General features: G+C 71.7%; 55 protein-coding genes, 2 tRNA genes, 1 pseudogene and 1 riboswitch (1 of these 59 only partly in view). Of the genes and pseudogenes, 32 read left to right on the top strand and 26 right to left on the bottom strand.

The window, feature by feature from the left end; genetic code table 11:
- Positions 1-685, bottom strand: partial view of a hypothetical protein gene (locus ABZU53_RS01855; RefSeq protein WP_354854919.1) — the start only. The gene continues 785 nt to the left of window position 1, outside the view; 685 of the gene's 1,470 nt are visible here — the first part of the coding sequence; the start codon lies at positions 683-685; its stop codon lies beyond the left edge, outside the window.
- Positions 686-807: 122 nt separating this feature from the next.
- Here ABZU53_RS01855 and ABZU53_RS01850 point away from each other — a divergent pair, with 122 nt between their 5' ends.
- Both ABZU53_RS01850 and ABZU53_RS01845 read left to right on the top strand, forming a co-directional pair.
- Positions 808-1,509, top strand: a complete 702-nt coding sequence (locus tag ABZU53_RS01850; RefSeq protein WP_355063284.1) for a PASTA domain-containing protein — start codon at positions 808-810, stop codon at positions 1,507-1,509.
- 165 nt (positions 1,510-1,674) lie between these two features.
- Entirely contained in the window at positions 1,675-2,547 is an 873-nt protein-coding gene (locus tag ABZU53_RS01845) for a PASTA domain-containing protein (protein ID WP_355063282.1), read from the top strand.
- A gap of 7 nt (positions 2,548-2,554) precedes the next feature.
- Here ABZU53_RS01845 and ABZU53_RS01840 read toward each other — a convergent pair whose 3' ends face one another.
- On the bottom strand, positions 2,555-2,995 hold the full coding sequence (locus ABZU53_RS01840; protein ID WP_355063280.1) for a hypothetical protein: 441 nt from the start codon (positions 2,993-2,995) through the stop codon (positions 2,555-2,557).
- 96 nt (positions 2,996-3,091) lie between these two features.
- Positions 3,092-3,376 carry a hypothetical protein gene (locus ABZU53_RS01835; protein ID WP_354854927.1) on the bottom strand — a complete coding sequence of 95 codons (285 nt, stop codon included), beginning with the start codon at positions 3,374-3,376 and terminating at the stop codon, positions 3,092-3,094.
- A 625-nt stretch (positions 3,377-4,001) separates the two neighbouring features.
- Between ABZU53_RS01835 and ABZU53_RS01830 the strand changes: the two genes are divergently transcribed.
- From ABZU53_RS01830 to ABZU53_RS01820, 3 genes are all read left to right on the top strand, one after another.
- On the top strand, positions 4,002-4,877 hold the full coding sequence (locus tag ABZU53_RS01830) for a helix-turn-helix transcriptional regulator (RefSeq protein ID WP_354854929.1): 876 nt from the start codon (positions 4,002-4,004) through the stop codon (positions 4,875-4,877).
- Positions 4,847-5,068 carry a DUF397 domain-containing protein gene (locus tag ABZU53_RS01825; RefSeq protein WP_007454112.1) on the top strand — a complete coding sequence of 74 codons (222 nt, stop codon included), beginning with the start codon at positions 4,847-4,849 and terminating at the stop codon, positions 5,066-5,068. The genes ABZU53_RS01830 and ABZU53_RS01825 overlap by 31 nt, the downstream gene beginning before the upstream one ends.
- A gap of 213 nt (positions 5,069-5,281) precedes the next feature.
- On the top strand, positions 5,282-5,683 hold the full coding sequence (locus ABZU53_RS01820; RefSeq protein WP_354854931.1) for a hypothetical protein: 402 nt from the start codon (positions 5,282-5,284) through the stop codon (positions 5,681-5,683).
- On the opposite strand, the gene ABZU53_RS01815 is transcribed toward ABZU53_RS01820, so the two are convergent.
- Complete coding sequence (locus ABZU53_RS01815; RefSeq protein WP_354854933.1) at positions 5,651-6,250, bottom strand: hypothetical protein; 600 nt, start codon at positions 6,248-6,250, stop codon at positions 5,651-5,653. The genes ABZU53_RS01820 and ABZU53_RS01815 overlap by 33 nt on opposite strands.
- Positions 6,251-6,468: 218 nt before the next feature.
- On the opposite strand from ABZU53_RS01815, the gene ABZU53_RS01810 reads away from it, so the two are divergent.
- Positions 6,469-8,028 (top strand): S8 family serine peptidase, encoded by a 1,560-nt coding sequence (locus ABZU53_RS01810; protein ID WP_355063278.1) that lies wholly within the window; start codon positions 6,469-6,471, stop codon positions 8,026-8,028.
- Positions 8,029-8,097: 69 nt separating this feature from the next.
- Here the strand turns inward: ABZU53_RS01810 and ABZU53_RS01805 are convergent, their stop codons facing one another.
- From ABZU53_RS01805 to ABZU53_RS01795, 3 genes are all read right to left on the bottom strand, one after another.
- Positions 8,098-8,904, bottom strand: coding sequence for a WecB/TagA/CpsF family glycosyltransferase (locus ABZU53_RS01805; RefSeq protein ID WP_354854937.1), 807 nt, complete (start codon positions 8,902-8,904; stop codon positions 8,098-8,100).
- Entirely contained in the window at positions 8,901-10,016 is a 1,116-nt protein-coding gene (locus tag ABZU53_RS01800) for an NAD-dependent epimerase/dehydratase family protein (RefSeq protein WP_354854938.1), read from the bottom strand. Before ABZU53_RS01800 ends, ABZU53_RS01805 begins: the two co-directional genes overlap by 4 nt.
- Positions 10,017-10,081: 65 nt before the next feature.
- Positions 10,082-10,167: transfer RNA gene (locus ABZU53_RS01795), tRNA-Leu, on the bottom strand.
- A gap of 207 nt (positions 10,168-10,374) precedes the next feature.
- Between ABZU53_RS01795 and ABZU53_RS01790 the strand changes: the two genes are divergently transcribed.
- From ABZU53_RS01790 to ABZU53_RS01755, 8 genes are all read left to right on the top strand, one after another.
- The gene (locus tag ABZU53_RS01790) at positions 10,375-11,163 is read left to right on the top strand and encodes a DUF3662 and FHA domain-containing protein (RefSeq protein ID WP_007454122.1); all 789 of its coding nucleotides are present in this window, start codon (positions 10,375-10,377) and stop codon (positions 11,161-11,163) included.
- 6 nt (positions 11,164-11,169) lie between these two features.
- Positions 11,170-11,655 carry an FHA domain-containing protein gene (locus tag ABZU53_RS01785; protein WP_007454124.1) on the top strand — a complete coding sequence of 162 codons (486 nt, stop codon included), beginning with the start codon at positions 11,170-11,172 and terminating at the stop codon, positions 11,653-11,655.
- On the top strand, positions 11,652-13,118 hold the full coding sequence (locus ABZU53_RS01780; RefSeq protein WP_355063276.1) for a protein phosphatase 2C domain-containing protein: 1,467 nt from the start codon (positions 11,652-11,654) through the stop codon (positions 13,116-13,118). The genes ABZU53_RS01785 and ABZU53_RS01780 overlap by 4 nt, the downstream gene beginning before the upstream one ends.
- A 30-nt stretch (positions 13,119-13,148) precedes the next feature.
- Positions 13,149-14,639, top strand: a complete 1,491-nt coding sequence (locus ABZU53_RS01775) for an FtsW/RodA/SpoVE family cell cycle protein (protein ID WP_354854943.1) — start codon at positions 13,149-13,151, stop codon at positions 14,637-14,639.
- The gene (locus ABZU53_RS01770; RefSeq protein ID WP_355063275.1) at positions 14,636-16,141 is read left to right on the top strand and encodes a penicillin-binding transpeptidase domain-containing protein; all 1,506 of its coding nucleotides are present in this window, start codon (positions 14,636-14,638) and stop codon (positions 16,139-16,141) included. The genes ABZU53_RS01775 and ABZU53_RS01770 overlap by 4 nt, the downstream gene beginning before the upstream one ends.
- 1 nt (position 16,142) lies before the next feature.
- Positions 16,143-17,558, top strand: a complete 1,416-nt coding sequence (locus ABZU53_RS01765; RefSeq protein ID WP_355063274.1) for a protein kinase — start codon at positions 16,143-16,145, stop codon at positions 17,556-17,558.
- Positions 17,555-19,378 carry a Stk1 family PASTA domain-containing Ser/Thr kinase gene (gene pknB / locus ABZU53_RS01760; protein WP_355063272.1) on the top strand — a complete coding sequence of 608 codons (1,824 nt, stop codon included), beginning with the start codon at positions 17,555-17,557 and terminating at the stop codon, positions 19,376-19,378. The genes ABZU53_RS01765 and pknB overlap by 4 nt, the downstream gene beginning before the upstream one ends.
- Positions 19,379-19,479: 101 nt before the next feature.
- The gene (locus tag ABZU53_RS01755; RefSeq protein WP_355063270.1) at positions 19,480-20,100 is read left to right on the top strand and encodes an ElyC/SanA/YdcF family protein; all 621 of its coding nucleotides are present in this window, start codon (positions 19,480-19,482) and stop codon (positions 20,098-20,100) included.
- A 15-nt stretch (positions 20,101-20,115) separates the two neighbouring features.
- On the opposite strand, the gene ABZU53_RS01750 is transcribed toward ABZU53_RS01755, so the two are convergent.
- The 4 genes from ABZU53_RS01750 to ABZU53_RS01735 are packed head-to-tail and all read right to left on the bottom strand — an operon-like array spanning position 20,116 to position 23,429.
- Positions 20,116-20,766 (bottom strand): aminodeoxychorismate/anthranilate synthase component II, encoded by a 651-nt coding sequence (locus tag ABZU53_RS01750; protein ID WP_355063268.1) that lies wholly within the window; start codon positions 20,764-20,766, stop codon positions 20,116-20,118.
- A 2-nt stretch (positions 20,767-20,768) separates the two neighbouring features.
- Positions 20,769-21,053 carry a hypothetical protein gene (locus ABZU53_RS01745; protein WP_354854954.1) on the bottom strand — a complete coding sequence of 95 codons (285 nt, stop codon included), beginning with the start codon at positions 21,051-21,053 and terminating at the stop codon, positions 20,769-20,771.
- 4 nt (positions 21,054-21,057) lie between these two features.
- Positions 21,058-22,629: a class E sortase gene (locus ABZU53_RS01740; protein WP_354854956.1), complete on the bottom strand. Its 1,572-nt coding sequence runs from the start codon at positions 22,627-22,629 to the stop codon at positions 21,058-21,060.
- Complete coding sequence (locus ABZU53_RS01735) at positions 22,626-23,429, bottom strand: DUF881 domain-containing protein (protein ID WP_354854958.1); 804 nt, start codon at positions 23,427-23,429, stop codon at positions 22,626-22,628. Before ABZU53_RS01735 ends, ABZU53_RS01740 begins: the two co-directional genes overlap by 4 nt.
- A gap of 222 nt (positions 23,430-23,651) precedes the next feature.
- On the opposite strand from ABZU53_RS01735, the gene ABZU53_RS01730 reads away from it, so the two are divergent.
- The 5 genes from ABZU53_RS01730 (at position 23,652) to ABZU53_RS01710 (ending at position 30,056) form a co-directional block, all read left to right on the top strand.
- Complete coding sequence (locus tag ABZU53_RS01730) at positions 23,652-23,915, top strand: cell division protein CrgA (RefSeq protein WP_007454145.1); 264 nt, start codon at positions 23,652-23,654, stop codon at positions 23,913-23,915.
- 309 nt (positions 23,916-24,224) lie between these two features.
- Entirely contained in the window at positions 24,225-26,423 is a 2,199-nt protein-coding gene (locus ABZU53_RS01725; protein WP_355063266.1) for a (Fe-S)-binding protein, read from the top strand.
- A gap of 144 nt (positions 26,424-26,567) precedes the next feature.
- Positions 26,568-27,881 (top strand): hemolysin family protein, encoded by a 1,314-nt coding sequence (locus ABZU53_RS01720; protein ID WP_355063521.1) that lies wholly within the window; start codon positions 26,568-26,570, stop codon positions 27,879-27,881.
- The gene (locus ABZU53_RS01715; RefSeq protein ID WP_355063264.1) at positions 27,874-28,875 is read left to right on the top strand and encodes a hemolysin family protein; all 1,002 of its coding nucleotides are present in this window, start codon (positions 27,874-27,876) and stop codon (positions 28,873-28,875) included. Before ABZU53_RS01720 ends, ABZU53_RS01715 begins: the two co-directional genes overlap by 8 nt.
- 167 nt (positions 28,876-29,042) lie before the next feature.
- On the top strand, positions 29,043-30,056 hold the full coding sequence (locus tag ABZU53_RS01710; protein WP_354854964.1) for an NlpC/P60 family protein: 1,014 nt from the start codon (positions 29,043-29,045) through the stop codon (positions 30,054-30,056).
- 62 nt (positions 30,057-30,118) lie between these two features.
- Here the strand turns inward: ABZU53_RS01710 and ABZU53_RS01705 are convergent, their stop codons facing one another.
- Positions 30,119-32,095: an N-acetylmuramoyl-L-alanine amidase gene (locus tag ABZU53_RS01705; RefSeq protein WP_355063262.1), complete on the bottom strand. Its 1,977-nt coding sequence runs from the start codon at positions 32,093-32,095 to the stop codon at positions 30,119-30,121.
- A gap of 234 nt (positions 32,096-32,329) precedes the next feature.
- Positions 32,330-32,466, top strand: a riboswitch (cyclic di-AMP (ydaO/yuaA leader).
- Positions 32,467-32,479: 13 nt separating this feature from the next.
- Here ABZU53_RS01705 and ABZU53_RS01700 point away from each other — a divergent pair.
- A complete protein-coding gene (locus tag ABZU53_RS01700; protein ID WP_354854967.1) occupies positions 32,480-33,520 on the top strand; it encodes an NlpC/P60 family protein in 1,041 nt (346 codons plus the stop codon).
- Positions 33,521-33,583: 63 nt separating this feature from the next.
- Here ABZU53_RS01700 and dcd read toward each other — a convergent pair whose 3' ends face one another.
- The gene (gene dcd, locus ABZU53_RS01695; protein WP_266247661.1) at positions 33,584-34,162 is read right to left on the bottom strand and encodes a dCTP deaminase; all 579 of its coding nucleotides are present in this window, start codon (positions 34,160-34,162) and stop codon (positions 33,584-33,586) included.
- Positions 34,163-34,261: 99 nt separating this feature from the next.
- Here dcd and ABZU53_RS01690 point away from each other — a divergent pair, with 99 nt between their 5' ends.
- Entirely contained in the window at positions 34,262-34,819 is a 558-nt protein-coding gene (locus tag ABZU53_RS01690) for a pyridoxamine 5'-phosphate oxidase family protein (protein WP_355063260.1), read from the top strand.
- A gap of 78 nt (positions 34,820-34,897) precedes the next feature.
- Here the strand turns inward: ABZU53_RS01690 and ABZU53_RS01685 are convergent, their stop codons facing one another.
- A complete protein-coding gene (locus ABZU53_RS01685; RefSeq protein ID WP_354854971.1) occupies positions 34,898-35,881 on the bottom strand; it encodes a zinc metalloprotease in 984 nt (327 codons plus the stop codon).
- A 202-nt stretch (positions 35,882-36,083) separates the two neighbouring features.
- On the opposite strand from ABZU53_RS01685, the gene ABZU53_RS01680 reads away from it, so the two are divergent.
- A tRNA-Gly gene (locus ABZU53_RS01680) sits at positions 36,084-36,157 on the top strand.
- Between the two features lie 116 nt (positions 36,158-36,273).
- A complete protein-coding gene (locus ABZU53_RS01675) occupies positions 36,274-36,642 on the top strand; it encodes a VOC family protein (RefSeq protein WP_354854973.1) in 369 nt (122 codons plus the stop codon).
- Between the two features lie 173 nt (positions 36,643-36,815).
- Here the strand turns inward: ABZU53_RS01675 and ABZU53_RS01670 are convergent, their stop codons facing one another.
- The 4 genes from ABZU53_RS01670 to ABZU53_RS01655 all read right to left on the bottom strand — a co-directional run bounded on the left by ABZU53_RS01670 (position 36,816) and on the right by ABZU53_RS01655 (position 39,062).
- A complete protein-coding gene (locus ABZU53_RS01670; RefSeq protein ID WP_355063258.1) occupies positions 36,816-37,460 on the bottom strand; it encodes a dihydrofolate reductase family protein in 645 nt (214 codons plus the stop codon).
- A 33-nt stretch (positions 37,461-37,493) separates the two neighbouring features.
- On the bottom strand, positions 37,494-38,198 hold the full coding sequence (locus tag ABZU53_RS01665) for a dihydrofolate reductase family protein (RefSeq protein WP_355063256.1): 705 nt from the start codon (positions 38,196-38,198) through the stop codon (positions 37,494-37,496).
- 117 nt (positions 38,199-38,315) lie between these two features.
- Entirely contained in the window at positions 38,316-38,510 is a 195-nt protein-coding gene (locus ABZU53_RS01660) for a hypothetical protein (protein WP_355063254.1), read from the bottom strand.
- A gap of 57 nt (positions 38,511-38,567) precedes the next feature.
- Positions 38,568-39,062, bottom strand: coding sequence for a GNAT family N-acetyltransferase (locus tag ABZU53_RS01655; protein ID WP_355063252.1), 495 nt, complete (start codon positions 39,060-39,062; stop codon positions 38,568-38,570).
- A 48-nt stretch (positions 39,063-39,110) separates the two neighbouring features.
- On the opposite strand from ABZU53_RS01655, the gene ABZU53_RS01650 reads away from it, so the two are divergent.
- Positions 39,111-39,989, top strand: a complete 879-nt coding sequence (locus tag ABZU53_RS01650; RefSeq protein ID WP_355063250.1) for an LLM class flavin-dependent oxidoreductase — start codon at positions 39,111-39,113, stop codon at positions 39,987-39,989.
- A 7-nt stretch (positions 39,990-39,996) separates the two neighbouring features.
- Here ABZU53_RS01650 and ABZU53_RS01645 read toward each other — a convergent pair whose 3' ends face one another.
- The 3 genes from ABZU53_RS01645 to ABZU53_RS01635 are packed head-to-tail and all read right to left on the bottom strand — an operon-like array spanning position 39,997 to position 42,132.
- Positions 39,997-40,428, bottom strand: coding sequence for an ASCH domain-containing protein (locus ABZU53_RS01645; protein ID WP_354854983.1), 432 nt, complete (start codon positions 40,426-40,428; stop codon positions 39,997-39,999).
- A 57-nt stretch (positions 40,429-40,485) separates the two neighbouring features.
- Positions 40,486-41,547, bottom strand: coding sequence for a hypothetical protein (locus ABZU53_RS01640; protein WP_355063248.1), 1,062 nt, complete (start codon positions 41,545-41,547; stop codon positions 40,486-40,488).
- A gap of 33 nt (positions 41,548-41,580) precedes the next feature.
- Positions 41,581-42,132, bottom strand: a complete 552-nt coding sequence (locus ABZU53_RS01635) for a phosphoribosyltransferase family protein (RefSeq protein ID WP_355063246.1) — start codon at positions 42,130-42,132, stop codon at positions 41,581-41,583.
- Between the two features lie 187 nt (positions 42,133-42,319).
- Between ABZU53_RS01635 and ABZU53_RS01630 the strand changes: the two genes are divergently transcribed.
- The 4 genes from ABZU53_RS01630 (at position 42,320) to ABZU53_RS01615 (ending at position 46,645) form a co-directional block, all read left to right on the top strand.
- Positions 42,320-42,952: a septal ring lytic transglycosylase RlpA family protein gene (locus ABZU53_RS01630; protein WP_355063244.1), complete on the top strand. Its 633-nt coding sequence runs from the start codon at positions 42,320-42,322 to the stop codon at positions 42,950-42,952.
- Between the two features lie 101 nt (positions 42,953-43,053).
- Entirely contained in the window at positions 43,054-44,181 is a 1,128-nt protein-coding gene (locus ABZU53_RS01625) for a PP2C family protein-serine/threonine phosphatase (protein ID WP_354854989.1), read from the top strand.
- Between the two features lie 128 nt (positions 44,182-44,309).
- Positions 44,310-46,166 carry an acyl-CoA dehydrogenase gene (locus ABZU53_RS01620; protein WP_355063242.1) on the top strand — a complete coding sequence of 619 codons (1,857 nt, stop codon included), beginning with the start codon at positions 44,310-44,312 and terminating at the stop codon, positions 46,164-46,166.
- Between the two features lie 209 nt (positions 46,167-46,375).
- Positions 46,376-46,645 carry a DUF6458 family protein gene (locus ABZU53_RS01615; RefSeq protein ID WP_007454197.1) on the top strand — a complete coding sequence of 90 codons (270 nt, stop codon included), beginning with the start codon at positions 46,376-46,378 and terminating at the stop codon, positions 46,643-46,645.
- Between the two features lie 55 nt (positions 46,646-46,700).
- Here ABZU53_RS01615 and ABZU53_RS01610 read toward each other — a convergent pair whose 3' ends face one another.
- Positions 46,701-47,240, bottom strand: coding sequence for a histidine phosphatase family protein (locus tag ABZU53_RS01610; RefSeq protein WP_355063240.1), 540 nt, complete (start codon positions 47,238-47,240; stop codon positions 46,701-46,703).
- Between the two features lie 112 nt (positions 47,241-47,352).
- Here ABZU53_RS01610 and ABZU53_RS01605 point away from each other — a divergent pair, with 112 nt between their 5' ends.
- The gene (locus ABZU53_RS01605; protein ID WP_354854992.1) at positions 47,353-47,640 is read left to right on the top strand and encodes a DUF6458 family protein; all 288 of its coding nucleotides are present in this window, start codon (positions 47,353-47,355) and stop codon (positions 47,638-47,640) included.
- A 69-nt stretch (positions 47,641-47,709) separates the two neighbouring features.
- Here the strand turns inward: ABZU53_RS01605 and ABZU53_RS01600 are convergent, their stop codons facing one another.
- Positions 47,710-48,387, bottom strand: a complete 678-nt coding sequence (locus ABZU53_RS01600) for a hemolysin III family protein (RefSeq protein ID WP_355063239.1) — start codon at positions 48,385-48,387, stop codon at positions 47,710-47,712.
- 107 nt (positions 48,388-48,494) lie between these two features.
- Between ABZU53_RS01600 and ABZU53_RS01595 the strand changes: the two genes are divergently transcribed.
- Genes ABZU53_RS01595 through ABZU53_RS01585 form a run of 3 tightly spaced genes read left to right on the top strand, consistent with a single transcriptional unit; the run spans position 48,495 to position 50,816 of the window.
- Positions 48,495-49,220: an allophanate hydrolase subunit 1 gene (locus tag ABZU53_RS01595; RefSeq protein ID WP_355063237.1), complete on the top strand. Its 726-nt coding sequence runs from the start codon at positions 48,495-48,497 to the stop codon at positions 49,218-49,220.
- Positions 49,217-50,080 (top strand): biotin-dependent carboxyltransferase family protein, encoded by an 864-nt coding sequence (locus ABZU53_RS01590; RefSeq protein ID WP_355063235.1) that lies wholly within the window; start codon positions 49,217-49,219, stop codon positions 50,078-50,080. Before ABZU53_RS01595 ends, ABZU53_RS01590 begins: the two co-directional genes overlap by 4 nt.
- Positions 50,064-50,816, top strand: a complete 753-nt coding sequence (locus tag ABZU53_RS01585) for a 5-oxoprolinase subunit PxpA (RefSeq protein ID WP_354854996.1) — start codon at positions 50,064-50,066, stop codon at positions 50,814-50,816. The genes ABZU53_RS01590 and ABZU53_RS01585 overlap by 17 nt, the downstream gene beginning before the upstream one ends.
- Here ABZU53_RS01585 and ABZU53_RS01580 read toward each other — a convergent pair.
- The 3 genes and pseudogenes from ABZU53_RS01580 to ABZU53_RS01570 form a co-directional block, all read right to left on the bottom strand.
- On the bottom strand, positions 50,813-52,651 hold the full coding sequence (locus tag ABZU53_RS01580) for an NHL domain-containing thioredoxin family protein (RefSeq protein WP_355063233.1): 1,839 nt from the start codon (positions 52,649-52,651) through the stop codon (positions 50,813-50,815). The genes ABZU53_RS01585 and ABZU53_RS01580 overlap by 4 nt on opposite strands.
- Positions 52,652-53,422: 771 nt before the next feature.
- A complete protein-coding gene (locus ABZU53_RS01575; RefSeq protein WP_355063232.1) occupies positions 53,423-53,809 on the bottom strand; it encodes a hypothetical protein in 387 nt (128 codons plus the stop codon).
- Positions 53,810-53,901: 92 nt separating this feature from the next.
- Positions 53,902-54,825: pseudogene (locus tag ABZU53_RS01570) on the bottom strand (hypothetical protein); the annotation flags it as partial.

The raw sequence follows: 54,825 nt of genomic DNA, 5'->3' as shown, positions 1-54,825 counted from the left end.
AGACCACCGCGAGCAGCCAGAGCCAGGCGGCCGTCGCGGTGACGTTCAGCGCGGCGGTGCGGGAGCGCAGCGCCCAGAGCGCGACGAACACGCCGATCAGAATGCCCAGCACCGCGTGCAGGGCGGCGACCCGTTGCGGCGTGCCGCTGTCGGCACCCGCGGCGACCCGGGCCGGTACGGCGACCAGCAGCACGGTGACCAGTCCACCGAGCCCGGCGCCGAGCGCCAGCGACAGCCTGCGGAACAGGCCGCCGGGCTCGTCGGGCGGCGTGTCGGCCACCGGTGCCGCTCGATCGACCGCCGAGGGCGGCCGGGCCCGCGCCGCGTCGGCGCCCTCGACCCGGGCCGGCGTTCCCTCTTCGAGCGCCGCCGGCTGCGGCAGAGCCGTCTCGGTCGCCGGGGCGGGTGCCGTCGGCTCGGCGCCGGTGGCCGGCTGGTCAACCGCTGGGGGTACGGCACGCTGGTGCAGTCGCTGCGCGCAGACCGCGCCGAGCACTGTCGAGCTGGCGGCGAGCCAGCTGGCCCAGGCGAGGCCATCCGCCCAGGCCGTGTCGTTGGCCCCGGCGTCGGTGGGCGTCCAGGTGATGACGCCGAGCCCGTAGCCGAAGCCGAGCTGCGCGGCGCCCGCGCCGGCAGCGACCCCGATCGCCGTCACGATCGATACTCCCCAGCCCCGTCTGGCCATGCCGGGCAGCGTAACGTCCCGTCGTCGGTGCGGCGAGTCGTGGTGACCCGCCGGTATGGACCGTCGGCACAACGTGATGGGCGGCTAACGGTACGGTCGCCGGTGATGAGGCGGTGGGCGGTATGACGGACGCGAACACGGGTCGGCAGGATTCCGCCGGCGGCCAGGCCGGCGGCGGTGGAAGCCGGGCCAGCGTGCTGCTCGGTGGCGGGCTGGTCGCGGTGCTGCTGGCCGTGGTCGGTGCGACAGGTGGCTGGCTGCTGGCCGGCGACGATGGCGAATCTCCGGCGAACCCGCAGGCGGTGGCCACCACGGCCGGTACGCCGACCGGCCGGGCCACCTCGTCCCGGCCGACCACCGGCCGGACCACGCCGTCCGCCCCACGGACGACCGCCTCCACGACGAAGGGGACCGGGCTGACCGTGCCACCGGTGGTCGGCGCCGACTTCGTGCAGGCCCGCGAGATGCTGCGTAAGCAGCGGTTGGGCTGGCGTCTGGTCTTCGGCGGCGGCACCGGCCGCACGGTGGAGAGCGCCTCGCCGGCCGTGGGCACCGAGGTGGCCCGGGGCACCACTGTCCAGCTCCAGGTGGCCGGTCCGGCCCCCGCCGCCGAGGTGCCGGACGTGGTCGGCGACGACTGCGCCGAGGCCGCCGATGAGCTGGTCGAGGAGGGGCTCTACCCGCGTTACCGCAGTGGGCGCAGCGGGAAGGTCAGCCGGCAGGAGCCGGCCGAGGACGGCCCGGCCCGCTGGAACGACGAGGTGAGCATCTGGTGCGGGGCGGCGCCCCCGCCGAGCCAGCCGACCGTGAAGCCCACCCTCTGACCCGCACCGCTTGCGGCGTCGACGCACCCGGCCTGGCCCGTCGGACACCAGCTGACCCGACTGCGGCACGCGGCTCGCGGCACCGATACCGGCCGATGTCGACGTGGGCGGTTAGGTTGACGGTCGAGGGCCACGGCGCCCGCCCGGTTCGGGAAAGGACGTGCGATGAGCGACGACCGCCAGGAGCCGCCCGCCGGGGAGCCCGAGGACGACCGTACGCGCCCCCTGCCGCCCCCCGGCGGCAACCGGCCGCAGCCGCCGGACCGCACCGCGTCGCCGGACGAGACGATGCCGATCGACCGGGCTGTTTCGGTTGGTCGTGGTGGGTCGCCGGACGAGACGATGCCGATCGACCGGGCTGTTTCGGTTGGTCGTGGTGGGTCGCCGGACGAGACGATGCCGATCGACCGGGCCGCCGCGGAGCCGTCGGGTGACCGGACGGCGCGGATGCCGGTGGAGCGGTCGACGCCGCCGCCGTGGTCCGGGCGGGCCGAGGTGCGCGCGCCCCGACCGGCCGAACCGACTGCGGACTGGTACGTCGAGGAGCAGGGTGGCCGGCGTTGGTGGCTGCCGATCCTCTGGGGCGTACTCGCTCTGCTGCTCGCCGGGCTGCTCGGGGCGGCTCTGTGGGTGGTGCTCAACGCCCGGGACGACGACCCCGACAACCCGGCGACGCCGTCTGTCCCGCCGGCCAGTGCCAGCGCCCCGCCGAGCAGCAGCGCCCCGACCTCGGCGGCGCCCAGCAGCGCGACGCCGAGCAGCCCGGCGGCGACCACCGAGGAAGCGCGGCTACCGGTGCCACCGCTGGCCGGCCTGCCGCAGGCCACCGCCGAGAGGCTGCTGGACCGGCTCGGCCTGAGCTACCGAGTGGTGTACCGCCCGTCCGAGCTGCCGCCGGGGACGGTGGTCAGCACCGATCCGGAGGCCGGCGCGACGGTGCGGACCGACGAGGAGGTGCTGCTGGTGATCTCCCAGGCGCGGCCCTCGACCGCAACCAGCCCGACCAGCCCGAGCCCGACGGTGACGACCACGCCGTGACCGATGTTCACCACATCCGGCGGCGGGTGCCGACGAGGCCGAGGCCGGCGAGCGAGATGGTGAGGCCGAAGATCCCGGACCAGAACAGCGAGCGGCGGACGTCCGTGGCGGTGTGCCCCGCCGGTGCGGCGTCGCTGAGTTCCTGCGGTCCGTCGGACTGACCGCCGGCGCCGGCCCCGGCGGCCGGGCCGGCCGGGTCGGACGCTCCGACGCGTCCGTCGGGGGCATCGGCGCTGATCCAGCCGGGTTCGTCGGCGGGCGGGTCGGCGTCGACCACGGTGATCTCCGGAGCCGGCACCGGAACGGCCAGCCGGGTGGACGACAACGCCGGGTCGCGGACCAGGACCACGATGGTGGTCACGGCGCCGAGGAGAGCGAGCAGTCCGAGAGCGTAGGTGATACGGGAGCGGTGGTGCCGCCGCACGGCGGGCTGATTGACCATGACCATCCCAGGCTCAGGGTCCTGGACGTGCGGTGGAACATGCCGGGGTGGGCGTACCGATTCTATGGCGACGGCACGCCTACCCGCGGCGGTTCGCGCTGGTCAGCCGACTCTGACCGGCGTACGGGCGACCGGTCGTCGGGTCCGTACGGTGTGCGGGCGGGGCTCCGGCGCGGCCTGCACCTGTCGCAGCCCTTCCCGCTGTACGAAGATCGACCGTCGGTTGACGGCATCGCCGGCGGCGTTGAGCTCGTAGCCGTCGAGCCAGAGCCAACCGTCGTAGGTCGGCCAGTCGAGCACCCGGATCACCCGGAACATGATCGGCCTGAGGAACTGGACACTCGCCGCGCGAGTCACGTGCAGAACGTCACCGGAGCGGGGAAGCACATGGGCTCCTGGGGAGGGAGAGCCGGCGTCGTGCCGGCGGGTGACTGGTCTGGGATGTCTCGGCCCGGTGACGGGATCGCGCCTCGTGGACCGGTTGGTGCGTGATGGTGGTCGGGCCGTACCCGCTGGTGGCGTGCCGCCACCCGACCATCACCTGACTGCTTCCGGGAACCGCGCCCACCGCCGCAGTCAGCTGGCTTGCAGCGGTGGGGTCATCACCCCGGCGCAGGTCTGAGTGGCGCCGGCCGGGCCCGCGCCCCGCCCGGCCATCCGGGGTCGGTGGGGTCACCACACCCGGAGAGCAGACGGAGACGCTGAGTGATCCGTGCCATACGGACAGACTGCATCAGCGACGTGCTTCATGCAAGTTGCACGTCGACTTTTGCCGATACGTGAGTCCGCCACGCAAAGCGGCGCTTGAAGCCATCCGCGTACGGACGGCACACTGAGGGCCGGTTTCGCCCGTCGCGGCCGGCCGATGACCGGCACCACCCCTCGTCGCGAACGCTCGCCGGTCGACGGTCGCGCCCCCGGTGAGCGGCAGCCAGTGGCGCGTCGACCGGAGGTAGCCCGAGAGTGGGGTCGAGCAACCAGCGGCGAGGACTAGAGACTCCGAGGCCGCGCAATGAGTGAGCGGCGCAGCCCGACGATCCGACGGCGGCGGCTCGGCGCCGAGCTGCGCCGGCAGCGGGAGTCGGCCGGGATCACCATCGAGGTTGTCGCCGAGCAGTTGGAGTGCTCGGCGTCCAAGATCTCCCGGATCGAGACGGGGCACACCACGGCCACCCCGCGCGACGTGCGGGACATGCTGAGGATCTACGGCGTCGTGGGTGCCGAGAGCGACGAACTCGTCCAGATCGCCCGGGAGGCGCGGCAGAAGGGCTGGTGGCACCCGTACAGCACGGTGCTGGTCGGGGCGTACGTCGGGCTGGAGGCGGCGGCGAGTTCGATCCGGGCGTACGAACAGCAGGTCGTTCCGGGCCTGTTGGAGACCGAGGAGTACGCCGGGGCGATGATCCGAGCCGCCCGTCCGGACTTCACCGCCGATCAGGTACACCAGAGGGTGCGTGTCCGTCTGGGCCGTCAGTCGTTGTTGACCCAGGACGATCCGGTCGATCTGTGGGTGGTGCTCGATGAGGCGGTGGTAAGTCGGCCGGTGGGCGGGGACGAGGTGATGCGCGGCCAACTCAGGCGGTTGGTCGAGGTGGCCGAGTTGCCGAACGTGACGCTCCAGATCCTCCCCTTCGAGGTGGGTGCGCACGCCGGCATGGACGGGACCTTCACGATCCTCAGTTTTCCCGAGCCCGGTGATCCGGATGTCGTGTACGCGGAGAACGCCACGGGTGGGCTTTTCCTTGAGAAGAGCGACGAACTGCAGAAGTACAGCTTCATCTTCGATCACATCCGCGCTGCGGCCATTCGTCCAGAGGAGTCCATCGCACACATCGCAAAACTGGCAGAGGAGCCGAGATGGCGACCAAGGGGTTCCCCGTGGACCTGACGCAGGCGACGTGGTTCAAGAGCTCGAAGAGCGGGCCGAACTGCGACAACTGTGTGGAGGTGGCGTACGTGACCGGGGCGGTCGGAGTGCGGGACTCGAAGGACAAGGCCGGCCCGGCCCTGGTCTTCGCTCCCGGCGACTGGCACGCCTTTGTCGCCGGCACCAGGGATGGTGTGTTGGGCTCGGTCTGACCGAGTGAGCAGTCGAGGTCCCCGTCCGGTCCCGACCGGGCGGGGACCCTCCGTGTCCCGGAGCGCAGCCGACCCGCAGCGAACGGCCGGGCCCGGTGAGGTTCCGCCGGGATTCCCGTCGCCACAGCGGGTCCGCCTCGTTGAACCGGTCGGTACGGCGCTGGTCGACGACCCGCCGCACCGACCCGCACCCGAGCGAGGCAGGCGAGACGGATGACGACGATCGGTTCAGAGAACCTCACCAACGGTCCGGGCAAGCCGGAGCGGTTCGGTGGCAAGTACCGCGGGGCGCGTCGGGACACCGTACTGACCGAGGTGGTCTCGACCGACCAGGAGCTGGACGGGCGGGAGGCGACGGCCCAGGAGGTGGCCGACGCGCCGCTCTCGCTGCCGTCGCTGGACCCGAACCCGCTGGTCGAGCCGTCGTTCCCGCCGACCGGCTGGCCGATGGAGCCGGCCGGTTCGCTGGCCGACCACCCGCTGCTGCGCGGCCTGCTGCTGGAATTGCCGCCGAAGGGCAGCATCCCGCCGCCGGGCTGGCTGGACCGCTGGTTCGAGGCGACCCGGGCGATCCTCGAGCTGCTATACGTGCAGGGGTCCGGCCGCTCGCGCTGACCGGGGCGCGGCGGGCTGAGCCCGCTCGGTGAGCCGGCTGTGCCGCAGCGCGTGCCGGACGCCGATCGCGGCCACCGCGAGTGCGCCGACGGTGATCGCCGGCCCGGTGACCCCGGGCTCGGCGCCGAGGTCCGCGCCGGCCGCCGCGATCACCGCCGGCACCGTCGCCAGGGCGGTCACCTGCAACGGCAACCCGATGAGCGGGTGGGCCGCGGCGGCGCGCAGCCCGTGCGGGGCGGGTGTCCCGGGTGCGGTGTCGAACGCGCCGGCCCCGGCCCGCAGGCGGCGGATCCGTCGTACGGAGCAGACGGCCACCACGAGCGCCGGGCCGGTGGCGAGGGTGAGCCCGACGGCGGCCCGGTCGACCGGCGCGGTGCCGGCGCTGAGCAGCCCGCCGATGGACACGGCCGCGACCAGCGCCACGCCCGCCAGCGCGAGCGCCAGCAACCATCCGGTACGCCGACGCAGCGCACGCGCGTCGCGCAGCCGGGGCAGTCGGTCGGCCAGGACCCCGGCGGCCAGCCAGACGGCGGCGACCGGCAACACGATGGTCAGCTGACTCTCCATGTCGGAGACTCTTCCCCGTCCGGGAGCGCGGCGAATCCGGGCCGGACCCCCGTTGGCCCCGGAAGCCGGGCCCGTAGGGGACATCCCATCGACGTGATGGACGTTTCGACATGTTTATCTGCCCGGCCTCATCGATCTACTCTCGGCTCGATCGGCAAGTGTCGATCGATGTGGTACCGGTGGTCGCGTTTCGCCGCCGGTCGGAGGGAGGTAGGGAGATGGGTCTTCCACGCAGGTCCGTACTGGTCGGGGTGACCGCCGCGACCGTACTGGCCGTCGGCACCCCGGCCCTGGCCGCCGAGCCCGTCGGCGTCGTCCGGGAGGCCGGTGGAGCCACCGCCGTGCCGGACAGCTACATCGTCGTCCTCAAGGACACCGCCGTGACCTCCAGCCGGGTCGGTGACACCGCGCAGCGGCTGACCGGCCGGCACGGCGGAAGGGTCGCCCGCACCTACGGCACGGCGCTGCGTGGCTTCGAGGTCACCGTCAGCGCGGGCGCGGCGGCACGGATCGCCGCCGACCCGGCCGTCGCGTACGTCGAGCAGAACCACACGGTGTCGATCTCCGGAACGCAGGCCAACCCGCCCTCCTGGGGCCTGGACCGCATCGACCAGCGCAACCTGCCGCTGGACAGCTCCTACACCTACCCGAACACGGCGAGCAACGTGCACGCCTACATCATCGACACCGGCATCCGCTTCACCCACAACGACTTCGGCGGCCGGGCCACCTCCGGCTACGACGCCGTGGACGGCGGGTCGGCCGACGACTGCAACGGGCACGGCACGCACGTCGCCGGCACCGTCGGCGGATCCTCGTACGGGGTGGCCAAGGGCGTCCAACTGGTCGGCGTACGGGTGCTGAACTGCTCCGGCAGTGGCACCAACGCCGGTGTGATCGCCGGTGTCGACTGGGTCACCCAGAACGCGATCAAGCCGGCGGTGGCGAACATGAGCCTCGGCGGCGGCGCGAACAGCTCGCTGGACACCGCCGTCCGCAACTCGATCGCGTCCGGTGTCACGTACGGCCTCGCCGCCGGAAACGACAACGGCGCGAACGCCTGCAACACCTCGCCGGGGCGTACCGCGGAGGCGATCACGGTCGGCTCGACGACCAGCTCGGACGCCCGGTCGTCGTTCTCCAACATCGGCACCTGCCTGGACATCTTCGCGCCGGGATCGTCGATCACCTCGGCCTGGTACACGAGCAACACCGCGACCAACACGATCAGCGGCACCTCGATGGCCACACCCCACGTGGTCGGCGCGGCGGCGCTGGTAGCCAGCGCCAACCCGGGCTGGACCCCGGCGCAGGTACGCAACCAACTGGTGGCCAACGCGACCCCCAATGTGGTGACCAACGCCGGCTCGGGCTCCCCGAACCTGTTGCTCTACGTGGGTAGCGGCGGCACCACCCCGCCGCCGCCCACCGGCTGCACCGGCACCAACGGCACCGACGTGTCGATCCCGGACGCCGGCGCGGCGGTGACCAGCTCGATCACGATCGCCGGCTGTGGGCGCAACGCCTCGTCGGCCTCCACGGTGGCGGTGGACATCGTGCACACGTACCGCGGTGATCTGGTCATCGACCTGCTCGCCCCGGACGGCAGCGCGTACCGGCTGAAGAACAGCAGCACCTCGGACAGCGCCGACAACGTGAACACCACGTACACGGCCAACGTGTCCGGTGAGGCCGCCGACGGCACCTGGCGACTTCAGGTGCGCGACACCTACTCGGCCGACACCGGCTACATCAACAGCTGGACCCTGACCGTCTGACCTGTTCCCCAGGGACGAGGCCCCATCCGGACGATCCCGGTGGGGCCTCGTGTCGTACCCGATCGGGGGTCAGACCGCGAAGGTGGCCGGCCGCTCGGTGGCCGGGGCCGGCGGGCGGGCCTTCCACAGACCGGTCTTCTGACCGGCGAGCCGGGTCAGGTAGGCGGGGTTGAGGATCACGTAGCGGCGCCAGAGCCGTTTCGGCTCCAGACCGAGCCGCCAGAACCACTCCAGGCCGGCGCGCTGCATCCACGGCGGGGGCTGGCGCAGCAGCCCGGCGTGGTAGTCGAAGGCCGCGCCGACCGCCATCAGCGGCATGTCGAGCAGCGGGCGCATGGCGTACGTGAAGACCTCCTGGCGCGGGCAGCCGAGCCCGACCAGGACGAGCCGGGCGCCGCTGGACCGGATCCGGTCGGCGATCTCGGCGTCCTCGCCCGGCTGGACCGCGCGGAACTTCGACGGCTCCACACCGGCGATCTTCAGCGCGGGGAACATCCGCTCCAGCGCCGGGATCAGCTTGGCCAACGTCTCCTCGGTCGAGCCGTACAGGTAGACCGGCAGCCCCTCGTCGGCGAAGCGGGAGAGCACGTGCAGGGTCAGCGTCGGCCCGTAGACGCGGTCGGTGAGCCCGGCGTGGTGCAGCAGGTTGAGCGCCCAGCGCACCGGCTGTCCGTCCGGGGTGACCACGTCGAAGGAGTTGAGCCGGGCATTGTGCGCGGGATCCAGCACACCGGTCATCACGCCGTGCACGGCCAACGCGGTAAGCGCGAGTGGCCGCCGCTCGTGCGCCGCGGTCACCACGGCGTCGGTCGCCGTGGCGTAGTCGGTGGCGTCGACGAGGACGCCGAGCACGTTGCGCTTGGTCTTGGCCGTCATGACTGTGGCACCCACTTGTCCACGTTGGCCTCGTAGATCTCCCGCAGGATCATCGGCACGTCGTACGTGATCTTCCACTCCGGGTACTGCTCCTCGAACCGGGCCATGCTGCTCACGTACCACTGGTGGTCGCCGGTGCGGGCCTGCTCGACGTAGTTGATCTGCGCCTCTCGGCCGGTGATCTCCTGGGCGATCGCGAACGCCTCGATGTGCGAGGTGTTCGAGTGCCGGCCGCCGCCGAGGTTGTAGACCTCCGCGGAGCGGGGCGACCGGAAGAACGCCTCGAACGCGGTCAGCACGTCGTGGGAGTGGATCGCGTCGCGGACCATCTTGCCCTTGTAGCCGAACAGGTTGTACGTCCGGCCCTCCATCACGCAGCGCATCAGGTAGGCCAGGAACCCGTGCAGCTCGGCGGCCGAGTGGGCCGGGCCGGTCAGGGTGCCGCCCCGGAAGCAGGCGGTCTTCATGTCGAAGTAGCGGCCGTACTCCTGCACCATCACGTCCGCGGCGACCTTGGAGGCGCCGAAGACCGAGTGCAGCGAGTGGTCGATCGACATCTCCTCGGTGATGCCCTGGTACCAGCGGTGGTCCTCGGGCAGCTCGTACCGGGTCTCCAGCTCGATCAGCGGCAGGCTGTTGGGCCGGTCGCCGTAGACCTTGTTGGTCGAGCAGTGGATGAACGGCGCGTCGATCGCGTGGCGGCGGGTGTTCTCCAGGATGTTGAGCGTGCCGCCGGCGTTCACGTCGAAGTCCGTGTACGGCTCCTTGGCCGCCCAGTCGTGGCTCGGCTGCGCCGCGCTGTGGATCACCACGGCGATGTTCGAGCCGTACTTCTTGAACACCTGCTCCAGACCGTCGCGGTCCCGGATGTCCACCGCGAAGTGGGTGTAGGAGTTACCCAGGTCACGGCCGAGCCGTTCCAGGCTCCACGAGGTGGAGCCGTCCGCACCGAAGAAGTACCGACGCATGTCGTTGTCGATGCCGACGACGTCCAGACCGAGGCCGGCGAAGTGCCGGACCGCCTCGGAGCCGATCAGACCGCCCGACCCGGTCACCAACGCGACACTCACACGCCACTCCTGGTCCATCGGAGGCAGAAACCATCGGAGCATAGCGTGACGCCCGGCACGCCCCGATATGACGGAAGGGCCCCGCATTCCGCGGAGCCCTCGTCTTGTGGTGGGGATGGGGGGAGTTGAACCCCCACGCCCTTTCGGGCACACGGACCTGAACCGTGCGCGTCTGCCATTCCGCCACATCCCCGTGGCACGACCCGAGACACTGTAACCGCCCCGGACCCGCTGTCTCCAACAGGCCCCGGGAATACTACGCTGTCCCAGACGCTCGCCACGAGCGGTTACCGTTCGTGGCGGACGAAAGATTAGCACGGCAGTCCCGGTCCTTCCGAACGGGCCGGGAGCAGCCGGCCGAGCGGCGTGTGAGCTGCGCGCGCGCCGGCCGGATACCATCATGTCCTCGGGACCCGAGGAGGAGCCGGTGAGCGTGCTGCAACGCTTCGAGAAGCGTCTGGAAGGCCTGGTCGAGGGGGCCTTCGCCAAGGTCTTCAAAGGGGTGGTCCACCCCGTGGAGATCCTCAACGCCATGCAGCGGGAGGCCGAGGCGCACAAGGCGATCCTGGCCGGTGGGCGCACGTTGGTGCCCAACCGCTACGTGATCGATCTCTCGCCGTTCGACCACAGTCGTCTGGCGCCGTACGCCGCCGCGCTGGCCCAGGAGCTGGCCCAGTCGCAGGCGGAGTTCATCGGCGAGCAGGCCTGGACGGTCTACGGCGACGTGATCGTCGAGATCGAGCGGGGCGAGGGCCTGGACACGGGAATGTTCCGGGTCACCGCCGAGGTCTACACCGGCGGCGAGGTCGCCCCCGTGTCGGCCCCCGGCTACGACGCCGGCCCGCCCGCCTACCCCGCGTACGACCAGGGTGGCGGCTACGGCCCGCCGCCCGGGCACGGTGGCGGCCGCAACGTGCGGCTGGTCTCCGGTGACGGACGCACCTACCCGCTCCAGATGGGGTCGACGGTGATCGGTCGCGGCGACCAGGCGAACCTGCGCCTGCCCGACGTCGGCATCTCCCGGCGACACGCCCGGCTGGATTTCGATGGCGGCCAGGTTGTGCTGACCGATCTGGGCTCCACCAACGGCACCATGGTCAACGGGCAGCGGGTCTCCGCCGTCGCCCTCAACCCGGGTGACATGGTCCAGCTCGGCACCACGACGCTGACCTTCCGCGTGGACGGCTGAGCCGCCTTGCCGGCACTGGTCATCACCGTTGCCCGGTTCGGGTTCCTGATCCTGCTGTGGATCTTCGTGTTCACGGTGGTCGGCGTGATCCGTCGGGATCTCTTCGCGGGGGCACGGTCCGGTCGCCTGGTGGCGGCACCACGCGCGGTTGGCGCCTCGACGGGGCAGGCGGCCAAACCGGCGAAGGTGAAGCGGGGCAGGGCGGCCCACCAGTTGGTGGTCACCGCAGGTCAGCTGGCCGGCACCCGCATCACCCTCGGTGAAGCGCAGATCACCATCGGTCGGGCCGAGGACTCCACCCTGGTCATCACCGACGACTACGCCTCCGCGCGGCACGCGAGACTCGTGCCGCGCGAGGGCCAGTGGTTCGTCGAGGACCTCGGCTCGACTAACGGCACGTACCTAGATCGCGCTAAGGTCACCGGACCAACCCCCGTACCCCTCGGCGTGCCGATCCGGATCGGCCGCACTTCCCTCGAATTACGGCCATGACTCTGACCCTGCGCTATGCGGCCCACAGCGACCGCGGTCTGATCCGTGACGGCAATCAAGACTCCGTCTACGCCGGGCCGCGGCTACTCGCCGTTGCCGACGGCATGGGCGGCATGGCCGCCGGTGACGTCGCCAGCAACATCGTCATCGGTGCCATGGCGCCGCTCGACGAGGACGTCCCAGGGGACGCTCTCGTCGATGCGTTGCGTTCGGCCGTGGGCACCGCCAACCAACAGCTCCGCGACACGGTGGACGCCAACCCGCAGTTGGAGGGGATGGGCACCACGCTGACGGCGACCCTCTTCTCCGGCAGCAAGCTGGGGATGGTCCACATCGGCGACTCGCGGGCCTATCTGCTGCGCAATGGTGAGTTCTCGCAGATCACCAAGGACGACACGTACGTCCAGATGCTCGTCGACGAGGGCCGGATCAGCGCCGAGGAGGCGAGCAGTCACCCGCAGCGGTCGCTGCTGACCCGAGCTCTCGACGGCCGGGACATCGACCCGGAGTACTCGGTGCGCCAGGTGCTGCCCGGCGACCGGTACCTCATCTGCAGCGACGGCCTCTCCGGCGTGGTGAGCGCCGAGACCATCGGCGAGACCCTGCGGGAGTACACCGACCCGCAGCAGTGCGTCGAGCGGCTGGTGCAGCTCGCGCTGCGCGGCGGCGGCCCGGACAACATCACGGTGATCATCGCCGACGCCACCGACCACGACATCGTCGAGGCCACCCCGATCGTCGGCGGCGCCGCCGCCCGGGACCGGGGCATGGCCACCTCCGCCGACGACTCGACCCCGGCCGCCCGGGCCTCGGCGCTCTCCGCGCCGCGCCCCGCGGCGCCCGAGGAGCCCAACGCGTCGGACGACGAGCCGGAGCGGCCGAAGCGCCGGCCGGTACGGACCGCCGCGATGGCGCTGGCCCTGCTGGTGATCGTCGGTGGTGCGGCCTTCGCCGGCTGGACGTACACCCAGCGGCAGTACTACGTGGGCGCCACCGAGGAGGGGCAGGTCGCCGTCTTCCGTGGCATCCAGGGGCAGATCGCCGGGATGGACCTGTCCACCGTGCACCGCACCAGCAGTACCCGGTTGGACGACCTCACGGTCGCCGCTCAGGACACGGTCAAGGTGGGCATCCGGGCCAAGAACGAACCGGACGCCGAGCGCCAGCTCGCCGAGCTGACCAGCGACACCCCGACCAACCCCAACCTCAAGCCGATCTGCCCGCCCGACCCGGGCGCGGCGACCGGCACCCCGACGCCCACCCCGTCCCCGACCCCGCCCGCGACGTCCCCGACGCCGAACACCAGCCCAAGCCCCGGCGCGGCGGTGAACGGGGTCGTCAGCGCGAGCCCGACCAACGCGGCCACCGCCGCCGGGACCGATCCGACCACCACACCCGACGCCACGCCCTCCGACTCGGCCCCGCCGGCGCTCGACCCGGCCGGCTGCCGGTCTCCCGAGTGAGCGTCGGCTGAGATCCCAAGGACTCCACCCGTGACCGTAGCGGCCACACCGGCACCCTCGCCCGCCACCACGGGCGGGGAGTCCGGCGTACGCCTGGCCCGGTCCCGACGCAACGCCGAGCTGTCCCTGCTGCTGCTGGCGATGGTGCTGGTGGCCGCGTACATGGCGACCGTCGAGGCGAACCTTCTGGACACGGTCACCCCGGACTTCTGGATGCCCGCCGCCGCCCTCGGCGCGGTCTTCCTCGGCCTGCACCTGGTCATCCGGTTCCTCGCCCCGTTCGCCGACCCGGCCCTGCTGCCGGCGGTGGCCCTGCTCAACGGCCTCGGGGTGGGCTTCCTGCGCCGGATCGACCTGGGCGAGGCCGCCCCGGTCGACCGGGAGGATCTGGCCACCTTCGCCGGCATCGGCGGCCGGCAGCTCGCGTGGACGCTCGCCTCGGTGATCCTCGCCGCGGGCCTGCTCGCCATCATGCGCGACCACCGGTCGGTCTCCCGGTACGCGTACACCCTGGGGCTTGCCGGCATCGTGCTGGTGATGCTTCCGGCGGTGCTGCCGCGCAGCATCTCCGAGATCAACGGCGCCAAGCTGTGGATCCGGGTCGGCGGCTTCTCGCTTCAGCCGGGTGAGTTCGCCAAGCTGGCGCTGCTGGTCTTCTTCGCGTACTACCTGGTGCGCAAGCGTGAGGTGCTCTCGCTGGCGAGCCGGCGGTTCCTCGGCATCGACTTCCCGCGTGGGCGCGACCTGGGTCCGGTGGTCGTGGTCTGGCTGATCAGCCTCCTGGTGCTGGTCTTCGAGAAGGACCTGGGCACCTCGCTGCTCTACTTCGGCATGTTCGTGGTGACGCTCTACATCGCCACCGAGCGGGTCAGTTGGCTGCTGATCGGTCTGGTCCTCTTCTTCGGCGGCGCCTACCTCGCGTACGTCCTCGGGTCGACTGTCGGCGGGCCGTTCGCCAACTTCTACCTGCGCGCGGAGATCTGGCTGGATCCGTTCGCCGACCCGACCAACAAGGGCTACCAGCTCGTCCAGGGTCTGCTCGCCCTCGGCACGGGTGGACTCTTCGGGGCCGGGCCGGGCGGCGGTCAGCCGGACATCCTGCCCGAGGTGCAGAACGACTTCATCTTCGCCGGCATCGGCGAGGAGATCGGCCTGTTCGGCCTCTCCGCGCTGCTCGTGGTCTACCTGCTGATCGTGGAGCGGGGCCTGCGCGCCGCGCTCGCGGTGCGCGACTCGTTCGGCAAGCTGCTCGCGGGCGGTCTCGCCTTCACCCTGGGCCTGCAGGTCTTCGTGATCGTCGGCGGCATCAGCAAGCTCATTCCGCTGACCGGCCAGACCACCCCGTTCCTGTCCGCCGGTGGTTCGTCGCTGATGGCGAACTGGCTGCTCATCGCGGTCCTGTTGCGGGTCTCCGATGGGGCCCGGCGACCGGTGACCGGCGGTGCCGGCAAGGCGGCCCGGCCCTCGGGCGGCCCGCCCGAGCAGTTGCATGGTGCTCCCACGGAGGTGATCAAGCCGTGAACGCACCCCTGCGCCGTGTCGGCATCGTCGTCATGGTCCTGTTCGGTCTGCTCTTCGCGAACCTCAACTGGATCCAGGCGTACAAGGCCGACGAGTACCGCACCAGTGACTACAACGGCCGGGTCCAGGTCGCCGACTACAAGCGCAAGCGCGGCAACATCGAGGCTGGCGGCACGGCGGTGGCCACCAGCAAGGAGACCACCGGCAAGCTGAAGTTCCAGCGCACCTACCCGGGTGGGGCCAAGTACGCTCACGTGCTCGGCTACAAGCCGGTCAACCTGGCCGACACCGGCATCGAGCAGGTGGAGAACGACTTCCTGGCCGGCACCAGCGACCAGTTGATCGGCGACCGGTTCAAGGACATGTTCACCGGCGACGAGACCGGTGGCGGCAACGTGCTCCTCACGCTCTCGAAGCGGGCGCAGGACGTGGCGTACGACCAGATGCGCAACAACCAGGTGGATGCGAAGCGCGGCGCGGCGATCGCCATCGACCCGCGGACCGGTGCGGTGCAGGCCCTGGTGTCCATGCCCAGCTTCGACCCGAACCCGCTGGTCAGCCACAACACGACCGAGGCCGCGGCGGAGATCAACAAGCTGGAGCAGAACCCGGACGGCCCGCTCAAGAACCGGGCCCTCTCCGAGACGCTGCCCCCGGGCTCCACCTTCAAGATCGTGGTCGCCGCGGCGGCGCTGGAGAACGGCGTCACCAAGACGACCCCGATCCCGGCCGGCTCCAGCTACACCCCACCCACCTCGGGCAGCCCGATCCGCAACGCCGCCCCGTCGATCTGCCCCGAGCCGCAGGTCACCCTGCTGGAGGCGGTCACCGAGTCGTGCAACACCGGCTTCGCGCAGCTCGGCGTACGGCTCGGCGCCGACAAGGTCAAGGAGAAGGCCCGGCAGTTCGGCTTCGAGCAGGAGGACCTCACGGTCGGGCAGCTCGGCGAGGGCGGTCTGCGGACGGCGGCCAGCCGGACCGGCGACATGCTGAACCCGGACGGCAGCACCGACCCGGCCGCGTTGGCCCAGTCCTCGATCGGTCAGAACAACGTCCGGATGACGCCGCTGCAGGGCGCGATGATCGCCGGTTCGGTCGCCAACGGTGGCAGCCAGATGCGGCCGTACCTGGTCCGGCAACTCCTCGCCCCGGACCGGACCACCAGCTACTACACCGCGAAGCCGCGGGAGCTGCGTCAGCCGGTCAGCGGTCAGGTCGCCAGCGACCTGCGCGACATGATGGTCAGCGTGGTCCAGAAGGGCACCGGCCAGAAGGCGGCGATCAGCGGCTACACGGTCGGCGGCAAGACCGGCACCGCGCAGTCCGCCCCGGACCGGCCCGACCACGGCTGGTTCATCGGCTTCGCCCTGGACAAGAACGGCAACCCGGTCTCCGCGGTGTGTGTCGTGCTGGAGCAGGCCGGCAGCGGCGGCAGCGCCGAAGCGGCCCGGATCGGCGGCCAGATCATGCGGGCCGCCATCAACGACCCCGGGGGCCGCTGACATGCTCAGCCCCGGCGTCCAGCTCGGCAACCGCTACCGCCTCGACGAGCGGATCGCCAGCGGCGGCATGGGTGACGTCTGGCGCGGCACCGACCAGGTGCTCGGCCGGACGGTCGCGGTCAAGAGCCTGCTTCCCGCGCTGCTCGACGACCCCGACTTCGCCGAGCGGTTCCGAGGCGAGGCCCGGACCATGGCGACCATCAACCATCCCGGCGTGGTGGACGTCTACGACTTCGGCAACGACCAGCAGATCGCCTTCCTGGTGATGGAGTACGTCGAGGGCGACGCCCTGTCGTCCACGCTGAGCCGGGTCGGTCGGCTCACCCCGGCCCGGACGATGGCGCTTGTCGCGCAGGCCGCCGACGCGCTGCACGCCGCGCATGAGAAGGGCATCGTGCACCGCGACGTGAAGCCGGGCAACCTGCTGGTCCGGCCGAACGGCACGCTGGTGCTGACCGACTTCGGCATCGCCCGCTCCGACATCGTCGGCCAGCTCACCGCCGCCGGCTCGGTGCTCGGCACCGCCTCGTACATCTCTCCCGAGCAGGCCACCGGTCAGGTGGCCACCCCGGCGTCCGACGTGTACGCGCTCGGCGTGGTCGCCTACCAGTGCCTCGCCGGGCGGCGACCGTTCGAGGGCGACAACCCGCTCGACATCGCCATGCGGCACGTCCGGGAAACACCCCGGCCGCTGCCGTCCGACATCCCGCCGCAGGTCCGGGCAGTGGTGGAACGGGCGCTGGCCAAGGATCCGGCCGCCCGCTGGCCGAGTGCCGCCGCCCTCGCCGGAGTGGCCCGCCAGCTCAAGGCCGCGCTGTCCCAGCAGGCCCGGGCCGGCGGTCACACCGGCCCGGTCTCCGGTGCGCCGTCCTCACCCGCCGCTCCCGGCCGGGCCCAGGTGCCGCAGGCGCAGCAGCTCCGCCCGCCGAACGCCCCGCACCGGCAGCCTCCCGTCGGGCAGCGCCCGACGACTGTCGCGCCGGCCCAGCAGCCCCGCCCCACAGCTGTCGCACCGGCCGTACCGCACGCGCGCCCGCCGGTCGCCCCGGCCGGCTACCCGCGCGGCGCCGCGGCGGTGCCGCCGGCACAGACCCGGCAGGAACAGCCACCGGCGTACGCCCGGCAGGCCGTCCCGGGGCTGCCGGCGCCCGAGCCGCGTCGGTCCCGGCCCGGGATGGTGCTCCTCGCCATCCTGCTGGCCTTACTGGTCCTGCTCTGCTCCGGCGTGATTTCCTACAACCTGCGGAAGCAGTCGCAGACCGGTGCGTCCGGGGCGTCGGCTTCACAGACCGTGACGTCCGGCGCGCTGCGGCTCGACGGACGCGACGATGCGACCCGGACGTCGTACCGTCGTGAGGTACGACTCCGGCCGGGTGACGGCGGGACGACGACGAGCGAAGGACGACAGACGCGATGACAGCGCAGGCCCGCCTGCTCGGTGGCAGGTACCAGGTCGGCGAGCTGCTCGGCTATGGCGGCATGGCCGAGGTGCACCGCGGTCGCGACCTCCGGCTCGGTCGGGACGTCGCGATCAAGATGCTCCGCACCGACCTCGCCCGGGACGCGACGTTCCAGATGCGGTTCCGCCGGGAGGCGCAGAACGCCGCATCGCTCAACCACCCGGCGATCGTGGCGGTCTACGACACCGGCGAGGAGACCGCGCCGACCGGCGAGACGCTGCCCTTCATCGTCATGGAGTTCGTCAACGGGCGGACGTTGAAGGAGGTCCTCGGGGCCGAGGGCCGGTTGCAGCCCCGCCGTGCGCTGGAGATCTGCGCCGACATGTGCGCGGCGCTGGAGTTCAGCCACCGGCACGGCATCATTCACCGGGACATCAAGCCGGGCAACGTCATGCTCACCCAGACCGGCCAGGTCAAGGTGATGGACTTCGGCATCGCCCGGGCGCTGGCCAGCGGCGCGACCACCATGACGCAGACCAGCGCGGTGATCGGCACGGCCCAGTACCTGTCACCGGAGCAGGCGCGCGGTGAGGCCGTGGACGCCCGCTCCGATGTGTACGCGGCCGGCTGTGTCCTGTTCGAGCTGGTCTGCGGGCACCCGCCGTTCGTCGGGGACAGCCCGGTAAGCGTCGCGTACCAGCACGTGCGGGAGACTCCGCCGACGCCGAGCGACATCAACCCGGACGTCACCCCGGCGGTCGACGCGATCGTGCTCAAGGCGCTGTCCAAGAACCCGCTCAACCGCTACCAGAGCGCCGGCGAGATGCGGGCCGACCTGCTGCGCGCCGCCGCCGGCCGGCCGGTGCTGGCCACTCCGGTGCTGCGCGAGGCCGAGACGGTGGCGATGGCCCCGGCCGGCGGCGGTGGCGGCTACCCGCCCGCCGCCACCGGGCCGCAGACCCGGCAGATCCCGGCCCGGGTCGGCGATCCGCGCCAGCGCAAGGCGTCCTCCTGGCTGATCGCCCTGTTCAGCGCGGTCGGCGTGCTGGCGGTGATCGCCCTGGTCGCCGCCCTGCTGTGGAGTCAGCAGCAGGACAAGGACCTGAAGTCGGTGCCCACCCTCGCCGGAAAGACACGGGACGCCGCGTTCACCGACATCACCAGAGCCGGCCTCAATCCGGTGGTCGGCGAGCCGGTTCTGAACAGCACCTGCGCCGAGGGCACGGTGGTCGGCCAGAACCCGCAGCCGAACGCTCGACTGAAGGAGGCCAGCACGGTCACCATTCAGCTCTGCGGCGGCAAGCCCGAGGTGGCCGTCCCGACCGGCCTCAAGGGCAGCAAGGAGGAGAGCGCCGTCGCCCGCCTCGAGGAGGCGAAGCTCGACTACACGGTCAAGCCGGTCGACAGCCCGGAGAGCGAGGGCATCGTCGTCAAGGTCAACCCGCCGGAGGGTCAGAAGGTCCCCGAGGGCACGAAGGTGACCCTCGAGGTGTCGAAGGGCAATGTCCGTGAGGTGCCGGACGTCGTCGGGCTGAGCGAGGACGAGGCCACCCGCACCCTGCGCAACGCCGGCTTCGTGGTGAACGTCCAGGATGGCCCCGATGTGCCGGCGGCCCAGGCCGGCAAGGTCACCGACCAGAGCCCGAACGGCAAGGAGAAGAAGCCGAGCGGCACCAGGGTGACCATCAAGGTGAGCCAGCCGGAGGTCGTGGAGGAGACGCCCAGTCCGTCGGTGACGCCGACGCCCACACCGAGCGGCACGCCAACGACGCCGGGCATCGGTGGTGGCTCCGGCCAGCCGATCTTCCCGCCGCCGGTCCGACTTCCCGAGGAGTAGCCGTCCCCGCCTGGGTGCGGAGCCTCCGGCCGGGCTCCGCCGTCGATCGTCCGAGGACGGGCCGGTGGCGTCGGCATCTGCTGCGCGGGGTTGCCCTGGGCGTGGTCGTGCTTGTCCTGAGCAGCGTCCCGTGGCTGTGGACGACGTTCGGAGCGCGCGGGCACACCTACGGCGAAGCGGACGCTCCCGCCGCCGACGTCGTGATCGTCCTGGGTACGGCGGTGACGGCTGACGGGCGGCAGCCGGGCGAACGGCTCGTCGGCCGCCTGGAGACCGCCGCCGAGCTGGTGCGTACCGGGCGGGCCCGGGTCGTGCTGGTCTCCGGTGACGGGGGTGGCACGTCCGGCGACGAGCCGACGGTGATGACCGCGTATCTGACCGAGAAGCTCGGCGTGGATCCCCGGCGGGTGGTGGCGGACCCGTTCGGCCTGGACACGTACGACAGCTGCGCCCGCGCGAGAGACGTGTACGGCGTCCAGCGGGCTCTGGTCGTGACGCAGTCCTATCACCTGTCCCGGGCGGTCACGCTCTGTCGGCACCTCGGCCTCAATGTCGACGGGGTCACCGCTCGATGCGATGGTTGCGGGCCCGGCCTGCTCGTCCGCAAGGCCGTTCGCGACTACTTCGCCAGCGGCAAGGCGGCCTGGGACGCGTTCCGGGGCCGGCCGCCCGCGGTCCGGTCGTCGGTGAGCCCCGCCGTGCGGGACGCCCTGCGAAGCTGACCGGCCGGTGCGGGTCTACGCCGTGGCGAAGGCGGCTCGGCGGCGGGCGTCGACCTCGGCGGCCAGCGCGGGGGCGCGCTCCAGCGCCTCCGGGTGACCGCAACCGGCCAGCCAGTTGGCGAGCATCAGGTGGCCGCCCTCGGTGAGCACCGACTCCGGGTGGAACTGCACGCCCTCGATGGGCAGCGTCCGGTGCCGCATCGCCATCACCACACCGGAGCCGGTCCAGCCGGTGACCTCCAGCTCGTCGGGCAGCGTCTCGGGGAGCACGGCGAGCGAGTGGTAGCGGGTGGCGGTGAAGGGGTCGGGTAGGCCGGCGAGCACGCCGACCGAGTGGTGCCGCACCTCGGAGGTCTTGCCGTGCAGCAACTCAGGGGCCCGGGTCACGGTCGCCCCGAACGCCTCGCCGATGGCCTGGTGGCCGAGGCAGACGCCGAAGATCGGCAGCTCGCCCGCGTACTCCCGGATGACGTCCAGGCAGATGCCGGCCCGGTCGGGGCTGCCCGGTCCGGGTGAGAGCAGGATGCCGGCCGCGCCCACCCGGCCGACCTCGGCGACGTCGATCTCGTCGTTGCGGCGGACGTCGCAGTCCACGCCGAGCTGGCCCAGGTACTGCACCAGGTTGAAGACGAACGAGTCGTAGTTGTCGATCACCAGGACGCGCATGGTCACCTGCTCGGAGTGGACGGCGCGGGATTGTTCTGGTCGGTGTCGTACGGCAGCTCGTGCTCGTCACCGGCCGGAGTCTCCCCGGTCACCGCGTCTCCGCCGCCCGGCTCCCCCGGAACGCCGGAGTCCTGGGTGACCTGCACGTCGTCGAAGGGCAGCAGCGGCTCGGCCCACGGGAAGGCCACGTACCAGAGCAGGGCCACCGTGGCGGCCGCGAGCAGCACCGAACCGACCAGCTTGCCGGCCAGGCCGAACGGGAGCTTACGCCAGATGAAGGCGTACATCGGGTCAGCCTCCCAGCTCCGTCGGGCGGCCCGCCGACTTGGGCTGTGTCCGGTCCAGCTCGGCGTGGATGATCAGGCGCTGGTAGTTGTCGAACTTGGGATTGCAGGTGGTCAGCGTGAGCATCCGCTTGGTCGGCTTCTTGTTCGGTTCGCCGGGCACCGGGGCCACCACCTCGACCTGCGTGGGCTTCACGATGCGGGTCCGCGCCACCCGGTAGATGTACCAGTCGGTCTTGCCCTCGACCACGATCGCGTCGCCCTCGTCCAGCTCGTCCAACCGCCAGAAGGTGGCCCGGTTGCGGTGACCCGCCACGGAGAAGTTGCCGACCTGACCAGGCAGTGCGCTGGTCGGGTAGTGACCCGGGGCGTATCGGATGTCTTGCTGCGTGACGCCCTCGACCACCACCCAGTTCTTGTCGAGCTTGGGGATGTAGAGGCCCGCGATCGGCTTGCCGTGCACCGGCGGGGACGGCTTGACGCTCGGGGTGGCCGACGGGGCGACCGTGGGGTCGTCGGTCGCGCCGCCCCATTCCTGGGCGAGTTGGCTGTTGAGGTCGTTCTGGTGGGCGTCGACGATGGCCGACTTGCCCCACACCTCGTAGCCGGCGAAGAGCAGCACGACCAGGCCGAAGGTGATCAGCACCTCGCCGGTGACCCGGATGCCGGTCCGCAGCCGGGAGCCCAACGACGGGCGGGTGAGCTCCGAGTAGACGCTCTTGTAGCCCTCGCCGGTCTGGTGCGGCCGGAGTTGGACCACCTGCTCGCCCCGACGGGGTCGGGGAGGCTCGCCGGCGCTGTCGTCCGCGCCGGCCGGCTCATCCGGCGTCGATGTACGGGGGACGGCGCCCATCAGCGCCGTGGCGTCCATGGCCGGAGGCCGGGTTGCCGGACCGGACGGTACGGCGGGGATGAGGGCTGTGGCGTTCGGGTCGGCGGGGCGGCCCGGCCCGGCTGGAGAGACCGGGGCACCCGCCGCGCTGGTCGGGCGTGCGGGACCCGCGCCAACCTTCGGGATGAACGCGGTCGGCGCATCGCCGCCGGACTGGGTCGCGCCGCTCGGAGGAGTCGAGGCGCCGGACGGGCCGCCGGCGGTCGCCGGGCGGGTCGGCGCGGTGCCGGGGGCTGGGCCGCGCGCGTGGTCGTTGCCCGGGGCGGCCGGCCGGACCGGCCCCTGCGCGGGGGACGCGGTCGGTCGGCCGGGAGCGGCGGCGGGGGGCTGGCCGGACCCGCCGCGTGGAGACGAGCCGGGCGCTGCGGCACCCGGCCAGGGCGGCGGTGCCGCCGGGCTCGGGTGGTGTGGAGCGCGCTGCGGGTCCGGTCGGCCGGCGCTGGGCGGGGCAGGGTGCTCGGCGCGCGGGCCGGCGGCGCTCGGCGGCTCGGGAGCTTCCGCCGGACGCGGTGCCCGTGGCCGGCCGGGTAGCACGGGCTCGGGCCAGTTGCCGGTCCGAGCCCGGCCCGGCGTCGGCTCGGGCCGCTCCGGAGTCGGCTCGGGTCGGTCGACCTTGGGCAGGAAGGCGGTCGGGTCGTCGGCCTGGTCCCGGTGTCGCCCGTCGCGGCGTTCGTCCGGGCTGCTCACCTGGGCACCGTCGCCGAGCGCAGCGCGGTCGAGTCCTCGAAGGCCTTGATGGTCACCGTGGAGACGGACTCCTTGTAGCCGAGTTGATAGTCGTCGACTGCGTCCTTGAACAACCGGACTCCCTCAGAGCTGGCGAGGGCCTGCTGGAGGGCAGCGGGATCGCCGATTGCTACGATCTTGAACGGTGGGGAGTACACCCGCCCATGGAGCAGCAGGGTGTTACCGACGCAGCGTACCGCGCTGGTTGCGAGCACGCGGACGTTCATGATTGACATGGCCTCCGCTCCACCCGCCCAGAGTGCGTTGACCACGGCCTGTACGTCGCCCTGGTGCACGACCAGGTCGTCGTTGGTGGCGTCGGTGTGGGCCTCGTCGTCGTGTTGGGGCGCGTCGTTCAGCTCGACAGTCACGGCCGTGCCGGTGACGGCGGTGAACCCGGCCGCCTTGAGGCTGCCCTGGGCCCGGGCCTGCTGGGCCTTGATTGGGGCGTCCGAGCCGGCAAGTGTGTCGGTGCGTTGCTGGACCTCGTCGCGCAGGGTGGCAGCGCGGCGTTCGCTCGCCTCGACCTGCTGCTCGCGCTCCTCGATGAGCTGGTTGAGCTGGGGCCGCCGGTCCTCGCGTAGAGCGGTGCCGCCCGCCGTGGTCGCGGTGGTGGTGAAGAGCAGCCCCGCTGCGGCGGCGATCAGGGGCACCCCGATCGACCAGCCTGGTCGCCGTTGGCGTGGCCGCCGGGGCAGCAGCCCGGCGACGGCCCGTCGGAGGGCCTTTTGCCAGGAGGCGGCGCCGGATGTGTACTCCACCGAGCGTTCCTTCCGCGTGTCGGGGACCGGTTCGTACCGGCCGGGCCGGTGATGCGAACAGTCCCGCCCTTTTCGGTCACTCCATGTACCTGCCTGACCCCATTCGTGGTCCAGGCGGCCGTTCGGGACTACGCTAGCTGTCGAACATTATTGGCCATGAACCGTCGCCTCCGCGTCCGGTTGTCAGGCCGGACGAGGTCGTCACCCCCTCTGGAGAGCGCCGTGCCCAAGTCTCAGGTCCGCAAGAAGAAGGTGTACACCCCGCCGACGGACGTCCGTCCGACGACGACGGCGGCGTCGCGCAAGCCTAGCCCGGTGTGGCTGCCGATCACCGCGGTCGCCCTGATCGTCGCGGGCATCGGCTGGCTGGTCGTCTACTACCTCTCCGAGCAGGAGTACCCGGTCGCCTCGTGGCAGTACTGGAACCTCGCGGTCGGCTTCGGCGCGATGGTCGCGTCGCTGGTGCTGCTCTCGCGCTGGCGCTGAGCCTCTCCCGCTGACGCCTGGCCTGGCCTGGGCGCCGCCGCGCCGAAGGATCCAGGTCACCCGCCACGCCCCTGCCCGGCGGGACCGGGCGGGGCACCCTATGGTGTCCGCAGGCAGCGTGGCCTACTGCGAGATGACTCACGTTACTGCTGGGTAACCTTGCGCGTAGGCTGCACTGCATGACCGAGCGGAGCGAGGTCATCGACCGGTCCGGTCGCAGGTGTGGCAGCGGCGCGACGCTGGCTTCGTCCTGCCCCGGTCCCGGTTGCTGAACCGCTCGACAGGCAGCAGACCGGGGAGGCCAACTCGATGGGCAGCGTCCAGATCGTCACCACGATCCTCGCGGCCGGCATCACCGCCGTGGCGGTGTGGCTGGCGGTGCGCGCGGTCATGAAGATGACGGCCGTCATCCGGCTGGGGCAACCCGCTCCGGAGCGGTTCACCGACAAGGGCGCCCGCACGAAGAAGATGCTGGTGGAGACCGCCGGCCACACCCGCATGCTCAAGTGGGGCGTGGTGGGTGCCGCGCACTGGTTCGTGATGGTCGGCTTCGTCGTGCTGTCACTGCTCGTGCTCGAGGCGTACTTCGAGGTGGTCACCCCGACCGGCGGGCTGCCGATCATCGGGCACTGGACGATCTTCGGCCTGGCCACCGAGGTCATCGGCGTGCTGGGCCTGGTCGGCATCCTGGTGCTGATGGCGATCCGGCTGCGCAACCGGCCCACCCGCCCGGGCGGTCGCTCCCGGTTCACCGGCTCGACCATGTGGCAGGGCTACTTCGTCGAGTGGATCGTGCTGCTGGTCCTGATCTTCGGGTTCGTGATCCGGGGCTTCAAGGTCGCCACCGACCACTTCGAGTACCCGGTCTGGGCCACCCCGGTCAGCCACGCCGTCGGCGCGGTGCTGCCCGACTGGCAGGACGGCGCCAGCGTCGCCGCGCTCATCAAGATCATTATCTCGATGACCTGGCTGATCGTCATCTCGCTGAACGTCACCATGGGCGTCGCCTGGCACCGGTTCCTGGCGTTCCCCAACATCTTCTTCAAGCGTGAGCCGGCCAAGCCGGCCGGCTCCGGCCTCGGCGCGCTGCGCCCGATGACGAGCCAGGGCAAGCCGCTCGACTTCGAGGAGGCCGACCCGGAGAAGGACCAGTTCGGCGTCGCCCAGGTCGAGCAGTTCACCTGGAAGGGCCTGCTGGACTTCAGCACCTGCACCGAGTGCGGCCGCTGCCAGTCGCAGTGCCCGGCCTGGAACACCGGCAAGCCGCTGTCGCCCAAGCTGCTCGTGCTGAGCCTGCGCGACCACGCGTACGCCAAGGCGCCCTACCTGCTGGCCGGTGGCGGCAAGGACCTGACCGGCGAGGAGAAGGCCACCCAGGCGCAGCTCGCGCACCTGGACGTGCTGGCCCTGGCCGAGGCCGACAAGCCGTTGATCGGCACCGCCGAGGAGGGCGGGGTCATCGATCCGGACGTGCTCTGGTCCTGCACCACCTGCGGCGCCTGCGTCGAGCAGTGCCCGGTGGACATCGAGCACGTCGACCACATCGTCGACATGCGCCGTTACCAGGTGCTGATCGAGTCGAGCTTCCCCTCCGAGGCCGGCGTGATGCTGCGCAACCTGGAGAACAAGGGCAACCCGTGGGGCGCCCCGCAGAACACCCGCGAAGACTGGACCAAGGGCCTGGACTTCGAGGTGCCCCGGGTCGGCGAGGTGGACGACTTCGAGTACCTGTTCTGGGTCGGCTGCGCCGGCGCGTTCGAGGACCGGGCCAAGAAGACCACCCGCGCCGTGGCCACCCTGCTCAACGAGGCCGGCGTGAAGTTCGCGATCCTCGGCGAGGGCGAGACCTGCTCCGGCGACCCGGCGCGACGGATCGGCAACGAGTTCGTCTTCCAGATGCTCGCCCAGCAGAACGTGGAGACGCTGAACGAGGCGTTCGAGGGCCGGGAGAAGGCCAAGCGCAAGATCGTGGCGACCTGCCCGCACTGCTTCAACACCCTGGGCAACGAGTACGGCCAGCTCGGCGGCGAGTTCGAGGTGGTCCACCACACCCAACTGCTGGCCCACCTGGTGTCCACCGGCAAGCTGACGCCGGTGCAGCCCGTCGACGGCGGCGTGACCTACCACGACCCCTGCTACCTGGGCCGGCACAACCGGATCTTCGCGGCCCCTCGCGAGGTGCTCGGGGACGCCATCGAGGGCGAGATCACCGAGATGCCGCGCAACAGCGAGCGCTCCTTCTGCTGCGGCGCCGGCGGCGCCCGGATGTGGATGGAGGAGAAGATCGGCAAGCGGATCAACGTGGACCGGGTCGAGGAGGCCATGGCCACCGGGGCGAAGACCGTTGCCGTCGGCTGCCCGTTCTGCTCGACGATGCTCAACGACGGGGTCAACGGCAAGGGTGCCGGCGAACAGGTCGAGGTGATCGACGTGGCGAGCGTCCTGCTGCGCTCGGTGAAGCCGGAGCAGCCGCGGGGCGACAAGGAGTCCGCGCCGGTCGCCGGCTGAGGCGTACCGCGAAAATCATCGGACGGCGGCGGCGCCCACGGGGTGCCGCCGCCGCGCCCGACCGGGGCCCGGCATCGCGCACCCGGCGTGGCACAATCGCGGCCGAGGTGAGACGACATCGACGGCCTGCTCTGGACCACGCTGCTGCCACTGGTCGGCTTCGTTGCGCTGACCGCCGGCAACGCGTTCTTCGTCGCGGCCGAATTCGCCCTGGTCACGGTCGATCGGGCGGAGATCGACCGCCGGGCCGCGGCCGGCGATCAGGCCGCGCTGAAGGTCCGCACCGCGCTGCGTGAGCTGTCCTTCCAGCTCTCCGGAGCGCAGCTCGGCATCACCATCACCGCGCTGCTCACCGGCTACCTGGCCGAGCCCGCCCTGGCCCGGATCTTCACCCCGCTGCTGCGCCCGGTCGCCGGGGAGAGCACCGAGCGTTTCACCCCGTTCCTGGCGCTGGCCCTGGCCACCCTCATCTCCATGCTCTTCGGCGAGCTGGTGCCCAAGAACGCGGCGCTCGCCCAACCGATGCCCGCCGCGCTGGCCACCGCCGGGCCGATGCACACCTTCTCCCGGACGTTCGGCTGGGTGATCCGGGGCCTGAACGGCTCGGCGAACCGGCTGGTCCGGGCGCTCGGCGTGGAGCCGCAGGAGGAGCTGGCCAGCGCCCGCTCACCCGAAGAGCTGGGCCTGCTGGCCGCCATCTCGGCCCGCGCGGGCGCGCTGCCCACGGACACGGCGATGCTGCTGCGCCGCACCATCCGGTTCGGCGACAAACGGGCGGCCGAGGCGATGACCCCGCGGGTCGACGTGGTCGCGCTGCGCGCCACCGCCACCGTGGCCGAGCTGCTCGAAGAGTCGCGGCGGACCGGACGGACCCGCTTCCCGGTGTACGAGGAGACCCTGGACCTGGTCACCGGTGTGGCCGGCGTGCCGGACGCGCTGGGCGTGCCGCTGGCCGCGCGGGCGTCGACCATGGTCGGGTCGGTGGCCCGGGAGCCGGTGTACGTGCCGGAGAGCCTGGACCTGGACGGCGTGCTGGCGGCGTTGAAGGCGGCCGGGGCTGACCTGGCCATCGTGGTCGACGAGTACGGCGGCACGGACGGCGTGGTGACGATCGAGGACCTGGTCGAGGAGCTGGTCGGGGAGATCGCCGACGAGTTCGATCCGGCCAGTGTGGACGACACCGGGCCGGTCGAGCTGACCGTGCCGGGCGGGGAGCGCACGGTGCTTGTCGACGGGGTGCTGCGCTCCGACGAGCTGGCCGAGCAGACGGGCTTCCGGCTGCCCGAGGGGCCGTACGAGACGCTGGCCGGCTTCCTGATGGCGCGACTGGGGCACATCCCGCTGGCCGGCGAGACCGTCGACGCGGACGGCTGGGAGTTCACCGTGGTGGAGGTGGAGCGGCACCGGATCGAGCAGGTCCGGGTGCTGCGCCCGGCGGAACCGGACACCGATGACTGAGCTGCTGGTGACCGTGCTGCTGCTGCTCGGCAACGGGTTCTTCGTGGGCAGCGAGTTCGCGCTGATCGCGTCCCGGCGGACGGTGATCGAACCGTTGGCGGTCGGCTCGAAGCGGGCCCGCTGGGCGCTGTCGGCGATGAACCAGATCCCGCTGATGATCGCCGGTGCGCAGCTCGGCATCACGGTCTGCTCGCTGGGCCTCGGCGCGATCGCCGAGCCGGCGCTGGCTCATCTGCTGGAGTCGCCGTTCCACGCGGTCGGCCTGCCCGAGCGCGCGGTGCACCCGGTGGCGTTCGTGCTCGCGCTCGGCGTCGTCGTCTTCCTGCACACGGTGGTCGGCGAGATGGTGCCGAAGAACATCACGCTGGCCGGTCCGGAGGTCTCCGCCCTCTGGCTGGGCCCAGCCATGCTGGCCTTCTGCGTGGCCACCAAGCCGTTGCTGCTGGCGATGAAGTGGGCGGCCCGCCGGGTGCTGGCGTTCTGGCGGATCGAGGCGACCGAGGCCGTGAAGACGGTGTTCACCGCCGAGGAGTTGGCCGGGCTGGTGTCGCAGGCGCGTACGGAGGGGCTGCTCGACGCCGAGGAGCACGCCCGCATCACCGGGGCCCTGGCCCTGCACACCCGGACCGCGGCGGACGCGTTGCAGCCGTGGTCGACGGTGGTCACGGTGGCCGAGGACGTCTCCCCGGCGTCGCTGGAGGTGCTGGCGACCCGGACCGGCCGGTCCCGGTTCCCGGTGGTGCAGCGGTCCACCCGGCGCGTACTGGGCTTCGTGCACGTCAAGGACGTGCTCGGGTACGCCGGGCAGGGTCGTCGGGCACCGGTGCCGGCGGAGGTCTACCGGCCGCTGGCGGTGGTGCCGCCGGAACGTACGCTGGCCGATCTGCTGCTGGCCATGCGCCGCGAACGGCGGCACATGGTGCTGGTCAGCGACGGTCGGCGTCCGCTCGGGGTGGTCACGCTCGACGATGTATTGACCGCAATCGTTGGTTAATTGACCAACACCCTTGGTGTGCAAGCGGTTGCGTGACAGTGATGGTGACTCGGCTCGCCTTGATTCCGGTCCAACGCTTCCCTAATGTGGGGCACCGACCGCTGTGGGTCGTCTGCCTCGGCCCTTCCCTCACGCGAGGCGCCCGGCGGTCGGTTGCAAAGGAGTCGGTGCCGGTGGCAACCATGCCCCCTCATCGTCACGCCCCGGGACTGTCCGCTCGGCCGGGCGGTCTACGCCGGGTCGCCCATCGTCTGCTTGTGCTGGTCGCCGCCGCTGCGGTCGGTGCCGGAATGCTCGCCGTGCCGGCGCAGGCCGAGCCCACGGTCGACGAGATCGAGGCGCAGATCGACAAGAAGTGGGAGCAGTTGGAGCCCACGATCGAGCAGTACAACAAGGTACGGGCGCAGCTCAAGGTCAACCGGAAGAAGTCGACCGACCTGCAGAAGAAGATCGAGCCGCTGGCCCTGCAGAGCGAGTTGGCGCTCAACCGGGTCGGTGACCTCGCGTCCCGCTACTACATGTCGGGCCCGTCGCAGGAGATCGGCGCGCTGCTGATCAGCGCCAAGCCGGACACCCTCACCGAGCAGCTCACCCTCCTCGACCGGCTGGCCGCGCAGGAGCGCAAGCAGGTCGAGGGCGTGCTGGCCGTGCGGGCCAAGTACGACAGCGAGAAGCAGAAGCTCGACGCGCTGATCGCCACCCAGACCAAGCAGCAGAACGAGCTGGCGGCCAAGAAGAAGCAGATCGACGCCGAGATCAAGAAGCTTGAGGCGTCGATGCCCAAGACCACGGTCAAGACCGTCGGCTGCCCGACCATCAACGGTGTGCTCGCCGTGGCCGCCCAGAAGGCGATCAAGACCGCCTGCCAGCAGGTCGGCGACCCGTACGTCTGGGGCGCCACCGGCCCGAACTCGTTCGACTGCTCGGGCCTGACCCAGTACGCGTACAAGTCGGCCGGGATCTCCCTCACCCACCACACGGGTGACCAGTGGAACGAGGGCAAGGCCGTGTCGCGCGCCGACGCCCGCCCCGGTGACCTGGTCTTCTTCTTCTCCGGCCTGAGCCATGTCGGGCTCTATCTGGGTAACAACCAGATGGTGCACGCGCCTCGTGCCGGCAAACCGGTGCAGGTGTCGAGCATCACCACCATGCCGATCGCCGGGTTCCGCCGACCCGGCTGATCCAGCGGACGCCACGAGGGCCCTCGGTCGGATGACCGGGGGCCCTCGTCGTATGTCGTTCGTCAGCGGGGAGCGCCCACCGGGGACGGCAGGAGCTGCACGTCGGCGAGGTCGACGTACATGATGCGGTGGCCGAACTGGATCTGCGCGTACCGGTTCTTGCCCCGGATCACCGTCCAGTCGCCGGGCGAGGAGCCGTCAAACGTGCTGGCCCGGTAGTACTCGCCGGCCAGCACCGCGCCGACGGCGTAGCGCTGACCGGCGGCCAGCGTGTACTGCAGCGGTGAGATCGCCTGGTAGGGCACGCCGGCCGAGTAGGCCGCCTGCTCCGGGTACGCCCGCCCGTACACGGGGATGGTGGCCCGGCCCGGCTTCGGAACGGCCACCACACCCACGGTCCAGGTGGCGGTCGGCGCGGACGCCGGGTTGTGGAACCAGGCCCGTTGCCCGAGGTACCAGATGGCCGTCCAGTCGCCCTGCCGGCCGGCCAGCGCGTACGTCTGGCCGGCGGAGGCCCGCGCCCCGTGGTCCGACACGTCCATCGTGTTCGGGGTGCCGTCCGGGCGGAGCGCGATGTCGTTGACCAGCGGCGCGTCCGTGGACGGCGCGGTGTGCAGCACCACCGACGAGGAGCCGCGCGGCGCGCAGGGTGTTCCAGGGGTGACGCACCCGGTGAACGCCGGTTGGTTGGTCGCGTAGTCGGGGTCGATCCGGACCAGCCCGGTGGCGGGGGTGCCGGTGTCCAGTCGCGGTGCGTGCAGCAGGTCGAAGTAGTGCGTCCAGTCCCAGTAGGGCCCCGGGTCCCAGTGCATCCCGCGCACGGTCGACGCGACGGTGCCGGGCACGTTGTCGTGGCCGATGATGTGCTGGCGGTCCAGCGGGATGCCGTACCGCAGCGCGAGGTGCCGGACGAGCTTCGCCGAGGTCCGGTACATCGCCTCGGTGTACCAGGTGCCCTGCGCGGCGAAGCCCTCGTGTTCCAGCCCGATCGACTTCGCGTTGACGTACCAGTTGCCGGCGTGCCAGGCGACGTCCTTGGTCTTGACGTGCTGGGCGATGTGCCCGTCCACCGAGCGCAGCGAGTAGTGCCAGCTCACGTAGGTCGGGTCCTGGACGAGTTTCAGGGTGGTCGCCCAACTCGCCTCGGTGTCGTGGATGACGATGTACTCGATCTTCTGCCGGGCGGGCCGGTCGGAGAGATCGTGGTTGCCGTAGTCGCCGTCGCCGAACGCCTCGTAGGGTGCCGGGATCCACTCACAGGAGACGGTCCGCGGGCACTCCAGGCCGTCCGGGCGGGCGAGTCGTCGCAGGCCCAGCCGGTCCAGCCAGGAACGCTGGGGTTGGACCGCGCGGGCCGGCAACGTGACCCGCTGGCCGTCGTCGGTCACGCGGGTCTCGCCGGCGCCGATGGTGGTGAAGACCTCGTCGGCGAAGGCCGCCGCGGCGTCGGCGCTGTCCGCGCCGGCGTAGCGGGCCACCGCGCCGTACCAGGTGGCGGGGTCGGTGCCGGCGCCGACCGGGGCGCCCACCTCCCGTTGGTACGCGGCCAGCAGCGCCGCCCCGCCCCGGATGTTGGTCGTCGCGTCGCTGCGCAGCGCCTCGGGGGCGGCGCCGGTCAGCGCGGCGGCGGCGTCGACGGTCTGCATCGCAGCCGTGGGCGGCGCGGGATCCGTGGCCGGCGCGGGTGCCAGGACGGCACGGGAGTCGTCGCCGCGCGGATCCTCGGTGCCGGCGTCGTGGTGGCCGCGCGCGGGTAGGGCGGCCACGTGGCGGGCATCGGTCAGGTGCATCGGTCCGTAGCCGCCGCTGGTGCTCGGGGTGCCGGCGTTGCTGTCCCAGCGGGACTCCAGGTAGGAGACCCCGAGCAGCACGGCGGTCGGCACGCCGTACTCGGTCGACGCGGCGGCGTACTGCTGCTGACGGTCGGCGGCCGGTGCGGCGGAGGCGGGGCCGGCGCTCAGCGGTACGGCGGCCGTGGCGATGACCACGGCGACCGCGAGCGATGCGCGCCGGCCGGCGGACAGGGTTGGACGTTCCATCGAACCCCCTAGATTTGACTGGTAACGGTGTGGTCACCTTCGCGCCGGTCGGGAGTCCGCGTCAATACCTTTCCATACATCAAACTGCATCGAAAGAAAGCTTCACGCACGCTCGGTGACCTCCTCCAATCGGTACGGAGTGTCACGGCCGCACGGGTTGCGGATCGGTAACGGCCGTCTCTACTCTGGTCATTTGTCGGCCCGGTAGCAGGTCTGCCCATCCCGGGCGGTAACGGACCGACACCGCCGAGTCGCTTGCGAGCGAGCCGGGGACCCAGGTTCCCCCGGGGTGAATCCGCAGCCAATGCGGTAGGGCGCCAACTTCCCGCCCGAACCCGTCAGCTAACCCGGTAGGCGGTCAGGAAGAAGGAGTACGGAACCCCGGTGGCCCTCCATGCCCCGCGGCCGTCGTCCGAACGGTCGGCCTCGGCCGACCCGACGTCGACAGTGCCGCGTCCACGCTGGTCCCGCTTCACCACCGCCCTCGCCGCCCTGGTCGGCGTAGCCGTCGTCCTGACGGGCAGCGCCACGGCGGCGCACGCGGATCCGTCCGTCGCCGAGATCGAGCGCCAGATCGACGCCGACTGGAACAAGCTCGAACCGGTCATCGAACGGCACAACGCCACTCGCGCGGACCTGGCCGTGAAGCGCAGGCAGGCCGACGCGCTCGCCGCCCGCATCGCGCCCCTGGAGCGCCAGGTCGACGCCGCGATGAACAAGGTAAGCGCGCTGGCCGTGCGCGCGTACATGGGCGAGAACCTGTCGACCGTCAACACGATGCTCGGCAGCCGGTCGCCCGGCGAGGTGGTCGGGCAGCTCGAGATGCTCGACCGGTTCGCCCACAACCAGCAGGAGGACGTCCGTCAGGTCGCCGACCTCCGCGACGAGCTGGCCCGGCAGAAGGCGCCGCTGGACGAGATGGTGGCCCAGCTGACCCGGACCGAAGCGCAGCTGGCGGCGAAGAAGAAGCAGATCAACGACGAGATCGACCGGCTGCAGAAGCTGCGCCTCAAGGTGTACGGCAATGGTGGCGGCGGTCCGCTGCGTCCGGCGCCCTGCCCGGCCAGCTACCCCGGCGGCGGCGCGGGCACGGCGGTCAAGTTCGCCTGTGCCCAGATCGGCAAGCCGTACGTGTGGGGTGCCGAGGGTCCGAACTCGTACGACTGTTCCGGGCTGATGCTCGCCGCGTGGGCGAAGGCCGGTGTGTCGCTGCCGCACAACGCCGCCGCGCAGAGCCGGGTGACCAAGAATGTCAGCAGGGGCGATCTGCGCCCCGGCGACCTGGTCTTCTACTACAGCGACATCCACCACGTCGGCATGTACGTCGGCAACGGCTGGGTGGTGCACGCCTCCCAGGCCGGTCAGCCGATCAAGATGAAGAAGGTCGACGACGGGCCGATCCACAGCTACGGCCGTCCCGGCTGACCAACGCGGGACGCAGCAGGGCCCGTCGCGATCTCGTCGCGGCGGGCCCTCGTCGTCCGCTATCTATCGCGTCGGCCAGGCACGCCAGTTCTGCCAGGAGCGGCTCGGCGTCGGCCCCCGCTGCCCCTGGTAGCGCGAGCCGTAGACCACCGAGCCGTACGGGTGCTCGGCCGGCGAGGAGAGCCGGAAGATGCAGAGCTGGCCGATCTTCATGCCCGGCCAGAGGGTGATCGGGAGGTTCGCCACGTTGGACAGCTCCAGCGTGACGTGACCGGAGAAGCCCGGGTCGATGAACCCGGCGGTGGAGTGGGTGAGCAGGCCGAGGCGGCCCAGTGAGCTCTTTCCCTCCAGCCGGCCGGCGAGCTGGTCGCCGAGCGAGATCACCTCCAGCGTCGAGGCGAGCACGAACTCCCCCGGGTGCAGCACGAACGGCTCGCCGTCGGGCACCTCGACCACCGATGTCAGGTCGTCCTGCTGCATGGCCGGGTCGATGTGGGTGTAGAGATGGTTGTTGAACACCCGGAACAGCCGGTCGAGTCGTACGTCGATGCTGGACGGTTGGACCAGGGTGGGCTCGAACGGTTCCAGGCCCAGCGTGCCGGCCTTGATCTCGGAGACCAGGTCACGGTCGGAGAGCAGCATCGGACCACCATAGCCGCGTTGGCCGGACCGGCCGGATTCGGTGCCGGTGACCAGCGCGTCGAGGTCGCTGCTCGTACATTTGTTCGATAGAATGTCGGCATGGCTTCCTGGTCCGAATTCGCCGCCGACGAGCCCCGCCTCGCCGACGGGATCCGCGTTCTCCTGCAGCAGTACGGGCCGGGCTTCGGCTACCTGGCCACGGTCCGCGCCGACGGCGGGCCCCGGGTCCATCCGGTCTCCCCGGTCATCACCGACGAGGGTCTCTTCTGCTTCATCATCGACTCGCCGAAGCGCCGCGACCTCGAACGGGACGGCCGCTACGCGCTGCACTCGTTCCCTCCGGAGGAGAGCGACGACGAGGCGTACGTGGCGGGCCACGCCTGGCCGGTCACGGACCCGGTCCAGGTGGCCCGACTGGCGCAGAGCGCCCGGGCCGAGCCGCAGGTCGACTGGCGGCTGTTCGAGTTCACCGTCGACGTGGCGATGTTGACCCGTCGCGAGCAGCACGCCGCCGGCGTTCCGGGTGTCACCCCGAGCCGCCCGGCCGTGCGGGTCTGGCTGGACCCGCAAGCCCCGCCCGCACCGGCCGCGCCTGTCGCCGTACCGCAGACGCGCCCGACCCGCCGCAGCCGTGACGTCCAGTGCACGGCCGCCTGACCACGGCCCTGCTGTCCAAAAAAACGCCGGTGCCGGCTCCGTCGTGACGGAGCCGGCACCAGGTGTGCGCGAGGAGAGCTACGCCGCGCGGTACGCGTTCCACGCGGTCAGCATGCGGCTCGCCTGCCCCGGGGTGAACTGGTACATGCACGAGTCGTAGGTGTAGTCCATGAAGTTGGTGATCGGGTCCAGGCCGGTCGCCGAGCAGGTGTTCCGCCCGGTCGGGCACTCGTACGCCGGCGACGCCTCGGCTGGGGTGTCGCTGACGCTGTCACCGGAGCCGCCGCAGCCACCCTGGAAGGTGTGGTAGAGGTTCAGCCAGTGACCGATCTCGTGGGTGCCGGTGTCGCCCTGGTTGTAGTTGGTGGCGGTGCCGCCCGGCAGGGACTCGTTCAGCACGACCACGCCGTCCATGGTGCTGAGGTTCTGCTGCGGGAAGGTCGCCCAGCCGAGCAGGCCGCCGCTCAGCTCGCCGAGGTAGATGTTGAGCGTGTTCTTGCCGCCCACCCGCAGCGACGACTTCATCGACCGCTCCGCCGACGAGCCGTTGACGATCGGGTACCAGGACGGGTTCGTCACCCGGTTGATCTTGTCGAGCCGGAAGGCGAAGGCGGTGGCAGCGCCGCCGGTTCCGCCCGCGTAGGCCTGGTTGAGCACGCTGATCTGCGAAGTGATCATCGAGTCCGGGATGTTGCCGCCGGCCCGGGTGCTGTTCTCCTGGATCACGTGCACCACCACCGGGATGGTGACGGTGGCCAGCGTCGTGGCGCCGGCGCCGGCCCGGAAGTTGGCACGCTCGCGCAACGCCGCCGCGAGGTCGGCGTCGCGTTCGCGGACCTGCTTCGCGGTCAGCTCGTTCGGGTCGTGCGTGGCCGCCGCGCCGGGCTTCACCCGAGCGTTGGCGTGGCTGTCGGCCGGCTCCGCGCAGGCGCCGCCCGGCGCCGCGGAGAAGGCCGAAGCAGCCGGAACGACGCCCACCGCAGCGGTGCTGAGCAGCAGCGCGAGGGTCGTCGACGCGACACCGGCGGCACGCCGGGTCAGCAGGTTGGGACGGAGTCCCATGGGCCCACCTCTTTCTGGCGGCGTGACAGGGGGTGTGTCACGCCGTGGCTGAAACGTGTGGGAGACGTTACAACCCATCGACGCATTTGAGAACGCCCATATCTTGCCGTCACGAAACTTTTTCCGAGGTGAAGGCGTCCCGCCGGCGCGTGGGGGTGGCTGGGTGCACCGGTTCGACGACTCGGGTACAGTGGTGCCGCCCGCGGGTGTAGTTCAATGGCAGAACATCAGCTTCCCAAGCTGACAGTGCGGGTTCGATTCCCGTCACCCGCTCCACGACCGAGGCGCTGACCAGGACGAGAGTCCCGGTCAGCGCCTTCGATGTTGCCGCGCGCGCACGTCCCTGGGCTGCCTCGCTCCTACCCGTTAGGGTCCGGTCAGGAGGTGGTCGCGTGTTCACCGAGGCTTTTCCCATCGTGACGACGCCCGACCTGCCGCGGTTGATCGCGTTCTACCGGGACGTCGTCGGCTTCGAGCTGACCTACCGGTTCCCGGAGGACGGTGAGCCGGAGTTCGTAGCCCTGCGGCTGGGCAGCAGCGAGCTGGGCCTGGCCGCCGACCCGCATGCAGGCGACCCCACCCTCTCGCGCCGCTGGGAGTTGTGCGTGTACGCCGACGACTGCGACGCGGCCGTGCACGTTCTGCGCGCGGGTGGCGCGACGGTCACCGAGGAGCCGGTCGACCAGCCCTGGGGTGAGCGGTCCGCCAGGGTCACCGACCCGGACGGCAACCGGCTGCTGGTCCTCTCCCGCCTGGCTTAGGGCATGTGTCAAGGGCCCTTTGCCGGACCGCCGCCCGGACTCCGCCTCGGCCCGACCGAAGACTTCGGACTGGCCGCTGCCATCGCAGGTCGCAGATCTTGGACAGTTTCCGTTAGCTGCTAACGGAAACTGTCCAAGATCTGTGCGCCGACGGCTCCCGCCTGTAGTGGCGGTCACCGTCTCCAGAACAGGAGATGGGTGACTCCGCTGGGGCTGGGCACCGACTCCAGGTGGAAGCGGTCGAGAAGTTCGTCGGGGCTCTCCCACAGCCGCTCGCCCCGGTCGAGGTCGACGGGCGCGACGGCGATGTGCATCGTGTCGACCAGGTCGGCCTGGAGGAACTCGCGGATGGTGGCCACCCCACCACCGAGGCGTACGTCCCGACCGTCCGCTGCCTGCTTGGCCTGGGCCAGGGCCTCGGCGGGGCTGGCGTCGAGGAAGTGGAACGTGGTGTCGGACAGGGTGAAGGACGGCCGTACGTGATGGGTGAGCACGAAGACCGGCGTGTGGAACGGCGGGTTGTCCCCCCACCAGCCCTGCCACTCGTGGTTCTCCCAGGGGCCACGCTGGGGGCCGAACTTGTTGCGACCCATGATCTCCGCGCCGATGTTGCACTCGGCGTCGCGGGTCAGGTAGTCGTCCAGGCCGCGCGTGCCGCCTGGCTCGGTGCGGTACACGAAGCTGGCGGTGGCGGAACGCCAGGAGAACAGCGGGGTGGGGTCCGCGTGGCCGAAGGGCCGTTCCAGGCTCTGCCCCTCGCCGGTGCCGAACCCGTCCTGCGAAACGTTGAAGCACTGCACCCGCAACAGTTGTGGCATGAAAGCTCCTCGTGAGGTTGATGAAAGCGCGGGTCAGGTCGTGGTCGCCGTCGGGCCGCCGCCGCGGCCCCGGTCGTCGAGCACGAGCGGGGCGCGACCGCTCACCTGGTACCGGATGTGGGTGACCTGCGGGGTGGGGATGACCCGGGTCGGCGTCAGCTCGATGGCCTCCTTGTCGCCGAGGTCGAGGTCCGCGTCGAACAGCCGTAGACCGGTGCCGAGCACGACCGGTACGACGTGCAGTTCCAACTCGTCGAGCAGGCCGGCCTTGAGCACCTGCCGCACCAGGCTGCCGCCTCCGGCCACGGCGACGTTGCGGCCACCGGCCACTGCGCGCGCCTGCTCGACGGCGCTGGCCACGCCGCCGGTGACGTAGGTGAAGCTGGTGCCGCCACCGCGCAGCAGGGTCTCGCGGGGTCGGTGCGTGACGACGAAGACCGGCGCGCGGAACGGCGGCTCCTCGCCCCAGGGCACCTCACCGCCGTCGGCCATCCGCCGGCCCATGACGTACGCGCCGGCCGCGTCGAACGTCTCGGCCATCACGTCGGAGTTGGCGTCCTGCTCGCCGCCGGCGAAGCCCTGCCGCTCGCGCCACGCCATCGCGTCGGTCGCCCAGCGGGTGATCCGAAAGAAGCCGGCGCTCTCGGCCGAGTCGATCCAGTCGCCGTCGCCGTCGAACAGCGGGCCGGCGTAGAAGCCGTCCACCGACACCGACAGCTGTGCGGTCACCTTCGTCATGTCGCTTCTTCCCTCTCCTCGGGCGGCGCCCACCGGGTGCCTGCTCGCAACGAGGTCGGAGCCGATCGGGACGCCCCTACCACGACCAACTGTGACGTGGGACACACAGGGGGAGGGTTATGGCCTGCGGTCGATGATCGCCGCCTCGATCCGCAGACCGATGCCGGTCAGGATGAGAAAGGCGGCCAGGATCTGCGGTTGGAGCCCGCCGGTGCTGGACGGCAGGGTGAGCAGCGCCGTCATGAAGCCGGCAACCAGCGACAGGGTGCCGAAGGCTCGTACCGTGTCGGCCCGCCGTGACCGTAGGTCCACGGCCGAACCGTAGCGAAAGCCCGGCGTCCGTGGCGCCCCGCCACGGGCGGGTGGGGCTTAGCCCTCGAGTTGCCTGTTGAGCAAGGTGCCCGAGGGTGCGTAGCCGTGGCGGCGGTAGAAGCGCACCGCGCCGTCGTTGCGGTGGTGGATGCCCGCCGACAGGCTCGTGATTCCGTTCTCGGTCGCCCACCGGGCCGCCGCGTCGAGCAGCGCCGAGCCGATCCCGAGTCCCCGGGCGGTGCTCGACACCACCGTGTGGATCTGCGCCGACGGTTGCGGGCGCAGGATCTGGTGTGCGGGCGGTTCGGCCAGGCGCAGCACCTCGACCATTCCGACGACCTGCCCGTCGTGTTCCGCGACGAGAATGGCGTCCCCGCCGGCCCGGTCGCCCAGCACCGTGGTGAAGTGACGGACGACCGCCTCGCGCTCCGGCAGCCGGTAGACGTCGGGGTCCAGCGCGAGGTGCGCCTCGGCGTTGACCCGGCGCAGCTCCACCAGCGCCGGCACATCTGACCGGGTCGCCGGTCGCACCACCGTCCGGGTCGTCCGCATCATCGGGATGCTAAGGCAGGGGTATCGGACGCGGTTAGGCTGGCGATCATGCGGATTGGCATCGTGATCCTCCCGGACCAGCGTTGGGCCCAGGCGCAGCGTCGCTGGCGGCAGGCCGACGAGTGGGGCTTCGACCACGCCTGGACGTACGACCACCTGGGCTGGCGGGACCTGGTCGACGGCCCGTGGTTCGACTCGATGGCCACGCTGACCGCCGCCGCCACGGTGACGTCCCGGATCCGGCTGGGCACGCTCGTGGCGTCGCCGAACTTCCGGCACCCTGCCGCCTTCGCCCGGCAGATCACCACGGTGGACGACGTCTCGGACGGCCGGCTGCTGCTCGGCCTGGGCGCGGGCGGCATCGGCTTCGACTCGGCGGTGCTGGGCGGTGAGACGCTGCCGCCGCGCCAGCGCGTCGACCGGTTCGCCGAGTTCACCGAACTGCTGGACCTGGTCCTTCGGGAGGACGGCACCACCTGGCGTGGTGACTGGTTCGCCGCGGTGGACGCCCGCAACAACCCCGGCTGTGTCCAGCAGCCGCGGGTGCCGTTCGTCGTCGCCGCGAACGGCCCGCGATCGATGCGGCTGGTGGCCCGGTTCGGTCAGGGTTGGGTGACCACCGGCACTGACGCCGATGACGTGGAGGGCTGGTGGGGCACCGTGTCGGCCCTGTCGGCGCGGATGGACCGGACGCTGGACGAGGCCGGCCGCGACCCGGCGACGCTGGACCGCTACCTGTCGATGGACGCCGCGCCGGTGTTCTCGCTCAGCAGCGCGCAGTTCTTCGCCGACCAGGTCGGCCGGGCCGCCGAACTCGGCTTCACCGACGTGGTCACGCACTGGCCGCGGGCGAGCAGTTGGTACGCCGGCGACGAGGCCGTCCTGGCCGACGTGGCGACGCGACTGCTGCCCGAGCTGCGCGGATAGCGCCGGCTCAGGTGCCCAGGTCTCCGGTGGCCACGCCGCCCTCGCCGCCGGAGACCAGTCGCAGGCGCAGGCAGACGATCGGAGTGTCGTCGTCGACGGGGGTGCCGAGCCGCGCCCAGTAGGCCGAGTGCCCGGCCCGCCACTCCTCGATCGAGCGATCACCCTCGCCCTCGGCGCGGGCGAACTCCCAGGGCACGTCGCCGAAGCGCACCACCTCGACGCCGGTGATCTCCACGACGCCGGCCAGTGCGTCGTCGTCGTCGACCAGCGCGAGCCGTTCGCCGACCTGCTCCAACTCCTCGCCCTCTTCCGCGTACTCGGCGAGCCGGCCGGCCGTCGCGGTCTTCACGCCGGCCAGCACCAGGGTGTTCAGGCTCGCCCGCAGCTCGCCGGGGGTGCCGAGGGTGAGCGTGCGCAGGTCACCGATCCGAGGCCACATCCTGCCGAGGCTAGGCCAGCGCGGCCGGCACCGCCGCCGCAATTCGTCCGGCGCTGCTCAGATCAGCTGCCCGGCGTAGCCCGCGGCGTCGAGCAGCCGCTGGTCACCGCTGGCCGCGTGGGCGTCGAGGACCGCGTCGGCGAGCTTGACCACGTGCGCGTCGCCGTGTCGGGCCGCGCGAGCAAAGACCTCCGCCGGGGTCGCGACGGTCACCGACGGCGGGGCGATCCCGTCGGTCGGGGCGTACACCGAGGTCACGGCCGCCGTCGCGGCCCAGGCCGCGGCGAGGCTCGGCGCCCACAGCGCCCGGTCGAGAGCCGGCAGGGTACGCAGCACGGCGGTCGGCGCGGTGACCGCGTGCACCAGCATGACCGGCTCCGCGTGCCCGAAGCGCAGGTAGTCGAGGCCGGCACGGTGCACGAGCGTGACGAGCCCGCGCTCCGCCTCGGTCGGCGTCCGCGCGGGGCGCAGCGCCGCGAGCGCAGGTTCCCATCGGGGTACGCCCACCAGCCGACCCAGTCGATCCCGGATGCCCCCGGTCTGGTCGTCGATCCGGGGCACCCCGGCCAGCGCGGCGGCCACGTCCGGCCCGGCGGCGTCCGGGTGGGCCTCGGGTGGGTTCGACGTGACCGAGGCGAGCAGCCGCTCGGCGCCGGGTACCGGCTGCCAGCGGGCCGCCCAGTAGCCGAGGGCCTGACCCAGCTCGGTGAGCCGCTGCGGGTTCGCGTTGTGCAGGTGCAGGGCGCGTACGGCGTGCCCGACCCGGATCACCCCGTGCGTGGCGCCGGCGGCGATGCCGGGCAGCAGTCGGGGCCACCAGGTGCCGAGCACGTCCCGCCACGGCTGCTCGCGCAGGTGCCGGTCGAAGTACGCCAGCCAGTCACCGGCCCGCTTCGCGTCGCCCAGCGCCGCCCGCCAGTCGTCGATCGGGCGCAGCCCGCGGGGCAGCTCGTCGAGCCGGGTGAGGTAGTCGTCCAGCCAGCGGTGCACCCGTTGCTCGTGCCCGTGCCGGGCCAGCGCCTCGACGGCCATCGGGCCGTGGTTGGAGAGCCAGCCCTCGTATTCGGGTCCGGTGCGGTGCAGCCGGTCGTACGCCTCGTCGAGAATTCCGTCGCTCATGCGTCGATCGTCGAAGGTGAAGTGGGCTTCAGGTCAACCCGGCAGATCCGTGCCGGCGATCAGGCCGGTGATCCGCAGTGCGGTGGCAGTCTCGGGCGGGCAGTCGACGGCCACCACTGCGGTGCCGAGCACCTGCGCGCCGCGCTTGGCGCAGATGTCGTAGAGGGCGTGCAGCTGCGCGCCCGTGCGGACCCAGTCGTCCACGACCAGAACGCGGTCGCCGGGGCCGAGGTGCCGGTCCCGGACGGCCAGGTCGACCTGCCGGCCCCGGTAGTCCGGCGGGCTCTGCGCCCAGGTGAGCGGGCCGGCCGGCATCCTTCCGTCGCCGGGTTTGTGGGCGGCCACGAAGCCGACCCCGAGGGCGGTGGCGGCCAGTGGCCCGAGCAGCAGGCCGGTGACCGCCGGGGCGAGCACCACCGTCGGCCGGGCGGCCCGGTACGGCGCCACCAGGGCCGGTCCCAGTTCGGCCAGCACGGTGGGGTCGCGCCACCAACCGGAGATGTCGCTGACCAGGTGGCTGGCGTCCGGGCCGGGGTCGATCCACCGGAACAGGGCGGCCAAGCGTTCGGTCAGCTCAGCGGGCATCCGTCCATCGTGCGGCACGGGCGCTCGGCGCGTCCGCACCCGGGCCGGTCGACCCACCCCGGCTCGGATGATCGGCTACACGTACTATGCCAAATACGGGCAGATCACCATGATCACGTTGACTTCGGAAGTGCTTCTCTCGTTACGGTCCGAACCGGTTTGTTCAGTCGACGAAAGGACCGGGCCGGTGGCAGGCAGGCACTCCCGTACCCGCATCTTCTCCTCCCCGGCGGGCATCGCGGCCACCGCTGCGGTCGGCGTCGCTCTCGCCGTCGGGGGCACCGTCGGCGCCGTCCAGCTGACCTCGGGCTCCGGGCAGTCGGGTCAGGCGACTCTCGACCTCACCCCGACCACCGCCCCCGCCAGCCTCGCCCCCAGTTCCCCGACCGCGTCACCGAGCGCCAGCGCCTCGCCGAGCGTGACGGCCAGCCCGTCCGCCAGCCGGTCGCCGCAGGCCGCCTCCCGGGCTAAGGCCCGCACCGAGTCGCCGAAGCCGCGCCCGACCGCGAAGAAGACCACAGCGGCGGCGAAGGTGCTGGAGAGCGGCTCGTGTGGCGCCTCCTTCTACTCCGACGGGCAGCTCACCGCCAACGGCGAGTCGTTCAACCCGAACGAGTTGACCGCGGCGCACAAGACGCTGCCGTTCAACACCAAGGTCCGGGTGACCAACCCGAGCAGCGGCAAGTCGGTCGTCGTGCGCATCAACGACCGTGGCCCGTTCATCGACGGTCGCTGCCTGGACCTGTCCCGCGCCGCGTTCGCGACCATCGCCTCGACCGACGTGGGCGCGCTGACCGTCCGCTACGAGGTGCTGGGCTGAGCGCAGCCGGGGCCGCCGATCCGGCCGCCAGCCTGGGCCGGCCGGACAGAACATCCTCGGACGAGGGGCCAGGTTCATTCACCGGTTCACGTGGATCAGGCATGCTGTCCCTCGTACCCACGCGACTCCTCCAGTCGGGCCGTAGCCCGCTGAGCCCCGGATCCCGCGCCGGCCTCGGCGCGGCCCTCGCCCTGCTCGCGATCGTCTCGGGGCTGGAGTTGGCCGACGGCCGTCGGGCGCACTACGTCGCGCTTCTGGTGGCCGCCCCGGTCCTGGCCGCCGCCCTGGCGGCCTGGCGGGTGGTGCTGGGTGTGGGTGCCGTGGCGACCCTGATCGGGGTGGGCTTCGCCCTGTTCGACCCGAGGATGATGCTGGTGACCTCGGTCAACGTGGTCGGCGTCGCGGTCGCGAGCGGGCTGGCCGTGGCGGTGGCCTCGATACGCCAGCGGCAGGCGGAGCAGATCGCCGAGCTGACCAAGCTGGCCTCGGTGGCCCAGCAGGCGGTGCTGCGCCCGCTCGGGCCGCAGGTCGGCATGCTCTCGGTGGCCGGTCGCTACATCTCCTCCACCGCCACGGCCGAGATCGGCGGCGACCTGTACGAGGCGATCGACACCCCGTACGGCGTCCGCATGATCATCGGTGACGTGCGCGGCAAGGGCCTGGATGCGGTTCGGCTGGCCAGCATCGTCCTCGGCTCGTACCGGCACGTGGCCTACGAGCGGGCCGACCTGCGCGCCGTCGTCGCCGACCTGGATCGTGCGGTGGCCCGCAACGTCGGCGACGAGGACTTCGTGACCGCCGCGTTGGTCGAGGAGCGGGGTGGGACGCTCACGATCGTCAACTGCGGGCACCCGTCGCCGCTGCTGCTGCGCCGGGGCGCGGTGATCCCGCTGGAGCCGCCGGCGCCGGCGCCGCCCCTCGGGTTCATGCCGGTGGTGCGCCCCCGCGTGGAACGCCTGGAGCCCGGCGACCGCCTGCTCCTGTTCACCGACGGTCTCGGCGAGGCCCGGCGGGACGGTGAGTTCTTCCCCACCGCCGACCGGGCGTGGCGGCTGCTCGGGCACGGCACGGTCGCCGACGGGCTCGCGTCGCTGGAGACGGCCCTCGTCGAGTGGGTGCACGGGCACCTGGACGACGACATCGCCCTGGTCCTGATGGAGTACGTCGGTGCCCGCACGGGCGCGACGTCGGCCGTGCCGAGCTGGGAGGTCGGCGCCGCCGAGAGCTGAGCGGGGCGTCCGGCGCGCAACTGTGTAATCGCCGTCACTTACGTGATCGGCTTGTCGCTGCCTACCCACGAGTAATACAGTCGGGGTTACTGATCGGTAACACCTGTCCGGAAGCGGGGCCAGCGAGCATGACCCACTACAAGAGCAACCTTCGGGACCTCGAGTTCAACCTGTTCGAGGTCTTCGGGGCGGACCGGGCGTTCGGCCAGGAGCCGTACTCGGACCTCGACACCGACACCGCCCGGAGCTTCCTCGCCGAGGTGGACCGCCTCGCCCGCGAGGACCTGGCCGCCAGCTACACGGACAGTGACCGCAACCCGCCCGTCTTCGACCCGGCCACGCACACCGCGCCGCTGCCGGAGTCGTTCAAGAAGTCCTACCAGGCGTTCATGGACTCCGAGTTCTGGCGGCTGGACCTGCCGCCCGCGCTGGGTGGCACCAACGCCCCGCGGGCCCTCTGGTGGGCCCTCGCCGAGCTGGTGCTCGGCTCGAACGCGCCGGTCTGGATGTACGCCTCCGGTCCGTCCTTCGCGCACGTGCTGCACGTCGAGGGCACCGAGCGGCAGAAGGCCTGGGCCAAGCTCTTCATCGACAAGCAGTGGGGCTCCACGATGGTGCTCACCGAGCCGGACGCCGGTTCGGACGTGGGCGCCGGCCGCACCCGCGCCATCCAGCAGCCGGACGGCACCTGGCACATCGAGGGCGTCAAGCGGTTCATCACCTCGGGTGAGCACGACCTGAGCGACAACATCGTCCACTACGTGCTGGCCCGCCCGGTGGGCGTGGAGGGCGTCGGCGGCCCCGGCACCAAGGGCCTGTCCCTCTTCGTGGTGCCCAAGTTCCACTTCGACGAGACCACCGGTGAGCTGGGCGAGCGCAACGGCGTCTACGCGACCAACGTCGAGCACAAGATGGGCCTGAAGGTCTCCAACACCTGCGAGGTGACCTTCGGCGAGCACGGCGTACCCGCCAAGGGCTGGCTGCTCGGCGACAAGCACGACGGCATCCGGCAGATGTTCATGATCATCGAGTACGCCCGGATGATGGTCGGCACCAAGGCGATCGCCACCCTCTCGACCGGCTACCTCAACGCCCTGGAGTACGCGAAGAACCGGGTGCAGGGCGCCGACCTGGTCCAGCAGGCGGACAAGACCGCCCCGCGGGTCACCATCACCCACCACCCGGACGTCCGCCGCTCGCTGCTGCTGCAGAAGTCGTACGCCGAGGGTCTACGCGCCCTGGTTCTCTACACCGCCACCTGGCAGGACCGGGTCGCCATCGCCGAGGCGTCCGGCGACGAGAAGGCCATCAAGCTGGCCAAGCGGGTCAACGACCTGCTGCTGCCGCTGGTCAAGGGCGTCGGTTCGGAGCGGGCGTACGAGCTGCTCGGCCACGAGGCCCTGCAGACCTTCGGCGGCTCCGGCTTCCTGCAGGACTACCCCCTGGAGCAGTACGTCCGGGACGCCAAGATCGACACCCTGTACGAGGGCACCACGGCCATCCAGAGCCTGGACCTGATCTTCCGCAAGATCGTCCGGGACAACGGCAAGGCGCTGATGGCGGTCGCCGGCGAGATCCAGGAGTTCATCTCCTCCGAGGCGGGCAACGGCCAGCTCAAGGAGGAGCGGCAGGCGCTCGGCAAGGCGCTCGCCGAGATCCAGAACATCCTCGGCACGCTGACCGGCTGGCTGGGCGAGGCGCAGGGCGGCGACACCCGCGCGCTCTACAAGGTCGGCCTGAGCAGCCGGCGGTTCCTGCTGGCCATCGGCGACCTGGTCGTCGGCTGGCTGCTGCAGAAGCAGGCCGACGTCGCGCTCAAGGCACTGGCCGGCGAGGTCTCCGCCACCGACAAGGCGTTCTACACCGGCAAGGTGGCCGCCGCCCGGTTCTTCGCCCGCGAGGTGCTGCCGCGCATCGGCGCCGACCGGCGGATCATCGAGGGCGCCGACCTCGACATCATGGACCTCCCGGAGGAGGCCTTCTGACCGTGCCACGGCACGCCTGAGCGGTTCCGGGTCGCACCACCCGGCGCTGACGTCGACGGCCGGTGGGGCAACCGCCCCGCCGGCCGTCGCTGGCTTCGCGGCCGAGACATTGGCTGAGCCTGGTCGGATAAGCCGGTGCCGTGGCGGGTAACCCGCCGTGACCACGAAAGGGAACGCCCAGAGCCACCGCACGGGGGAGTGCAGCGCACATGGGTGTAGGAAGCGGCATCTTTCTCATCGCGCTCGGCGCGATCATGACCTTCGCGATCAGGGCCAACGTCTGGTGGATAGACCTGCGCGCGGTCGGCTGGGTGTTCATCCTGGCCGGGCTGGCCGTGCTGCTGACCACCCTCTGGTTCTGGCAGGACCGGCGCAAGCGGGCCCGGACCCTCATCGTGGAGGAGAACCGGCTGTCCCATCCGACGGCGATGATGCCACCGCCGCCGGACCCCCCGCCGCCGACCGCGCCGCCGTCCTGACCCACGCCCGCCTGAGCACGTACGCCTGAGCCACCCGCCGCGCCCGACGGGTGGCTCAGCCGCGTGCCGTGTGCCGCTGCGCGACCGGCGCCCCGCCTCGGCCCCACTCCGTCCAGGCGGACACGCCGCGGTGCACCGCCAGCTCGGCGGTCCGTAAACCCTCCTCGTCCACCGTCTCCGGGTCGAGAAACGCGGACAGCAGCGAGACGCCCGGGTTGTGGGCGATCAGCAGCACGACCCGAGCTGCCGAGTCGGCGGTACGGACCAGCGCCAACAGCTCCTCGGGGTGGGCGTCGTACGCGCCGGGCTCGTAACGGACGGTCGGGCGGGGACCGGTCGGCCCTCCCTCCGGCGGCGAACCGGCCATCCCCATCGCCACCCCGTGCCAGGTCTGGCGGGTGCGCCGGGCGGTCGAGCAGATCACCACGTCGGGCAGCAGATCGTGGTGGGCCAGCCACGCGCCGGCCGCCGCCGCGTCGGCCTCCCCGCGGGCGCTGAGCGGGCGCTCGGCGTCGTCCGTACCCTCGCTGCCCTGCTCGGCCTTCGCGTGCCGGAGCAACACCAGTGTCCGCGTCTCGGCGTGGCTGTCCGTCATACCACCAGCTTGCCCGATTGGCGATCTTCCTGCCGGGGTAAGTCCAGGGATGCCGCACCCCTACCAACGGCCGCGGCGGACCGTACGCCAGGTTAGAGCCGAGGAGCGAGACATGGGCATTGGTGGCAGCATCTTCCTGATCGCGCTGGGCGCGATCTTCGCATTCGCCGTGGAGGCCGACCTGGGTTGGCTGAACCTGGCCGTGGTCGGTTGGGTGTTGATGCTCGCCGGTGTCGCCGGCCTGCTCGCCACCCTCTACTTCTGGAACAACCGCCGCCGCACCGTGGTCGCCGCCCCGGTCCGCGAGGAGCGCGTGGTGGCCGACCGGGTGGTGCCGGTTCAGGACGACCAGGTCATGCGGGAGTACCGCGAGGTGCGTCGGCCGGGTCGCCCCGTCTGATCCCTCGCTCGCACACTCCGGGGTCCCGCAGCGTGGCGGGGCCCCGGCTCGCGTGTGTGGGGGGCTGCCTCAGGCGAACAGTGCGAAGTAGATCGCGATGTGGTGGCACAGCGCCGCCAGCAGCGTGCACGCGTGGAAGAACTCGTGGTGGCCGAAGACGGTGGGCCACGGGTTGGGGCGGCGCAGCGCGTAGAACACCGCGCCGACGCTGTAGATGGCACCACCGACGATCAGCAGGACCAACGCCGTGACGCCGCCGCCGTGCAGGATGTCCGGCAGCATGGCGACCGCGACCCAGCCGAGCGCCAGGTAGAGCGGCGCGGAGACCCAGCGCGGCGCGTGCGGCCAGACCAGCTTCAGCGCCACACCGCCCAGGGCCCCACCCCAGACCAGGGCCAGCATGATGGTGGCCTGCCGGGTCGAGAGCAGCATGACGCAGAGCGGGGTGTACGTGCCGGCGATGAACACGAAGATCATGCAGTGGTCCAGCCGGCGCATCACCTGGTAGCCGCGCTCCGACCACACCCGACGGTGGTACAGGGCGCTCGTGCCGAACAGCCCGCAGACCGTCAGGCTGTAGATGACACAGCTCACCAGGGGTGCCCAGCCCGGTCGGGTGGCGGCGATCGAGCAGAGCACGATCCCGCCGACCACGGCGACGAAGAAGGCGTACGTGTGCAGCCAGCCGCGCATCCGGGGCTTACCGATGTCGACCGGCTTCAGGCGAAGCGGGGCGGAGGTGGTCACGACATCAGGTTACGGCACCGTAGGTTACTTTCAAGTAGTCAGGCCGGTGACACCGAGCACCGTCACCGTTAACACCGGGTCGGCACGGCATCGGCGAGGATGAGCGGATGCGGATCCGACCCGCCGGTGCGCACGCCCTGCTGCTCGACTGCACCGCCCCGGCCGACATTCCCGAGGCGGCCCTGGTCGAAGCGTGGCGGGCCGAGTTGTGGCGCCGCCGCGAGCAGGGTGACCTGAACGCGGTCGAGATCGTGCCGGCGGCCCGCACCGTCCTGCTCGACGGCCTGCCCGACCCCAGCGCCACCGCCGACCTGCTGTCTCGCTGGGCACCGGCGGTCACCGCCGCGGCTGCTGCCACTGAGCGCGCCGGCGTCGCGGCCGGCGCCACTGAGCGCGACGGCGTCCCGGCGGGCGCCGGGGGCGGCGACACGGCCATCGGCGGCGGCCACGGCGCGGAGGTCGTCGTTCCGGTCGAGTTCGACGGGCCGGACCTGCCGGTCGTCGCCGACCACTGGGGCGTCGACGTGCCGGCCGTGCTGCGCCGCCTGACCAGCACCCGGTTCCGGGTGGCGTTCTGCGGGTTCGCCCCCGGTTTTCCCTACCTGACCGGGCTCCCCGCCGACCTGGCGCTGCCCCGGCTGCCCACTCCCCGCCCCCGGGTGCCGGCCGGCTCGGTCGCCCTCGCCGGCCCGTACGCCGGCATCTACCCCAGCGCGTCCCCCGGCGGCTGGCTGCTGGTCGGCCGGACCGACCTGCCCCTCTTCGACGTCGACGGCGACCCGCCCGCCCGGCTCGGCCCCGGCACCCGCGTCCGGATGGTGGCGACGACGTGACCCGGCCCGCCGAGATCGAGGTGCTCCGCGCGGGCGCCCTCACCACCGTGCAGGATCTGGGCCGACCCGGCTGGGCGCACCTCGGCGTACCCCGCTCCGGCGCTCTCGACCCGACCGCCCTGCGGCTCGCCAACCGGCTGGTCGGCAACACCGAACAGGCCGCCGGCCTGGAAATCACCCTGACCGGCTGCACACTGCGGCTGACCCACGCCGCCACCGTGGCGATCACCGGCGCCGAGGTGACGGTCCGCGCCGGGGACCGCCCGGGCGACATTGGCCGGCCGCTCACCGTGCCGGCCGGGACCGTGCTGCGCGTCGGCCCCGCCCGTCGGGGCGTACGGAACTGGCTCGCCGTGGCCGGCGGGATCGACGTGCCGCCGGTGCTCGGCAGCCGCGCCACCGACACCCTCGCCGGGCTCGGCCCGCCCGTGCTGCGCGACGGCGACCGGCTGCCGCTGGGCGTGCCGCCGGCCGAACCCGCGCCGGTGGACGTGACCATCGGCCCGGCACCCGCGCCCGAACTGCACCTGAGCGTGCGCCTCGGCCCCCGCGACGACTGGTTCACCCCGAGCGCGCTCGACCTGCTGTTCGGCACCCCGTACACCGTCAGCCCGGTCAGCAACCGGGTCGGAGCGCGGCTCGCCGGCGCGGCCCTGCCCCGCGCGGTCGCCGGCGAACTGCCCAGCGAAGGCATCGTGCTCGGCGCGGTACAGGTGCCGGCGGACGGCCAACCCCTGATCTTCCTCGCCGACCATCCGACCACCGGCGGTTACCCGGTCATCGGGGTGGTCACCGACGTGACCCCGCTCGCGCAGGCCCGGCCAGGTACTACCGTCAGATTTCATGGACCTCAACGCTGACCTGGGCGAAGGATTCGGCATCTGGCGGCTCGGTGACGACGACGCGCTGCTGGGCCTGGTGACCTCCGCCAACGTGGCCTGTGGCTTCCATGGCGGTGACCCGTCCACCATGCGGCGGGTCTGCGAGGGCGCGGCGAAGCGCGGCGTCGCGGTGGGCGCGCAGGTCGGCTACCGGGACCTGGCCGGCTTCGGCCGGCGGCACATCGCGTACGACTTCGCCGAGCTGCGCGACGAGATCACCTACCAGTTGGGCGCGCTGGACGCCTTCTGCCGGCTGTTCGGCACCCGGGTCCGCTACCTCAAGCCGCACGGGGCGCTCTACCACGCGGCCGCCACCGACGAGTCCCAGGCGGCGGCGGTGGTCGCCGCCGTCGGCGGCCACGACCCCGAACTGCCCGTGCTCTGCCTACCCGGCTCGACGCTCGCCCAGCTCGCCGTCGGCGCGGGCCTACCCGTGGTCGCCGAGGCCTTCGCCGACCGCGGCTACCTGCCCAACGGGTCGCTGGTGCCGCGCGGCGCACCCGGCGCGCTGATCACCGATCCGGAGGAGGTGGCCACCCGGGCGGTACGGATGGCCACCGAACGGACCGTCGTCGCGGTGGACGGCACCGTGATCCCCTGCCCGGTGGAGTCGATCTGCGTACACGGGGACACACCGGGGGCGGTCTCCGCCACCGAGCTGGTCCGCGCCTCCCTGATCGACGCCGACGTCCCGCTCGCCCCGTTCGCCGCTTAGGCGTCCAGGCCGCGCAGGACCAGCGGAAGCCGGGACGCCGCGCCGTCGACCACCCGCACCGGGACGCCCCAGTCCTGCCGGGTCAGGTGGCAGGCCGCGTGCTCGACGTCCGCGTCGCAGGTCGCCGCCTGGGCGGTCACCTGGAGCACCCCGCCGGTCGCCTCGCTGTTGAGCACCAGCCGACGGGACAGCTCGGTGCCGGCGCCGGCGCCCTCCACCAGCAGCTCCGGTGGGGAGGCGGACACCACCAGCCGGGTCGACGGCCCGAACGTCTCGTCCAGCTTCTGCCCCGGCGCGGGCGTGAAGACGATGTCCAGGATGACCTCGCCCGCCGCCACGTCGGTCGGCTTCCGCTCGGTGCGGTGCCGGGGGCCGTCCACGGTGCTCGCACCGGCCGCCGACAACGCGCCGGGCGCCAGCCGGGTCAGGCGGTGCGCGGCGGACTCGACCACCAGCACCTCACCGGCCGGGGTGAGCACCAGGTCACTCGGCTCGGCCAGCCCGTCCGCGACCGTGGACACCTGGCCGGTGGCGGGGTCGAAGCGGCGCACCGCGCCGTTGTAGGTGTCCGCGATCAGCACCGAGCCGTCCGGCAGCGCGCACACCCCCAGCGGGTGCTGGAGCAGCGCCGACTCGGCCGGCCCGTCCACGTGCCCGAAGTCGAAGAGCCCCTGCCCGACGGCGGTGCCCAGCACCCCGTTCTCGACGTACCGGACGGAACTGGTCTCGCTGTCGGCGATCCAGAGCCGGGCGCCGTCGGCGGAGACGGACAGCCCCGACGGCTGCGCCATCCACGCCTCGGCCAGCGGGCCGTCGCGCAGCGCCTCCACGGTGGTGCCCGCGTGCATGCCGGCGGTCCGCTTGATCGGGTCGAACCACCAGAGCTGGTGGATGCCCGCCATCGCGATGATCAGCTTGTCGTCGTACCAGGCCAGGTCCCACGGTGAGGACAGGTCCACGGAGAGCGCGTCGTGCGCGTGGTCGTCGACCGAGGCACGCCACTGCCGGCCGCTGCCGGCCACGGTGACCACCTCGCCGGACTCCAGCCGTACGCCGCGCAGCAGGTGGTTGACGGTGTCGGCGACCACCAGGTCGTAGCCGGCCACCTCGGCGACGTGCGTGGGCAGCAGGCAGAGGCCCTGCGGCTCGGAGAAGGTCGCCGCCTCGGCCGGCCCGTCGGCCCGACCCCGCTCGCCCGAGCCGATGCGGCGAACCGGCGTCTCGCCGTCCGGAGCCACCTCGACCAGGGAGTGCCGGGCCGAGTCCGAGACCAGCAGATTGCCGTCCGGCAGCAGCACCGCCTTGCCCGGGAAGCGCAGCGCGGTCTCCGGGGCGGGCGGCGGAACGTACGGACCGGTGCCCCGGTGCAGGGTGCCCTTCGCCTCGTGGGTGGCGATCAGCTCGTCGATCAGCCGGGCCAGCCCTTCGGCGTGGCCCTCGCCGGCCATGGTGGCCACCACGTAACCCTCCGGGTCGATCACCGACAGGGTCGGCCAGGCGCGGGCCGCGTACTGCTGCCACATGTCCAGCTCGGGGTCATCGAGTACGGGGTGGTGCACGCCGTACCGCTCGACGGCGGCGGCCAGCGCGTCGGCGTCCTTCTCGTGCTCGAACTTCGGCGAGTGCACGCCGATCACGACGAGCACGTCGCCGTACTTCTCCTCCAGCGGCCGCAGCTCGTCGAGCACGTGCAGGCAGTTGATGCAGCAGAAGGTCCAGAAATCTAAGATGACGCAACGACCTCGAAGGTCCTGCAAAGTCAGGTTTTGTCCACCCGTATTAAGCCACTGCCGGCCCCGTAGTTCCGGCGCACGTACACGCGCTGTCGTTGCCATGCCTGTCAGCCTGCCACGCCTCGCGGGCCCGGCCGCCGTGACCCGGGCGACAGAGCTGTCAGCCAGGCGATCGGTGGCAGCTCAGCAAGGCGATGCTCGGCGTGTCTAGTTGCTCAGCCGCCATCGATCAAGGAAACGGGTCCCGACATCGACCGCCATCTGGATTTCGGGTCCGGTCGGCCGAGGAATCCGACAGGGCCTAGCCGCGGCCGCCCTCGTTGCGTTCCCGGCGCTTCGCTGCGTACGCGCGGACCTCGGAGGCGTCCCAAATGCGGCCGACGGTCAGTGTGGAGCCAATAACGTCCGATCTGGTCCGCCGCTCCCGCGGTTGGGCGAGCGAGCCGACACGGACCGACGCCCAGCCGGTCCGAGCGCCGTGTCTGCTGCGCTCTCCGGCGAATCGGACCAACGTGGGGTGGCGCCGGTGAACGCGCACTGGCCGCAGCGCCCGTCGTGGGACTGCGAGGCGTGTGGACAGCCGTACCCCTGTCCTGAGGCTCGGGCCATGTTCGCGGTCGGTGACCCCTGGGCGGCGGCGACCTACCTCGCGAGTCAGTTCGTGGCTGCCGTGAACGACCTTCCGACGGTGCCGGTGGTCGACCTGTACGCACGGTTCCTGCTATCCGTGCCCCTACGCGCGCGAAGAGGCGGTGGCGCAGGGCCGAGTGCCCGCCGAAGTCGCCGTCGAGGTGGCGGCCTACGTGACTCGTCATAATGCGACGACGAGCCTGCGCAGGCATCTGTTGACCCCGAAGGCCAGACCGGGGTGGGTCAGCGGCCGAGCGCGCCGACCTCGCTGATCTCGGTGGCGAGGGTTGGACAGACCCAGATCGCTCGGCCGGTGCGTACCACCGCCGTCAGAGGGTGACTCACCGGATGCTCGGGACAGGGTGGCCAATTGGTGGCGCGGCCCAGAGACCACAGCGCCTCAATCGCCCACTCCTGAACCTGGGCGGCGAGCGTGACGAGCTGGGTAACGGTCGGTTGGCCAAGGTCGACCGAGACTCCCTGGCCAGAACCATCGGCAGCGTAGAGAAAGGCGCTGGCGGTATGGGGGTCGTCTCGCCACGGTTCGTCACGAAGGTCGGGCTGCACCCCGCCGTGCGTCTCGAGATCGGACAGAATCAGCTCCAGCGCCGCCGCCAGTTCGCGTTCCACAAGCGGATTGTGCCCGAGTTTGAGTTTGGTGAAGCGGGCGGGAACGACGACGGCGGAGCCACGGTTGCCCGTGGCTCCGCCGTCGATGCGTTCTACTTGGTGGCCGGCTTGAGGCAGAGCACCCGGTTGGTGCCCTCGCCGGGCAGCACCACGTGGGGCTGAGCAGGGTCGGCGCACTTGTCCTTCGCGTCCACCTTGGAAACGATCGTGAACGCGCCCGCCTCGCCGCAGTCCACCGCCGAGGCGCCCTGGCCGGCCTGCTTCACGCAGGTGCCGACCGCCGGGTCGAAGGCCGGTGCGTCGTCCCCACCGCCGAATTTGCCGAGCAGCATCAGCAGGCCGAGCGGCACCGCCAGGATCAGCACGGCGGCGATCAACACCGCAGCCAGGACCCGACCGTTGCGCACCTTCGGCACCGGAGGCTCCGCCTTGGGCTCCTCCGCGTCCGGCTTGAACGAGTCGAACCGGCCCTGGTCCGATTCGGTGGCCTCCTGGCCCCAGGACGGCCCTGGCTGCTCAGGCGGCGGGAAGGCCGGGAACTGACCACCCGGCGCCTGCTCGATGGCCGGCGCACCGAAGCCCGGCGCGCCGTTCACCGCGGCGGTGCCGGCGGCCGGTGCCCCGAAGCGGTCGGCTGGGCGCTCACCGCCGGACTGCGGTCGAACGCCGTTCACCGGCCGGTTGTTGCCCGGCGCGTCGACGAAGGACGGCACACCGGGTGGGAACGCCGGCGGCGCGGCAGCGGCCGAGGGGGGCTCGCCGAACCCGTTGGGCGCCGACGACCGTTCCCGGTCGTCGAACTGCGGCTCGGACGGCGAGTCGTCGCCCCAACCGGGGAAGCCCTGCTGCCGATCCGGCCCGTTCTGCCAGTCCGGCGGGCCCTGGCGCTCCGGGGCCTGCTGCCAGTCCGGTGCGGCCGGGCGCTCCGGGGCCTGCTGCCAGTCCGGTGCGGCCGGGCGCTCCGGGGCCTGCTGCCAGTCGGGAGATCGGACGAGTGTCGTGTAGGGAAAGAGGGG

Source organism: Micromonospora sp. NPDC005194 (assembly GCF_040608335.1).
Lineage (GTDB): Bacteria > Actinomycetota > Actinomycetes > Mycobacteriales > Micromonosporaceae > Micromonospora.
The sequence above is the reverse complement of the archived record's forward strand: the minus strand, read 5'-3'. Positions and strand labels throughout refer to the sequence as shown.

Coding starts and splice junctions, on each gene's coding strand:
- ABZU53_RS01665 (WP_355063256.1), bottom strand. CDS start 38,198: ATGACGAAGGTGACCGCACAGCTGTCGGTGTCGGTGGACGGCTTCTAC.
- ABZU53_RS01615 (WP_007454197.1), top strand. CDS start 46,376: ATGGGTGTAGGAAGCGGCATCTTTCTCATCGCGCTCGGCGCGATCATG.
- ABZU53_RS01810 (WP_355063278.1), top strand. CDS start 6,469: ATGGGTCTTCCACGCAGGTCCGTACTGGTCGGGGTGACCGCCGCGACC.
- ABZU53_RS01580 (WP_355063233.1), bottom strand. CDS start 52,651: ATGGCAACGACAGCGCGTGTACGTGCGCCGGAACTACGGGGCCGGCAG.
- ABZU53_RS01685 (WP_354854971.1), bottom strand. CDS start 35,881: ATGGGACTCCGTCCCAACCTGCTGACCCGGCGTGCCGCCGGTGTCGCG.
- ABZU53_RS01815 (WP_354854933.1), bottom strand. CDS start 6,250: ATGGAGAGTCAGCTGACCATCGTGTTGCCGGTCGCCGCCGTCTGGCTG.
- ABZU53_RS01745 (WP_354854954.1), bottom strand. CDS start 21,053: ATGTACGCCTTCATCTGGCGTAAGCTCCCGTTCGGCCTGGCCGGCAAG.
- ABZU53_RS01635 (WP_355063246.1), bottom strand. CDS start 42,132: ATGCCCGCTGAGCTGACCGAACGCTTGGCCGCCCTGTTCCGGTGGATC.
- ABZU53_RS01625 (WP_354854989.1), top strand. CDS start 43,054: ATGCTGTCCCTCGTACCCACGCGACTCCTCCAGTCGGGCCGTAGCCCG.
- ABZU53_RS01655 (WP_355063252.1), bottom strand. CDS start 39,062: ATGCGGACGACCCGGACGGTGGTGCGACCGGCGACCCGGTCAGATGTG.
- ABZU53_RS01845 (WP_355063282.1), top strand. CDS start 1,675: ATGAGCGACGACCGCCAGGAGCCGCCCGCCGGGGAGCCCGAGGACGAC.
- ABZU53_RS01780 (WP_355063276.1), top strand. CDS start 11,652: ATGACTCTGACCCTGCGCTATGCGGCCCACAGCGACCGCGGTCTGATC.
- pknB (WP_355063272.1), top strand. CDS start 17,555: ATGACAGCGCAGGCCCGCCTGCTCGGTGGCAGGTACCAGGTCGGCGAG.
- ABZU53_RS01825 (WP_007454112.1), top strand. CDS start 4,847: ATGGCGACCAAGGGGTTCCCCGTGGACCTGACGCAGGCGACGTGGTTC.
- ABZU53_RS01805 (WP_354854937.1), bottom strand. CDS start 8,904: ATGACGGCCAAGACCAAGCGCAACGTGCTCGGCGTCCTCGTCGACGCC.
- ABZU53_RS01830 (WP_354854929.1), top strand. CDS start 4,002: ATGAGTGAGCGGCGCAGCCCGACGATCCGACGGCGGCGGCTCGGCGCC.
- ABZU53_RS01705 (WP_355063262.1), bottom strand. CDS start 32,095: ATGGAACGTCCAACCCTGTCCGCCGGCCGGCGCGCATCGCTCGCGGTC.
- ABZU53_RS01645 (WP_354854983.1), bottom strand. CDS start 40,428: ATGTGGCCTCGGATCGGTGACCTGCGCACGCTCACCCTCGGCACCCCC.
- ABZU53_RS01595 (WP_355063237.1), top strand. CDS start 48,495: ATGCGGATCCGACCCGCCGGTGCGCACGCCCTGCTGCTCGACTGCACC.
- ABZU53_RS01650 (WP_355063250.1), top strand. CDS start 39,111: ATGCGGATTGGCATCGTGATCCTCCCGGACCAGCGTTGGGCCCAGGCG.
- ABZU53_RS01850 (WP_355063284.1), top strand. CDS start 808: ATGACGGACGCGAACACGGGTCGGCAGGATTCCGCCGGCGGCCAGGCC.
- ABZU53_RS01610 (WP_355063240.1), bottom strand. CDS start 47,240: ATGACGGACAGCCACGCCGAGACGCGGACACTGGTGTTGCTCCGGCAC.
- ABZU53_RS01765 (WP_355063274.1), top strand. CDS start 16,143: ATGCTCAGCCCCGGCGTCCAGCTCGGCAACCGCTACCGCCTCGACGAG.
- ABZU53_RS01605 (WP_354854992.1), top strand. CDS start 47,353: ATGGGCATTGGTGGCAGCATCTTCCTGATCGCGCTGGGCGCGATCTTC.
- ABZU53_RS01800 (WP_354854938.1), bottom strand. CDS start 10,016: ATGCTCCGATGGTTTCTGCCTCCGATGGACCAGGAGTGGCGTGTGAGT.
- ABZU53_RS01670 (WP_355063258.1), bottom strand. CDS start 37,460: ATGCCACAACTGTTGCGGGTGCAGTGCTTCAACGTTTCGCAGGACGGG.
- ABZU53_RS01840 (WP_355063280.1), bottom strand. CDS start 2,995: ATGGTCATGGTCAATCAGCCCGCCGTGCGGCGGCACCACCGCTCCCGT.
- ABZU53_RS01715 (WP_355063264.1), top strand. CDS start 27,874: ATGACTGAGCTGCTGGTGACCGTGCTGCTGCTGCTCGGCAACGGGTTC.
- ABZU53_RS01820 (WP_354854931.1), top strand. CDS start 5,282: ATGACGACGATCGGTTCAGAGAACCTCACCAACGGTCCGGGCAAGCCG.
- ABZU53_RS01640 (WP_355063248.1), bottom strand. CDS start 41,547: ATGAGCGACGGAATTCTCGACGAGGCGTACGACCGGCTGCACCGCACC.
- dcd (WP_266247661.1), bottom strand. CDS start 34,162: ATGCTGCTCTCCGACCGTGACCTGGTCTCCGAGATCAAGGCCGGCACG.
- ABZU53_RS01690 (WP_355063260.1), top strand. CDS start 34,262: ATGGCTTCCTGGTCCGAATTCGCCGCCGACGAGCCCCGCCTCGCCGAC.
- ABZU53_RS01585 (WP_354854996.1), top strand. CDS start 50,064: ATGGACCTCAACGCTGACCTGGGCGAAGGATTCGGCATCTGGCGGCTC.
- ABZU53_RS01790 (WP_007454122.1), top strand. CDS start 10,375: ATGTCCTCGGGACCCGAGGAGGAGCCGGTGAGCGTGCTGCAACGCTTC.
- ABZU53_RS01620 (WP_355063242.1), top strand. CDS start 44,310: ATGACCCACTACAAGAGCAACCTTCGGGACCTCGAGTTCAACCTGTTC.
- ABZU53_RS01725 (WP_355063266.1), top strand. CDS start 24,225: ATGGGCAGCGTCCAGATCGTCACCACGATCCTCGCGGCCGGCATCACC.
- ABZU53_RS01750 (WP_355063268.1), bottom strand. CDS start 20,766: ATGCGCGTCCTGGTGATCGACAACTACGACTCGTTCGTCTTCAACCTG.